The 56,512-nt window shown below is 55.3% G+C and carries 56 protein-coding genes, 6 tRNA genes and 1 other annotated feature; of the genes, 51 read left to right on the top strand and 11 right to left on the bottom strand.

Annotated elements, in window-relative coordinates:
* Window positions 1-255: 255 nt before the first annotated feature.
* From ACFCTO_RS02855 to trpA, 8 genes are all read left to right on the top strand, one after another.
* Window positions 256-1,551 carry an SLC5/6 family protein gene (locus ACFCTO_RS02855; protein WP_292261186.1) on the top strand — a complete coding sequence of 432 codons (1,296 nt, stop codon included), beginning with the start codon at window positions 256-258 and terminating at the stop codon, window positions 1,549-1,551.
* Between the two features lie 509 nt (window positions 1,552-2,060).
* A complete protein-coding gene (locus ACFCTO_RS02850; protein ID WP_481324795.1) occupies window positions 2,061-3,530 on the top strand; it encodes an anthranilate synthase component I family protein in 1,470 nt (489 codons plus the stop codon).
* Entirely contained in the window at window positions 3,527-4,093 is a 567-nt protein-coding gene (locus ACFCTO_RS02845; protein ID WP_481324796.1) for an anthranilate synthase component II, read from the top strand. The genes ACFCTO_RS02850 and ACFCTO_RS02845 overlap by 4 nt, the downstream gene beginning before the upstream one ends.
* 36 nt (window positions 4,094-4,129) lie before the next feature.
* Window positions 4,130-5,152: an anthranilate phosphoribosyltransferase gene (gene trpD / locus ACFCTO_RS02840; protein ID WP_481324797.1), complete on the top strand. Its 1,023-nt coding sequence runs from the start codon at window positions 4,130-4,132 to the stop codon at window positions 5,150-5,152.
* 11 nt (window positions 5,153-5,163) lie between these two features.
* Entirely contained in the window at window positions 5,164-5,952 is a 789-nt protein-coding gene (gene trpC / locus ACFCTO_RS02835; RefSeq protein ID WP_481324798.1) for an indole-3-glycerol phosphate synthase TrpC, read from the top strand.
* A complete protein-coding gene (locus ACFCTO_RS02830) occupies window positions 5,945-6,547 on the top strand; it encodes a phosphoribosylanthranilate isomerase (RefSeq protein ID WP_499876362.1) in 603 nt (200 codons plus the stop codon). The genes trpC and ACFCTO_RS02830 overlap by 8 nt, the downstream gene beginning before the upstream one ends.
* A gap of 4 nt (window positions 6,548-6,551) precedes the next feature.
* On the top strand, window positions 6,552-7,736 hold the full coding sequence (gene trpB, locus ACFCTO_RS02825; protein WP_481324799.1) for a tryptophan synthase subunit beta: 1,185 nt from the start codon (window positions 6,552-6,554) through the stop codon (window positions 7,734-7,736).
* Window positions 7,729-8,505 (top strand): tryptophan synthase subunit alpha, encoded by a 777-nt coding sequence (trpA, locus tag ACFCTO_RS02820; RefSeq protein WP_020309928.1) that lies wholly within the window; start codon window positions 7,729-7,731, stop codon window positions 8,503-8,505. Before trpB ends, trpA begins: the two co-directional genes overlap by 8 nt.
* A gap of 80 nt (window positions 8,506-8,585) precedes the next feature.
* Here the strand turns inward: trpA and ACFCTO_RS02815 are convergent, their stop codons facing one another.
* From ACFCTO_RS02815 to ACFCTO_RS02790, 6 genes are all read right to left on the bottom strand, one after another.
* A complete protein-coding gene (locus ACFCTO_RS02815; protein ID WP_292261730.1) occupies window positions 8,586-9,890 on the bottom strand; it encodes a dicarboxylate/amino acid:cation symporter in 1,305 nt (434 codons plus the stop codon).
* A gap of 374 nt (window positions 9,891-10,264) precedes the next feature.
* Window positions 10,265-10,591 (bottom strand): cupin domain-containing protein, encoded by a 327-nt coding sequence (locus ACFCTO_RS02810; RefSeq protein WP_020309930.1) that lies wholly within the window; start codon window positions 10,589-10,591, stop codon window positions 10,265-10,267.
* A gap of 637 nt (window positions 10,592-11,228) precedes the next feature.
* Window positions 11,229-12,536 (bottom strand): NPN-dependent 2-hydroxyacid racemase, LarAH10 family, encoded by a 1,308-nt coding sequence (gene larAH10, locus ACFCTO_RS02805; RefSeq protein ID WP_481324800.1) that lies wholly within the window; start codon window positions 12,534-12,536, stop codon window positions 11,229-11,231.
* Window positions 12,537-12,657: 121 nt separating this feature from the next.
* A complete protein-coding gene (gene amrS, locus ACFCTO_RS02800; protein WP_499876361.1) occupies window positions 12,658-13,509 on the bottom strand; it encodes an AmmeMemoRadiSam system radical SAM enzyme in 852 nt (283 codons plus the stop codon).
* An 8-nt stretch (window positions 13,510-13,517) separates the two neighbouring features.
* Window positions 13,518-14,879: an AmmeMemoRadiSam system protein A gene (amrA, locus tag ACFCTO_RS02795; protein WP_292261724.1), complete on the bottom strand. Its 1,362-nt coding sequence runs from the start codon at window positions 14,877-14,879 to the stop codon at window positions 13,518-13,520.
* A gap of 310 nt (window positions 14,880-15,189) precedes the next feature.
* Entirely contained in the window at window positions 15,190-17,010 is a 1,821-nt protein-coding gene (locus ACFCTO_RS02790) for a phosphoethanolamine transferase (protein ID WP_499876360.1), read from the bottom strand.
* A gap of 205 nt (window positions 17,011-17,215) precedes the next feature.
* Between ACFCTO_RS02790 and ACFCTO_RS02785 the strand changes: the two genes are divergently transcribed.
* The 10 genes from ACFCTO_RS02785 to ACFCTO_RS02740 all read left to right on the top strand — a co-directional run bounded on the left by ACFCTO_RS02785 (window position 17,216) and on the right by ACFCTO_RS02740 (window position 22,575).
* Window positions 17,216-17,292: transfer RNA gene (locus ACFCTO_RS02785), tRNA-Asp, on the top strand.
* Window positions 17,293-17,300: 8 nt separating this feature from the next.
* A tRNA-Phe gene (locus ACFCTO_RS02780) sits at window positions 17,301-17,376 on the top strand.
* 18 nt (window positions 17,377-17,394) lie between these two features.
* Window positions 17,395-17,480, top strand: a tRNA-Leu gene (locus ACFCTO_RS02775).
* Window positions 17,481-17,513: 33 nt separating this feature from the next.
* Window positions 17,514-17,590: transfer RNA gene (locus tag ACFCTO_RS02770), tRNA-Asp, on the top strand.
* A 25-nt stretch (window positions 17,591-17,615) separates the two neighbouring features.
* Window positions 17,616-17,701 (top strand) — tRNA-Leu (locus ACFCTO_RS02765).
* A 365-nt stretch (window positions 17,702-18,066) separates the two neighbouring features.
* Window positions 18,067-18,984 (top strand): metal-sensing transcriptional repressor, encoded by a 918-nt coding sequence (locus tag ACFCTO_RS02760; RefSeq protein WP_418518193.1) that lies wholly within the window; start codon window positions 18,067-18,069, stop codon window positions 18,982-18,984.
* 46 nt (window positions 18,985-19,030) lie between these two features.
* Window positions 19,031-19,777: a macro domain-containing protein gene (locus ACFCTO_RS02755; RefSeq protein WP_020309937.1), complete on the top strand. Its 747-nt coding sequence runs from the start codon at window positions 19,031-19,033 to the stop codon at window positions 19,775-19,777.
* Between the two features lie 3 nt (window positions 19,778-19,780).
* On the top strand, window positions 19,781-20,581 hold the full coding sequence (locus ACFCTO_RS02750) for a CpXC domain-containing protein (RefSeq protein WP_499876359.1): 801 nt from the start codon (window positions 19,781-19,783) through the stop codon (window positions 20,579-20,581).
* Between the two features lie 411 nt (window positions 20,582-20,992).
* The gene (locus tag ACFCTO_RS02745) at window positions 20,993-21,835 is read left to right on the top strand and encodes a D-alanyl-D-alanine carboxypeptidase family protein (protein WP_020309939.1); all 843 of its coding nucleotides are present in this window, start codon (window positions 20,993-20,995) and stop codon (window positions 21,833-21,835) included.
* 32 nt (window positions 21,836-21,867) lie between these two features.
* Window positions 21,868-22,575, top strand: a complete 708-nt coding sequence (locus ACFCTO_RS02740) for a response regulator transcription factor (protein ID WP_499876358.1) — start codon at window positions 21,868-21,870, stop codon at window positions 22,573-22,575.
* A gap of 366 nt (window positions 22,576-22,941) precedes the next feature.
* Here ACFCTO_RS02740 and rbr read toward each other — a convergent pair whose 3' ends face one another.
* From rbr to ACFCTO_RS02720, 4 genes are all read right to left on the bottom strand, one after another.
* Window positions 22,942-23,481 (bottom strand): rubrerythrin, encoded by a 540-nt coding sequence (gene rbr / locus ACFCTO_RS02735; protein ID WP_020309941.1) that lies wholly within the window; start codon window positions 23,479-23,481, stop codon window positions 22,942-22,944.
* A 128-nt stretch (window positions 23,482-23,609) separates the two neighbouring features.
* Window positions 23,610-24,086 carry a hypothetical protein gene (locus tag ACFCTO_RS02730; protein WP_481324804.1) on the bottom strand — a complete coding sequence of 159 codons (477 nt, stop codon included), beginning with the start codon at window positions 24,084-24,086 and terminating at the stop codon, window positions 23,610-23,612.
* Window positions 24,087-24,803, bottom strand: coding sequence for a DUF1700 domain-containing protein (locus ACFCTO_RS02725; RefSeq protein WP_418518182.1), 717 nt, complete (start codon window positions 24,801-24,803; stop codon window positions 24,087-24,089). It abuts the gene before it with no gap.
* Complete coding sequence (locus ACFCTO_RS02720) at window positions 24,790-25,098, bottom strand: hypothetical protein (RefSeq protein WP_499876357.1); 309 nt, start codon at window positions 25,096-25,098, stop codon at window positions 24,790-24,792. Before ACFCTO_RS02720 ends, ACFCTO_RS02725 begins: the two co-directional genes overlap by 14 nt.
* Window positions 25,099-25,244: 146 nt before the next feature.
* On the opposite strand from ACFCTO_RS02720, the gene ACFCTO_RS02715 reads away from it, so the two are divergent.
* From ACFCTO_RS02715 to ACFCTO_RS02630, 18 genes are all read left to right on the top strand, one after another.
* Window positions 25,245-25,460, top strand: coding sequence for a DUF951 domain-containing protein (locus tag ACFCTO_RS02715; RefSeq protein ID WP_072981397.1), 216 nt, complete (start codon window positions 25,245-25,247; stop codon window positions 25,458-25,460).
* Window positions 25,461-25,569: 109 nt separating this feature from the next.
* Window positions 25,570-26,787: an ATP phosphoribosyltransferase regulatory subunit gene (locus tag ACFCTO_RS02710; protein WP_499876356.1), complete on the top strand. Its 1,218-nt coding sequence runs from the start codon at window positions 25,570-25,572 to the stop codon at window positions 26,785-26,787.
* Window position 26,788: 1 nt separating this feature from the next.
* Window positions 26,789-27,424, top strand: a complete 636-nt coding sequence (gene hisG, locus ACFCTO_RS02705; RefSeq protein ID WP_020309947.1) for an ATP phosphoribosyltransferase — start codon at window positions 26,789-26,791, stop codon at window positions 27,422-27,424.
* A gap of 16 nt (window positions 27,425-27,440) precedes the next feature.
* Complete coding sequence (hisD, locus tag ACFCTO_RS02700) at window positions 27,441-28,730, top strand: histidinol dehydrogenase (RefSeq protein WP_499876355.1); 1,290 nt, start codon at window positions 27,441-27,443, stop codon at window positions 28,728-28,730.
* Entirely contained in the window at window positions 28,723-29,799 is a 1,077-nt protein-coding gene (gene hisC, locus ACFCTO_RS02695) for a histidinol-phosphate transaminase (protein WP_499876354.1), read from the top strand. The genes hisD and hisC overlap by 8 nt, the downstream gene beginning before the upstream one ends.
* Entirely contained in the window at window positions 29,792-30,376 is a 585-nt protein-coding gene (gene hisB / locus ACFCTO_RS02690; protein WP_292260745.1) for an imidazoleglycerol-phosphate dehydratase HisB, read from the top strand. Before hisC ends, hisB begins: the two co-directional genes overlap by 8 nt.
* Complete coding sequence (gene hisH, locus ACFCTO_RS02685; RefSeq protein ID WP_020309951.1) at window positions 30,376-30,993, top strand: imidazole glycerol phosphate synthase subunit HisH; 618 nt, start codon at window positions 30,376-30,378, stop codon at window positions 30,991-30,993. The genes hisB and hisH overlap by 1 nt, the downstream gene beginning before the upstream one ends.
* Window positions 30,994-30,997: 4 nt before the next feature.
* A complete protein-coding gene (hisA, locus tag ACFCTO_RS02680; RefSeq protein ID WP_020309952.1) occupies window positions 30,998-31,714 on the top strand; it encodes a 1-(5-phosphoribosyl)-5-[(5-phosphoribosylamino)methylideneamino]imidazole-4-carboxamide isomerase in 717 nt (238 codons plus the stop codon).
* Window position 31,715: 1 nt separating this feature from the next.
* Complete coding sequence (gene hisF / locus ACFCTO_RS02675; RefSeq protein ID WP_014015195.1) at window positions 31,716-32,480, top strand: imidazole glycerol phosphate synthase subunit HisF; 765 nt, start codon at window positions 31,716-31,718, stop codon at window positions 32,478-32,480.
* Window positions 32,481-33,194, top strand: a complete 714-nt coding sequence (hisIE, locus tag ACFCTO_RS02670; protein WP_292260753.1) for a bifunctional phosphoribosyl-AMP cyclohydrolase/phosphoribosyl-ATP diphosphatase HisIE — start codon at window positions 32,481-32,483, stop codon at window positions 33,192-33,194.
* Between the two features lie 19 nt (window positions 33,195-33,213).
* Window positions 33,214-34,332, top strand: coding sequence for an HAD family hydrolase (locus ACFCTO_RS02665; protein WP_499876353.1), 1,119 nt, complete (start codon window positions 33,214-33,216; stop codon window positions 34,330-34,332).
* Between the two features lie 8 nt (window positions 34,333-34,340).
* On the top strand, window positions 34,341-35,435 hold the full coding sequence (locus tag ACFCTO_RS02660; RefSeq protein ID WP_418292940.1) for a mandelate racemase/muconate lactonizing enzyme family protein: 1,095 nt from the start codon (window positions 34,341-34,343) through the stop codon (window positions 35,433-35,435).
* Window positions 35,436-35,558: 123 nt separating this feature from the next.
* Entirely contained in the window at window positions 35,559-36,263 is a 705-nt protein-coding gene (gene trmB / locus ACFCTO_RS02655; RefSeq protein WP_499876352.1) for a tRNA (guanosine(46)-N7)-methyltransferase TrmB, read from the top strand.
* A complete protein-coding gene (locus ACFCTO_RS02650) occupies window positions 36,217-37,509 on the top strand; it encodes an FtsW/RodA/SpoVE family cell cycle protein (RefSeq protein WP_499876351.1) in 1,293 nt (430 codons plus the stop codon). The genes trmB and ACFCTO_RS02650 overlap by 47 nt, the downstream gene beginning before the upstream one ends.
* A 21-nt stretch (window positions 37,510-37,530) precedes the next feature.
* Complete coding sequence (gene uraA / locus ACFCTO_RS02645; protein ID WP_292108061.1) at window positions 37,531-38,796, top strand: uracil permease; 1,266 nt, start codon at window positions 37,531-37,533, stop codon at window positions 38,794-38,796.
* Between the two features lie 26 nt (window positions 38,797-38,822).
* The gene (gene hydE, locus ACFCTO_RS02640) at window positions 38,823-39,902 is read left to right on the top strand and encodes a [FeFe] hydrogenase H-cluster radical SAM maturase HydE (RefSeq protein ID WP_292300683.1); all 1,080 of its coding nucleotides are present in this window, start codon (window positions 38,823-38,825) and stop codon (window positions 39,900-39,902) included.
* 307 nt (window positions 39,903-40,209) lie between these two features.
* A complete protein-coding gene (locus ACFCTO_RS02635; protein ID WP_292300685.1) occupies window positions 40,210-40,551 on the top strand; it encodes a nucleotidyltransferase domain-containing protein in 342 nt (113 codons plus the stop codon).
* A complete protein-coding gene (locus ACFCTO_RS02630) occupies window positions 40,544-40,951 on the top strand; it encodes a HEPN domain-containing protein (protein ID WP_292300686.1) in 408 nt (135 codons plus the stop codon). Before ACFCTO_RS02635 ends, ACFCTO_RS02630 begins: the two co-directional genes overlap by 8 nt.
* A gap of 126 nt (window positions 40,952-41,077) precedes the next feature.
* On the opposite strand, the gene ACFCTO_RS02625 is transcribed toward ACFCTO_RS02630, so the two are convergent.
* Window positions 41,078-41,166: transfer RNA gene (locus ACFCTO_RS02625), tRNA-Ser, on the bottom strand.
* Between the two features lie 138 nt (window positions 41,167-41,304).
* Between ACFCTO_RS02625 and ACFCTO_RS02620 the strand changes: the two genes are divergently transcribed.
* The 15 genes from ACFCTO_RS02620 (at window position 41,305) to ACFCTO_RS02550 (ending at window position 55,958) form a co-directional block, all read left to right on the top strand.
* Window positions 41,305-42,282 carry a C-terminal binding protein gene (locus ACFCTO_RS02620; protein WP_292300687.1) on the top strand — a complete coding sequence of 326 codons (978 nt, stop codon included), beginning with the start codon at window positions 41,305-41,307 and terminating at the stop codon, window positions 42,280-42,282.
* Between the two features lie 18 nt (window positions 42,283-42,300).
* Window positions 42,301-43,107, top strand: coding sequence for a polysaccharide deacetylase family protein (locus tag ACFCTO_RS02615; RefSeq protein WP_481324813.1), 807 nt, complete (start codon window positions 42,301-42,303; stop codon window positions 43,105-43,107).
* 23 nt (window positions 43,108-43,130) lie between these two features.
* Window positions 43,131-44,075 (top strand): phosphodiester glycosidase family protein, encoded by a 945-nt coding sequence (locus ACFCTO_RS02610; RefSeq protein ID WP_292262139.1) that lies wholly within the window; start codon window positions 43,131-43,133, stop codon window positions 44,073-44,075.
* 10 nt (window positions 44,076-44,085) lie between these two features.
* On the top strand, window positions 44,086-44,988 hold the full coding sequence (locus ACFCTO_RS02605; protein WP_020309965.1) for a hypothetical protein: 903 nt from the start codon (window positions 44,086-44,088) through the stop codon (window positions 44,986-44,988).
* A gap of 9 nt (window positions 44,989-44,997) precedes the next feature.
* Entirely contained in the window at window positions 44,998-45,333 is a 336-nt protein-coding gene (locus tag ACFCTO_RS02600) for a hypothetical protein (RefSeq protein ID WP_192813534.1), read from the top strand.
* Window positions 45,330-45,836, top strand: coding sequence for a hypothetical protein (locus ACFCTO_RS02595; RefSeq protein WP_292262142.1), 507 nt, complete (start codon window positions 45,330-45,332; stop codon window positions 45,834-45,836). The genes ACFCTO_RS02600 and ACFCTO_RS02595 overlap by 4 nt, the downstream gene beginning before the upstream one ends.
* Window positions 45,837-45,988: 152 nt before the next feature.
* Window positions 45,989-46,786, top strand: coding sequence for an amino acid ABC transporter substrate-binding protein (locus ACFCTO_RS02590; protein WP_292262144.1), 798 nt, complete (start codon window positions 45,989-45,991; stop codon window positions 46,784-46,786).
* Between the two features lie 12 nt (window positions 46,787-46,798).
* Window positions 46,799-47,602, top strand: coding sequence for an amino acid ABC transporter substrate-binding protein (locus ACFCTO_RS02585; protein ID WP_499876350.1), 804 nt, complete (start codon window positions 46,799-46,801; stop codon window positions 47,600-47,602).
* 420 nt (window positions 47,603-48,022) lie between these two features.
* Window positions 48,023-48,673, top strand: a complete 651-nt coding sequence (locus tag ACFCTO_RS02580) for an amino acid ABC transporter permease (RefSeq protein ID WP_289123120.1) — start codon at window positions 48,023-48,025, stop codon at window positions 48,671-48,673.
* Window positions 48,674-48,684: 11 nt separating this feature from the next.
* Complete coding sequence (locus ACFCTO_RS02575) at window positions 48,685-49,452, top strand: amino acid ABC transporter ATP-binding protein (protein WP_020309972.1); 768 nt, start codon at window positions 48,685-48,687, stop codon at window positions 49,450-49,452.
* A 355-nt stretch (window positions 49,453-49,807) separates the two neighbouring features.
* A complete protein-coding gene (locus ACFCTO_RS02570; protein ID WP_302485006.1) occupies window positions 49,808-51,250 on the top strand; it encodes a phosphoglucose isomerase-related protein in 1,443 nt (480 codons plus the stop codon).
* A gap of 152 nt (window positions 51,251-51,402) precedes the next feature.
* Window positions 51,403-52,398 carry a UDP-glucose 4-epimerase GalE gene (gene galE, locus ACFCTO_RS02565; protein WP_499876349.1) on the top strand — a complete coding sequence of 332 codons (996 nt, stop codon included), beginning with the start codon at window positions 51,403-51,405 and terminating at the stop codon, window positions 52,396-52,398.
* A 136-nt stretch (window positions 52,399-52,534) separates the two neighbouring features.
* Window positions 52,535-52,972 (top strand): hypothetical protein, encoded by a 438-nt coding sequence (locus tag ACFCTO_RS02560; RefSeq protein ID WP_302485008.1) that lies wholly within the window; start codon window positions 52,535-52,537, stop codon window positions 52,970-52,972.
* A gap of 18 nt (window positions 52,973-52,990) precedes the next feature.
* Window positions 52,991-54,094, top strand: coding sequence for a type II secretion system protein GspD (locus ACFCTO_RS02555; RefSeq protein ID WP_499876348.1), 1,104 nt, complete (start codon window positions 52,991-52,993; stop codon window positions 54,092-54,094).
* 95 nt (window positions 54,095-54,189) lie between these two features.
* Window positions 54,190-54,399, top strand: a binding site (T-box leader).
* 116 nt (window positions 54,400-54,515) lie between these two features.
* Window positions 54,516-55,958 (top strand): sodium:solute symporter family protein, encoded by a 1,443-nt coding sequence (locus ACFCTO_RS02550; RefSeq protein WP_499876347.1) that lies wholly within the window; start codon window positions 54,516-54,518, stop codon window positions 55,956-55,958.
* Window positions 55,959-56,512 lie beyond the last annotated feature (554 nt).

Below are 56,512 nucleotides of genomic sequence, written 5' to 3'. Positions count from 1 at the left end.
TAAATTGCGCAATGAATATTTTACAGCATATACCTTCCATGTTATACTTTAAGTAAGAAATAGAACGTTTTAGTAAAAGGTGAAACGCCGACATATACATTAAATTTTATGGTTTTTGGAAAACAGACCAGAACTGATATAGATAAAATGTATATGAACAGAAATTGAGAAAGGGGAGCCGATGACATCGATAAACATGTAATGTTAAGAGAGACACTTTATTTTCAAATGTATCCATCATAGGAGGTAATTCATATGAACTCAACAGCAGCATTGGCCCGGCAGGCGGGCATGACAGATGCACAATGGAAAGAAGCCGTCAAGTTCGACAGTACGGACTGGGGCTGGATTATTATGAGTATCGGCATGGCCATCGGCGCCGGTATCGTCTTTTTGCCCGTTCAGGTAGGCCTGGTCGGCGTATGGGTTTATTTATTCTCAGCTATCATCGCCTATCCGGCTATCTATCTCTTACAGCGCTTATTCATCAATACCCTGGCAGATTCGCCGCGGTGCGAAGATTATCCCAGCGTCATCAGCGGTTACCTCGGTAAGAACTGGGGCTTCCTCCTGGGGATCCTCTACTTTCTGAGCATCCTCATCTGCGTCTTCATGTATTCGACGGCCCTGACCAACGACAGCGCGTCCTTCCTGTTTTCCTTCGGCGTAACGGATACGCTTCTGTCGGACAGCCCCTTCTACGGACTGGCCATCATCTGCGTCATGGTCCTCATCGCTTCCCGGGGTGAACAGCTCCTGTTCCGCGTATCGACGCTCATGGTCCTGACGAAATTGTTAGTCGTCATCTGCTTGGGCGGCATCATGATCCAGCATTGGAACCTGGCCAACATCGGCGTCTTCCCGGACCTGGGCTACCTCGTCAAGAATACCATCGCCATGCTGCCGGTCACGCTGACATCGATCCTCTTCATCCCCAGCATCAGCCCGATGGTCATTTCCTACCGCTCTCACAACAAGTCCATCCACGTCGCCCGTTATAAAGCCATGCGGGCTATGAAAATCGCTTTCTCCGTCTTGTTCATCACGATTTTCTCGTACGCTATGTCCTTCAACCTGGCCCTCGGTCATGACCAGGCCGTCCTCGCTTACTCCCAGAACATTTCGGCCCTGGCCATCGTTGCCAGAGGGTTTGATGGCAGCGCCGTCAAGATCTTCAGCCTTATCCTCAACATCTTCGCTGTCATGACGGCTTTCTTCAGCGTCTTCCTCGGCTTCCGTGAAGCCTGCCAGGGGATTGCCATGAACATCCTGCGCCGTTTCATTCCGGAAGAAAAAATCAGCAAGACCGTCGTCCGTCACGGCATCCTTATCTTCGCCGTCGCCGTCGCCTGGGGCGCCATCGTCCTCAATGCACCGGTCCTCAAGCTTTTGACCCTGCTCGGCCCGATCTTCGGTATCATCGCCTGCCTCATCCCGGCATACCTGGTTTACAAAGTCGATGCCCTGCATAAATACAAAGGCATCTCCCTGGTCCTCATCGTCTTCGCCGGCATCCTGCTCATCATCTCGCCGGTCATCGCTATGATGTAGTTTTCTAGCAGTTAGCAGTTAGGGATTCGCAGTTAGTGGCTCATAGTTCGTAACGCCCTGGAAAACGCTAACCCCTAACCCCTAACCGCTAACCCCTAAAAAGGATTGCCGTCGTACGACAATCCTTTTTTTGCCAGTAAAACGATTGTCTTTAGAATATGGACAAAAATCTCCTTGACAGGTTAAAAAATGCGGTGTATCATACAACCATCAAATGAACATCGTCCATGAAACCTTTGAGGCGGAAGTAAAAACGATGACGTGCACGTACAGAGAGCCGGGGTGCTGAGAGCCGGCCGACGCAGCTCGTTAAATGGACCGCTGAGGGCGCAGTCAAAGGCCGTAAGGCTGAGTATTCTGCGACGTGTTGGCATACGTCAGTTGCCGGGAATATGTTGGTATTCCGTCGAGAGTAGGGTTCGATCCCTAAAACAAGGTGGCACCGCGGAACTTAATCCGTCCTTGACAAGTAACATTGTCATGGACGGATTTTTTTTTAGGAGGCTCATATGGAAACGCTCAGTCTGGAACAGGTAAAAGCATATCAAGGTGAATATAAGGTCGTGCCCATCTGCCGCAGCATGTATGCCGACGTCCGCACGCCCATCGAAGTATTGCGCATCGTCAAGAACATCAGCTCTCATTGCTATTTGCTGGAAAGCATGGAAGACTCCCAGCGCTGGGGCCGCTACACTTTCATCGGATATGACCCGCAGATGGGCCTGTACTGTAAGGACGGCACGGTCCACATCAAGTCCGGTGCCGAAGTCCAGATCCATACGGACCATCCGGAACAGCTCATTTCCCAGATCCTGGCAGATAATAAGGCGCCGCGCCTTTCGGACCTGCCTCCCTTTACGGGCGGCCTGGTCGGCTACTTTGCCTATGATTTCATCAAATACGCCGAACCGTCGTTGAAGCTCAATGCCGTCGATGACGATGGCTTCAACGATTTCGACCTCATGTTGTTCGACAAGGTCATCGTCTTCGATAACCTGAAACAGCAGATTTACCTCATCGTCAATGTCCGCCTCGACTCGGTCGAAGAAAATTACAACCGGGCCCTCCTGGAAATGAAGCTCATGGAAAGCCTCATCTGCGAAGGCAAGAAGGCACCGGACGTACCGCTGCAGCTCAAGAGCGATTTCAAACCCTTGTTCAATGAAGAAGAATATTGCCAGATGGTCGAAAAGGGCAAGAACTACATCCGTGAAGGCGATATTTTCCAGGTCGTCCTGGCCAACCGCCTGAGCGCCGAAGCCGAAGGGAGCCTCCTCGATACGTACCGCGTCCTGCGGACCATCAATCCGTCGCCGTACATGTTCTTCTTCTCTGGCGACGATATCGAACTGGCCGGTTCTTCGCCGGAAACGCTGACCCGCCTGGAAGACGGCGACCTCTTCACCTTCCCTCTGGCCGGCTCGCGGCCGCGGGGCAAGACGCCGGAAGAAGACCAGGCCTTGGAAGACGAACTCCTGCACAATACCAAGGAACTGGCCGAACACAACATGCTCGTCGACCTGGGCCGCAATGACCTGGGACGCATTAGCGAATTCGGCAGCGTCCACGTCGAACGCTATCTCGACGTCCTGCGCTTCTCCCACATCATGCACATCGGCTCGACTGTCCACAGTACGATACGCAAGGACAAGACGGCTGTCGATGCCATTGCCTCGGTCCTGCCGGCGGGCACCCTGTCGGGGGCGCCGAAGATCCGGGCCTGTGAAATCATCGACGAACTGGAAGGCCACAAACGCGGCGTCTACGGCGGCGCCATCGGCTACATCGACTTTACCGGCAATATGGACTGCTGCATCGGCATCCGACTGGCTTACAAGAAAGGCAATCACGTCTATGCCTGCTCCGGTGCGGGCATCGTCGCCGACAGCATCCCCGAACAGGAACATCAGGAATGTCTGAACAAGGCCAAAGCCGTCGTCATTGCATTACAGCAGGCTAATGGAGGAATCGACAAATGATAGTTCTCATTGATAATTACGACAGTTTTTCTTATAATCTCTACCAGCTCCTCGGTCAGTTCGACCCGGATATCACGGTCATCCGCAACGATGAAAAGACCGTCCAGGATATTGAAGCCATGCATCCGGCTCACCTCATCATTTCACCCGGTCCGGGCCGTCCCGCCGATGCCGGTGTCTGCGAAGAAGCCATCAGCTACTTCGCCGGCAGGGTCCCCATCCTGGGCGTCTGCTTAGGCCATCAGGCCATCTGCGAAGTCTACGGCGGCACCATTACCTATGCCAAACAGCTCATGCACGGCAAACAGTCCGTAGCGACGCTGCAGACGGACAGCCCGTTGTTTAAGGGACTGCCGGAACAGGTCGACGTCGGCCGTTATCATTCCCTGGCCCTCGACCCGGATACGCTGCCCGAAGAATTGGAAGTCCTGGCCCATACGGAAGACGGCGAAATCATGGCCGTCGGCCACAAGCAGTATCCCGTCTACGGCCTGCAGTTCCATCCCGAATCGATTTTGACGCCCCAGGGGCCGATGATGGTAGAAAATTTCCTTACATTATAAGTAATATAGATGACTCTTTGAATGGAGGTACTTACGATGATTAAAGAAGCGATTATCAAGATTGTCAATAAAGGCGATTTGACTTACGACGAAGCCCATCAGGTCATGATGGAAATCATGAAAGGCGAAACGACGCCGACTCAGAACGCCGCTTTCCTGGCTGCCCTTTCGACGAAGAGCACCAAAGCCGAAACGATCGATGAAATTTCCGGCTGTGCCGAAGCCATGCGCTCCCTGGCGACGCCCGTTCCCCATCCGGGCATGGAAGTCCTGGAAATCGTCGGCACCGGCGGTGACGGCGCCCATTCTTTCAATATTTCCACGACGTCGGCCATGGTCCTGGCCGCAGGCGGCGTCAAGGTCGCCAAACACGGCAACCGGGCCGCTTCGTCCCTGTGCGGTACGGCGGACTGCCTGGAAGCGCTGGGCATCAACATCCAGCAGGACCCGCAGCTGGCCTTGAAGATGCTCGAAGAAACGAATTTCTGCTTCCTCTTTGCCCAGAAATACCACGCTGCCATGAAATACGTCGGCCCTATCCGCAAGGAACTGGGCTTCCGGACGGTCTTCAACATCCTCGGCCCTCTGACCAACCCGGCCAAGCCGGAAATGTTCCTCCTCGGCGTCTATGACGGCTATCTTGTCGAACCGCTGGCCAAGGTCCTGGCCTCCCTCGGCGTCAAACGGGGCCTCGTCGCTTACGGTCAGGAAAAACTCGACGAAATCTCGCCGAACGGCCCGACGACGATCTGCGAACTCCGCGACGGTTATTACCGGACATCGGTCATCAAACCGGAAGACTTCGGCCTCACGCCGGGGACGAAAGAAGACCTCGTCGGCGGGACGCCGGAAGTCAACGCCCAGATTACCCGCGATGTTCTGTCCGGAAAAATCCAGGGGACGAAACGCAATGCCGTCCTCATGAACAGCGGCGCAGCCTTCTTTGTTGCCGGCAAAGCCGATTCCATCGACGACGGCATCCAGCTCGCTGCCAGCCTCATCGACAGCGGCAAGGCGACGGCAGCCCTGGAAAAATGCATTGCCGTCAGCAACGAGTGAGAAGGTGCCCTATGATATTAGATGATCTTACGGCAGCCGTTGCCAAGCGGCTGGTCGCGGATAAACAGCAGGTCCCGCCGGAAGTCATGAAGCAGCGGGCCCTGGCAGCTCCGAAAAAAGAAGAATTCCCCTTTGAAAGGAACCTGAAGAAACCGGGCTTATCTTTCATCTGTGAAGTTAAGAAGGCCTCGCCGTCGAAGGGACTCATCGCTCCCGATTTCCCTTACGTCGCCATTGCCAAAGAATATGAACAGGCCGGCGCCGCAGCCATTTCCGTCCTGACTGAACGGGATTACTTCCTGGGCAGCCCGCAGTATTTGCAGGAAATCGCCGCTGCCGTCGATACGCCGGTCCTGCGCAAGGATTTCATCATCGACGAATACCAGATTTATGAAGCCCGGGCCCTGGGCGCGTCGGCTGTGCTCCTCATCTGCGCCGTCCTCGACGACGACCGGCTGCGGACCTTCTTCCAGCTGGCCGATTCCCTGGGCCTGTCGGCCCTGGTCGAAGCCCACGATGAAGACGAAGTGCGCCGGGCCATCGCCATCGGCGCCCGCGTCATCGGCGTCAATAACCGCAACCTCAAGGACTTTACGGTATCCCTCGATACGAGCTGCCGCCTGCGGCCGCTGGTACCGAAGGACATCCTCTTCGTCGCCGAAAGCGGCATCAAGACGGCAGACCACACGAAGGTCCTGCGCGACCACGGCGTCGACGCCGTCCTCATCGGCGAAACCTTCATGCGCAGTCCCGATAAGAAAGCCATGCTCGACGAGCTGGCCGGAGGCTATCGTGGTTAAGGTCAAGTTCTGCGGCCTCAAGCGGCCCTGTGATATTGTCTGGGCCAATGAACTCCGGCCCGATTATGCCGGTTTCATCTTTGCCGGCAAGAAGCGCCGCGTCAGCGACGACCAGGCCGTAGCCCTGCGCAAGGCCCTGGACCCGTCTATCCCGGCCGTCGGCGTCTTCGTCGATGACAGTCTGGAACACATAGGGCAGCTGGTGACGGCCGGGACCATCCAGATCGTCCAGCTCCACGGCTGCGAAGACGACGCGATGATCGAAGCTGTCCAGCAGACCTTGAAGGTACGGGTCATCAAAGCCTTTTCCATCGCCAGCGAAGCCGATGTCCGGCAGGCCCGGTGCAGCCAGGCCGACTACATCCTGCTCGACCACGGTGCCGGCGGGACGGGGGACTGTTTCGACTGGGCCCTGCTGGCCCATATAGACAGACCGTACTTTCTGGCCGGCGGCCTCAATCCGGACAATGCCGTCCAGGCGGCAGCGCTCCAACCCTTTGCCCTGGATGTGAGCAGCGGCATTGAGACAGACGGCGTGAAAGACAAAGAAAAAATGAAACGATTCATGGCACAAGTACGTGCTTACAGGAGGTAACTACATGAGTACAGGAAGATTTGGCCCCTTCGGCGGTCAATACATACCGGAAACATTGATGAATGAAATCCAGCGCTTGGAAAAAGCGTACAGCCATTATAAGAATGATCCTGATTTCCAGGCTGAATTGAAAGACTTGCTCGACGATTATGCCAACCGTCCGTCCCTGCTCTACTATGCCGAACGGATGACCAAAGATTTGGGCGGCGCCAAGGTTTACTTGAAGCGCGAAGACCTGAACCATACGGGTGCCCACAAGATCAATAACGCCCTGGGCCAGTGCCTGCTGGCCAAGAAGATGGGCAAGACGCGGGTCATCGCCGAAACCGGCGCCGGCCAGCACGGCGTCGCTACGGCGACGGCAGCGGCTTTCTTAGGCCTGGAATGTGAAGTATTCATGGGCGAAGAAGATACGATCCGCCAGGCCCTGAACGTCTACCGTATGGAACTCCTGGGCGCCAAGGTCCACGCCGTCACGTCGGGCTCGCGGGTCCTCAAGGACGCCGTCAACGAAGCCATGCGCGAATGGGTCAGCCGCGTCGACGATACGCACTACGTCATCGGCTCGACCATGGGTCCACATCCCTTCCCGATGATGGTCCGCGACTTCCAGTCCGTCATCAGCAAGGAAGCGCGTCAGCAGATCCTCGAACGGGAAGGGAAACTGCCCTCGGCTGTCCTGGCCTGTGTCGGCGGCGGCAGCAATGCCATGGGGATGTTCTACCACTTCATCGGCGATAAAGACGTCAAGCTCATCGGCTGCGAAGCTGCTGGCAAGGGCATCGACACCAAGATGCATGCCGCTACTATGGCCAAAGGGGAAGTCGGCATTTTCCACGGCATGAAATCGCTCTTCTGCCAGAACGAAGACGGCCAGATCGACGAAGTCTATTCCATTTCTGCCGGCCTCGACTACCCGGGCATCGGGCCGGAACACGCTTATCTGCATCAGGCCGGCCGTGCCCAGTACATCCCGGTCAAGGATGACGAAGCCGTCGAAGCCTTTGAATACCTGGCCCGGACGGAAGGCATCATCTGCGCTATCGAAAGCGCCCACGCCGTCTACGAAGCCATGCAGATAGCACCGAAGATGAGCAAGGACGACATCATCATCGTCTGCTTGTCCGGCCGCGGTGATAAAGACGTCGCCGCCATTGCAAGATATAAAGGGAGGGACTTACATGAGTAAGATTGGCAACGCCTTTAAGAATGGCAAAGCTTTTATCGGATTCTTGACAGCCGGCGACCCGTCGCTGGACAAGACGTATGAATATATCATGACCATGGAAAAGGCCGGAGCAGACCTCATCGAAATCGGCATCCCCTTTTCCGATCCCATCGCCGAAGGCATCGTCATCCAGGAAGCGGACCTGCGGGCTTTGAAAGCAGGGACGCGCATTGACGACGTCTTTGCCCTGGTCGAACGGGTCCGCAAGGAAACGCAGATTCCCCTGGTCTTTTTGACCTATCTCAATCCCGTCTTCCATTACGGCGCTGAAAAATTCTTTGCCCGCTGCCAGGAAACCGGCATGGACGGCATCATCATCCCCGATATGCCCTTTGAAGAACGCGATGAATGTGCCGCTGCCGCTAAAGCCCATGGCATCGACATCATCTCCATGATCGCGCCGACGTCGAAAGACCGTATCCAGAAAATCGCTAAAGTCGGCGAAGGCTTTCTGTACATCGTTTCCTCCCTGGGCGTCACGGGGACGCGGACGGAAATCAAGACGGACCTCAAGGAAATCATCGATACGGCTAAAGAAGTCACAGACGTACCGTGTGCCGTCGGTTTCGGCATCAACACGACGGAACAGGCTGAAAAAATCGGCCGCGTCGCTGACGGCGTCATCGTCGGCAGTGCCATCGTCAAAATCATCGCCAAATACGGCGACGATGCGGCTCCGCACATCTACGACTACGTCAAAGCCATGAAAGAAGCTACCATTCGCGGCTAACAGTTATGCTAGCCCCTAACCACTAGCCACTAACAACTAAAAAAAACCGCCGTCTTTAAGACAGCGGTTTTTTTACGCTCTTAATGCTGAGCCGGTGCCGGCTGGGCATCGAGTTCAGAAGCTAAGTCGTGGTCGGTCATGGCACAGACGGCCGAGTCGGACCAGACGTTTTCGGCTGTTTCGATCATGTCGATGATGGTGTAGATCGGCAGGATGATACCCATGATGCCGATAGGCGCACCGATGCCGGACATGAGCGACAAAGTCAGGAAGTAGCAGCCCATGGGGACGCCGGCGTTGCCGATGGCAGCCAGGACGGCGACGAAGAGCCAGGCAATCATGGTGCCCATGGAGAGGTCGAAGCCGCCGTTCTGCATGAGGAACAGGGATGTGACCAGGATGAAGGCGGCACAGCCGTTCATGTTGATGGTCGTGCAGATCGGCAGGACGAAGCGCGATACCTGGGGATGGACGTTGAGGCGCTGTTCAGCCGAAGCCAGGGTGACCGGCAGGGTACCGGCCGAGCTCTTGGTGAACAGGGCGACGGCAATGGCCGGAGCCATCTTGCGGAAGACGTAAATCGGATTGAGGCCGCGGAGGACCAGGAAAATCGGCAGGACGATGAAGAACTGGATGAGGTTGCCGCCGAGGATGACCAGAGTATATTTACCCAGGGCACCGACGATGACACCGGCTTCAATCTGAGCCGACAGCTGTGCCGAGAAAGCCAGGATGCCGACAGGCAAAATCCAGAGCAGGGCACGGATGAGGGTGAACAGGACTTCCTGTAAGCCCAGGAGGCCTTTCAGGAGGACGGCGCGGTTTTCTGTCTTAGGCATGAAGGCCAAAGCCAGGCCGACAGCAGCAGCGATGAGCATGACCGAGAGGACGTTGCCCGACAAGAACGGCTGGAGCATGTTATTCGGGATGACCGACAGGAAGTGGTCGTAATAGGTGACTTTTTCCAATTTCTGCGGGACATTGGAAACGCCGGAATTGATGAGGTCTACCGGCAGGTTGCCCGGGGCAATCCAGAGGTAGAGTACCAGGCCGATGGCGGCGGCACAGATGGTCGTCAAGAGCGTGTACGTGACGGCATGGGCGAAGATGCGGCCCGTTTCTTTTTTGGCTCCCAGCGCCGATAAAGTAGTAATGACGGCTAAGGCGATAGTCGGTACGGCAATGAACTGGAATAAGCGCGTGAAAACTGTTGCAATGAAATCAAATAATTGGTTCAGTGCCGGAATGCCGAGCCAGCCTAAAATGGCGCCGATGATCAAGGCGCCCATCCACAAGGCGAACTGACGGCCGCGATGCTGGCCTTGGCTGCCGCGGATGGCTTCCCGGGCTTGTTCTTGGACCCGGTCTTGAGATTCGTTGGACATAATTGTCTCCCCCTTTGATAAATCTAAACGAATTCTATAGAATACCGTTTTAGTATATTATAGAAGAGGGGACTGTTTCTGTCAATGGAGAAGGGACAAGTCAGGTAAAAAAACACGTAAAAGGACCGATACACACGCGACATATGTCTACCGGTCCTCTACGTTATAGGATTCATATTCATCTCGTTTTTGGTTCTGGTTACTTTAACCTCGTACAAAAATGTTGAAACAATAATCGTTCGTTGCGCTTGGATTTACTAGACTAACCTATTTGAAAAACATCACACCCATTCGAAAAGTTCGAAGCACTTCAATCAAGATAAGTTAATTCGTAATGTTCATCGACGAACGCTTGCTGATCCTATGGACATTATTTAGTTGTTAATGATCAACGCAATGAAAACTAAATCGTTCTGACTTTTGTTTTCCAAGCTGTGACCCTTACCATCTGATGTGTAAGTAACGTCTCCTGGTTTAACGGTCCGGATTTCTCCGTTGTCGTCATATTCTCCCTCTCCGGAAAGGATGTAATATGCTTCTGCGTTGTCACTGTGAACGTGATAGCCTAAGGAACATCCAGGTTTCAATGTGATTTCGGCGAACATACCTACCTTGTCTTTCAGCTCGGTGGCGCTCAGAAGTTTTCTCTTCAAGATGTACCCCTTACCGCCGGCGGCATGTTCTACTTTCTCTATTTCCACTGGATTCACCCCTTTCTAATGCGCTTACAAAGGAAGGGAAACTTGCTTGCCATTCCTTTCGCATCTCTTGGCTATATTATAGCATAGGATTTTACGCTTGTCATGATATATACGAAAATATATTATGTTATTTACGCATCAAAGAATAGACACGTATAGCTTTTGGGAATAATGGGGAACGCGGTCCGCAGGTCGCAGGTCGCAGTCCGCAGGCCTCCCCTGATAGGGGAGGTGGCCTGAAAGGCCGGAGAGGTTGCATTTTCGAACCCGCTTGTGAAAATCCCGTAACCTGCACGGTGATTCAAAAAGCAACCTCGCAGTCAGCGGCGCCGACAGCTCTCCTATGAGGAGAGACTTGGGATAGGGCGTCAAAAAAAGGCGCTGTCGCATAAAGACAGCGCCTTTTTTGAATATTAAGTTTGTAGTTTTTAGTGAAGGCTTTTAAATTTAAAGCCCTCTTCTACAAACTCTGTACTACAAACTTTCAGGAGAAAGGGGCCTTTCATGATGGTAAAAGCCTTCGTGCGTCCCCCTACGGGTTATGGAATTAGGCGGGACGCCCAAAGGACGTCCCCTACGGGATTATGGAATCAGGCGGGACGCCCTCTGGGCGTCCCCTACGGGACAAATAACTTCGTTATTTGTCCTGTAAAATCGGCATGACTTTGGTGGCATGGGGCATGATGTTGATGGTGTAGTCCTTGTCTTTGCCCTGTTCTTTCAGTTTCTGCTGTGCCAGGTCCCATGCTTCCTGGACGGTTTCGACCGGAATCTGGCCGGTGCGGCGGATGTCGTTGAAGTTGCGCGGCAGTGTGACCAGGATGACCGTGTCCTTATGGGTCAGGCAGAAGAGGTTGAAGGCGACGAAGAAGGGGATAGTGAAGTGTGCCCGCAGGGCTTTTTCCATGTCTTCCATCGTGTCGTATTTGAAGCTGTCCATGTAGATGGCCGGTTCTTTGATGTCCCGGGCTTCCATGATGGCGATGATGATGCCGCCGTCTTTGACAGCCATTTCAGCCGGATCGTAGCATTTGCAGCCCTGGTAGAGGCTGACATCGCTGGGATAGCCGCCGGCGCAGGCGATGACGACGTCCGATTTTTCTTTCATCGGGACGCGCTGGATGTCGAGGACGGCTTCCGTGCCGGCCCGCCATGCTTCGTACCAGTCGCCGCCGACCATGCGGCAAATTTCACCGTTGCCGTTGATGACGGAATGGACGAGGAAGCACGGATTGATCTTGCTGCAGGCTTCGACCATGTCATCGTTGAGCGGGTTGCCGTCGATCTTGAGGGCCCGCGTCTTGGGATTGATGCCGTGGCCGAATTCGTCAGCTAAAGCGTGGCAATGGTTGCGCTGGATCGTTTCAAAACCGGAGACGCCCGGCAGGATGAGCTTGCGGCCGCCGCCGTAACCGGCAAAGAGATGGGTCGTAATGCCGTCGACGATGATGACTTTGTCGGCGTCGACGACGTGTTTATTGAGTTTCAATGGTGTGCCGAGCTTGGTCGTACCGAAGTCGACGAGAGTCGGATCCATGCAGTCGTGCTGATAGGTCTTGATGCGGCGGACAACTTCTTCGCCGCAGACGAGGACGTCTTCTTCCGGCGTCTGGGCGCGGTGCGAGCCCTGGGCAAAGACGATGTAGATGTCGTCATCGGGGATGCCGGCCAGGTTCAGTTCGTCGATGATATAGATAAGGAATTGATTGGAATGGTTCCACGTGCGGGTGACGTCGGCGACGACGAGGCAGACCTTATCGCCTTTCTGGACTTTTTCCTGCAACGGGGCGCTGCCGATAGGATGACGCATGCAGTCGATCGTCGCCTGTTTGATGTCGACGGCAGGGACGTGTTTCCCTTCCATGACCCCGACAATGTGTTCTTCCGGGAGCTTGACAGTCTGCGTAGTTTCACCAATATTAAAAGTAAATTCTTTTAATGCCATTCTTTACCACCACTTCTTTTTAAAAAAATAAAAATAAACTGTACTTTATTATATCATGTTCAAAACGGTGCGCAAGTTTAAACTTTACGATAATCGTTTAACGTGCAAGCGATGGCATCAGCTAGACATTGCCTAGATAGATGTAGTGGAGATAAGAGCTGGCTGCTGCCTGCAGCTGTTTCAGTGCTGCTATGGGTGTCATCGGCGCAGACCAGTGGTACTGCGGGAAATAGCGGGTCAGATGCAGGGGGATGTCCGGTGAAATGGATGCCAGCCAGCGGGCTTCGGCGTCCATCTGGGCCGGGTCATCGTTTTCGCCGGGAATGACCAGCGTCGTCACTTCAACATGGCTTACGGCAGCGGCCGCTTCGATCGTGTCCAGCACAGGCTGGAGAGATGCTCCGCAGAGGGACTGGTAGAAGTCCTGGGAAAATCCCTTGAGGTCGATGTTCCAGGCGTCGATATAGGGAAGCAGGGCCTGGAGCGGTTCTTTTTCGATATAGCCATTGCTGACCATGACGTTGACCAGGCCGGCTTCGTGGACGAGGCGGGCCGTCTGGATGATGAATTCATAGCTCAAGGTCGGTTCGTTGTAGGTGTAGGCCAGGCCGATGCTGCCGTCGGCCCTGTAGTGCCGGGCCAGGGCCAGAGCCTGTTCCGGCGTCAGTTCCCGGAAGGGCGCTTCCTGTTGGGAAATCTGCCAGTTCTGACAGAAGGGGCAGGTGAAATTGCAGCCCCACGAGCCTAGGGACAGGATGGCGGAACCGGGATGGAAGCGATAGAGGGGCTTCTTTTCAATGGGATCCAGGGCGATGGCCGTGCATTGGCCGTAGTTCAGGGCCTGAAGGCGCTTACCGTCGTAATAGCGGGTCTGGCAGCGGCCGCGATGGCTTGAGGCGATGCGGCAGTGATGGGGACAGAGACGGCAGCGTGCCTGGCCGGACGGGGCAATTTCATAATAAGCGGCTTCCATGGTCTCACCTACTTATAGCGCGTGACTGTGAAACGGTAGAGGTCAGGCTGGACCTGAGGCGGGATGCCGGCTTTTTCCTTGGCAATGGCGATTTGCTGCTGGACCGTGTCGACGCCTTCCAGGTCGGGCAGTAAGAGGCCCGTCTGGGCATGGCTCATGACGATGACGCCGTACTTCTTGGGATCCAGGTCGGCTGGCGAAGCTACGGCTTCGGGCTGGCCCAGGACGTCGACGGAAATATCGATGTCTTTCAGTTCGTCCAGGCTGACCGGGTAGAAGCGCGGGTCCCGCGTCGCAGCCGATACGGCGTTGTGGATGATTTCACTGGCAATATTCATCTGCATGGGCAGGAAGGTGCCGATGCAGCCGCGCAGGCGGCTTCCCTTGTGGAGGGACACGAAGGCGCCGGCCTTGTCCTGCAGGTCTTCAGGCAGGTCTTTGGGTACGTTCATGAAGGCATGGTGCGTCAGGTAGTACGAGATGCTTTCCCGGGCCAGGCGGACGCGGATGTCGGCGACAGCCGGTTTTTCAGCCCGTTTTTCCTGGCCTTCCGGCAAGTACAGGGCGACGCCATAGCCGACGCCGAAGGGCCCTTCATAGGAATAAATCGGCATGACCGGGCGGAAATGGCGCAGGGCGCCGAAGAGGAAATACACCGACGGCAGGCCGCACATGCCGGCTTCGTCGATGAGGCTGCGGCTCATAGTCTTTAAGATGGCCGGGTCCTGTTTTTGCAGGGCTTCCATGACGGTCTTGTCGAAGATGGCCCCTTTCGGCGTGTAGCCGTTCGGCGAACCGGGCAGGAGGCGGTGCGACAAGTCGCCCGATGCGATGATGGCGATGCGCCGGCCCAGTCGGGCAGCGGCCTGGACGACGAGATCGCCTAAGAGGCTCATGCTGTCGTAGTCGTCGAAGCGTGGCGCCATGAGGACGACCTGGCCCGTGAAGCCGGCCTGACGAAGGTAATATAAGGGGACGAAAGTGCCCTGGTCGACGTAGAGGGGATGGCCGAAGCGGTCGCTCCAGGCGGCATCGAGTCGGTATACGTCGGTCTTGGGCGTGGCTGTTTCAAAGATTTCTTCGGCCAGGTCCATATCGGTGCGGACATCCATGGCCAGCTCCGGATAGCCGAAAGCGTCGAGGTTGCCGTAGAGGCGGGGCGTTTCCACGAGCGTTGCCCCGTCGGGGAAGACGTAGTTATGAGGCGACATGATGACCAATGTTTCCGGTTTCTGGCTGACGATCAAGCGGGCAGCCGCCTGTACGGCCCGGACCGTGGCGTCTATCTTTCGCAGTTCATCGCCGCCGATTTCCGGCAGCATAATCGGCGGATGGGGAAATAACCCCGCTGCGACACAAGCATGTTCCATAAAAAAACCTCCCTCATAATGGTATATGTCTATTATACCATTATGAGGGAGGTTTGACTAAAGGGCTTGTCGCACGACGACAAGCCCTTTAAAGTGGTTAGCGGCTAGCAGTTAGTTGTTAGCAGATGGCTTTAAATTTAAAGCTATTGCTTCAAACATCATACATCAAACATTAAAGAGAAAGGAATCATGCATGATGGCAGAAACCTTCGTACGACAGCGGCCTGTGAAAGCGGTTCAGGGGATTCCCGCAAGCGGGACGCCCTTTGCGGCCTGCGAACTGCGGGCCGCCGTAACAGGCCGGCCCCTACTAGTATTCCGTGTCTTCCATGAGGCTGGTCTTGCCGAAGCGGGTCTTCAGGTCTTTCCGTTCCATGCTCCATTTGGACGAGGCGATGGACATGGTCGGGTCGTAGTTCGGCGATTCCATGTTGAGGACGCCGCAGATGAATTCGTATTCCAGGTCGTTGGTGAAATACTTGTCCTTATTGGCCTTGATGGCTTTGACGACGTCGGGATTGCGCTTCTGGTAGCCTTCGGACAAGTAGCAGAACATGGGGATGCGCAGGACTTTGAAGCTGGCACTGTCAGGCTGGCGGGCGACGTCGGGATCGCTGCCGTGATCGGAGAAGTAGATCATGGCGTCGAGGTTGAGGTTATCCCGGGCGTAGTCGTAAATCTGCGACAGGACCCAGTCCGTATAGAGGACGGTGTTGTCGAAGTCGGCTTCCTGGTTGATCTTGCCGTCGTTGAATTTCTGGAACTCTTTCGGGTAGCGGTTGCGGTATTCGATGTGGCTGCCCATGACGTGGAGGACGACGAAGTTCTTTGCCTTCGGATCGACGCGTTTGAGGAACTGCAGGAGCGCGCCGTCCAGGGTCGATTCTTTCAGGTCCCGGTCGACCCATTCGGAGACGTCGGCCGTGTTGGCAACCAGCGTAATCGGTGTATCGGCGACGCCGACGGAGCCCTGGTTGCTGAACCAGTAGGTCTTATAGCCGGCCTTCTTGGCCATGTCGATGATGGAAATGGATTCGTTGAAAGGCTTATCGTTGTAGAAATTCGATTCCGTCAGGGCGTGTTCCAGGACGGGGACCGTGTACCAGACGCAGCTGTAGGCGTTGGTGAACAGCGTGAAGTCCGGATTCGATTTCATCGCCGTCAGCCACGGTGTATTAGGCACGTGGTCCGGATTGTAGGCATTCATCAGCGTCCGCGTTTCCGATTCGCCGATGACGACGATGACCGTGTTGGGATAGTCGGCCGGATGGAGCTGGACGGCCTGGAGGGCATTGTATTTTTCGTCGTGGTTTTCGGCATATAAAGCCGAGCGCTGCATGTAGTCGTGCGTGTCGATGAAGGTCCGGATCGGGAAGGCTTCCGGGAAGATTTCTTCGCTCAAGGCGCCGACAGACGGGGCGATGATGAGCAGCAGCGAAGCCAGGGGGATGATCTTGCGGTAGACGTGGGTCCGGGGCAGGATGTTCTGGCGATAGTTCAAGAGGAACAGGGCTCCCAGGATCAGGGCCAGGGCGACGGCGATGGCGGCTACCTTGAACAGGCCCAGGGAGTGGAAGTATTCCAGCGTTTCTGCCGGTCCCGTCTGGAAGATGAGCAGGGCGCCGGACGTGGTGATCGACGAATTGTAGAGGAAATAGTAGACCCACTGCAGCAAAATGATGAAGAACGCTGCGAACTGGACGAGGGTCATGAAGACGGCCCCGATTTTGTGGGGGAGATACTGCCGGACAATCATGTTCAGGCAGAAAAAGATAGCAAAAAAGTATAGTCCTACATATATATCATATATATTGTTCAAGTAAATCGTATTCGTATTGATCAGGGAAATGTAACTCAAGTAAGGGCCCGTAATGATCCAGCCCAGGCCGATGAGGGCCGGCGGGATGATGGCGCCTGGTGACAAGTGCTTCCAGTACAGGGCCAGGGACAGGACGACAGCACCGACGCCGGGCAGCAGACCGAACGTCATGTCTTCGATATTGTCGGGACCCATGCCCAGGGAGACGAGAAACTGCCATTCAAAGCAGAAGCCGTAGACTACGGCGAAGATGATAAGCAGCGGCAGGAGCCGATGCCGCCAGTTGCTGATTGCCTTCGTTGCATGAACCATGTTGTTTGTTCTATCCTCTCTTAATCTCTTTGTAAAAACGGTGTAAACAAAGCGTACCGACTATATTATACATCAAATGTAGCCGATAACATAGAGGGATTTTTGGAATTATTGGAAAAAAAGATAAAAAAAGACTTGCCAAAAATGCCGTGTCATGGTAGAATAGTTTTCGTTGAGGCACTCCGTGCTGATACAATGGTGAAACGGCCCCGTGGTGTAGCGGTTTAACATGTCGCCCTGTCACGGCGAAGATCGTCAGTTCAAATCTGATCGGGGTCGCCACTTTTTTTGCTCAGGTAGCTCAGTCGGTAGAGCAGGGGACTGAAAATCCCCGTGTCGGCGGTTCAATTCCGTCCCTGAGCACCAACATCAATTACCTATCATGCGGTTGTGGCGGAATGGCAGACGCGCTACTTTGAGGGGGTAGTGAGCGAAAGCTCATGGGGGTTCAAGTCCCCCCAACCGCACCATAGCTTCTCACAAGAGGAGCGCTGAATAGAAACGGCCCCGTGGTGTAGCGGTTTAACATGTCGCCCTGTCACGGCGAAGATCGTCAGTTCAAATCTGATCGGGGTCGCCATATTCTTTTTTTTACAATTTTATATGCGGTTGTGGCGGAATGGCAGACGCGCTACTTTGAGGGGGTAGTGAACGAAAGTTCATGGGGGTTCAAGTCCCCCCAACCGCACCATGTAAAAAGGGCTTGTCGTATGACGACAAGCCCTTTTCAGCGATTAGTGGCTAGTTGTTAGTGGTTAGTGGATGGCTTTAAATTTAAAGCTTTTCTCTGCAAACTACACACTCCGAACTATAAAGAGATAGGGACCACGCATGATGGCAATAGCTTTCGTGCGACAGTCTTTTTTTTAGCAGTTAGTGTTTCGTAGGGGCCGTCCTGAAAGCCTTTTTGGCCCGTCAGGTGCCGACCAGCGGAAGGCGCAGGACGGATGCCAAAACGGACAGCAGTGGCTGGCGGCCCGCCGCGAACAGTCAGCCACACCGATGGCCAGTCTGATGGTGTGGTTTTTACGACAAAATCGAAAAAGGGGAATCCCTATGGATAAGGAACATATATTTTTTGAAAATTATGCCAGGAACTGGGACCGCGACCGCAAGGCCGACGCCAAAATCTTGTCGTCTTTCATGGAGCTGGCAGGGATACGGCACGGTTCGGTCATCCTCGATGCCGGCTGCGGGACAGGCGTGCTCCTGCCGTATTTGTCGGCGGCTGCCGGTGATGATGGGACCGTCGAGGGCTTCGATTATTCCCAGCAGATGATCGATGTGGCCAAAGAGAAATTTTCTCACCTGGCCAATGTCACTTTTACGACAGGCGATGTCCTGAAGTACCATTTCCCGGAAAAACATTATGATGTCGTCTGCTGCCTCAATTTTTATCCCCATATCGCCAGTCACAGCCGCGACGTCATCCGCCGCCTCTATGAGGCCATGGTGCCGGGTGGGACGCTGCTCATCATGCACGATATGCCCCGCAAGGCCGTCAACGCCATCCACGGCGGCCAGCCTGTGCTGCCGCCGGTCGATGTCCTGGAAGAGAAATTGATCAGCGCCGGGTTTTCCGTCGTCATCGCCATGGATACGGACCGGTTCTATCTCATCAAAGTCGTCAAGGAGGCTGACGAAGCCGATTTCGTCTACGACGACGAGGAACAGCCGGCCGGCGTGGCGTCCCATCCCCTCCATTACGGCCATCACCATACGGAAACGAAGCGCGTCCTTAACCGCCTGTCGCGCATTACGGGCCACGTCGAAGCCATCAAGCGCATGATCGAAGACGGCCGCGACTGCAGCGACGTCCTGGTCCAGCTGGCCGCCGTCCATTCGGCCGTCGCCGGTGTGAGCCGGGTCATCCTCAAGGACCATATCGACCACTGCATCGTCGATGCCATCCGTGAACACGACGCAGATGCCGTAGAAAATCTCAAGAAAGCTATTAATACCTTTGTCAAGTAATGGTATAATAGGACCAGAGTATCCATTTGGAAAGGGTGTGACCACGATGCAGTTTCGTGTAGTATTAGGTGATTTATCGGAGTGGAAGGCCGACGGGATCGTATATTCTGCCAGCTCGACCCTCTTGCCAACGAATAGCGTCAGCAGTAAGATTCATCAGAAAGGCGGCTTGTCTTTTTCCGCCTCGTGCCGTACGATCGGCATGTGCCACGTCGGCAGTGCCGTCATGACCAAGGGTTATAAATTGAAGGCGCCTTTCATCATCCACGCTGTCGGGCCGTACTGGGTAGGCGGCAAGCGCGGTGAAGAAGGGGAATTGTTGTCGGCCTATAAGAAGGCCATCCATCTGGCCGATGAAAAGCATTTGAAGCACGTTGCTTTTGCTTCGCTGAGTACGGAAGAAAAACGCTACCCCCTGCAGCGCGCTGCCGCTGCCGTCGTCCCTTTGCTCCTGACCGACGGAACCGGCTTCGACCGCATCGACATGGTCTGCACGAGCCCGGAAGAACAGGAAGCCTATACGAAAGCGGCTGTCTTCTTCTGGCTCCGCCATCTCGGAGACGCTGCCGGCAATGAACAGGCGGCCATGATGGAAGAAGCCGGCGCTGCCCTGGCCCTGCTGCAGAGCCGCGATGATGCACCGGACCCGATTGCCTTGTCGGAAGAGGTCAAGAAAATCGAAGCCATCGTCCATCCTTTCTTGAAGTTGAGGAAACGCAGCCTCGTCGACATCGAACAGGCTGCATCGCAGATCATGGCCTTGTATCCGGCCAGCAGTGCGGAAGGAGTGTAACCCATGGCAAAAAGAAACGGAACCCATGACCTGGACGTCACCGTCCAGTGCCCGGCCTGTCGCGAATACGGCGTCTTCCATACGTGGGATGTCATCGACACGGCTGATGCGAAATTGAGCGAACGCGTTCATTTCGACGAAAATCTATTTTTCTACACGTGCCCTCATTGCCACGCCAAGATCCACATGGAAAGCAAGTGCCTCTACATCGACCGGGACAAGAAGCTCCTGGTCTGGCACATCCCGGATCCGAAAGAACGGGTCACGTCGAAGGAAGTCCAGGATGCCCTGGGTTCGCCGTCCTTCACGACCTATACCTGCCGGGCTGCCCTGACCTGGGGCGAATGGCGGGAAAAGATCATCGAACTGGAAGGTTCTTATGATGACCGCCTCTATGAAATCATCAAATACGGCGCTTATCAGCTCCTGAGCCAGGAAGACAAGGAACGCCTGCCCCTGGAAGCCTATCACATCGACTATGCCGACGATAGCCACAATCCGGACAAGCTGGCCCTGGTCTTCATGCAGAAAGATGCCAAGGGCATGGCCTATGTCTATCCCATTACGGAACACTTGAAAGAAGTGACCAAGGATATCTTCCTGCCCATCATCGAACAGATCGCCGATGCCAACCGCAAGGCCCAGTTCGACCGTTTCGGCTATTCCTGGGCCCGCCAGTTCACGACGTATATCATCAAGGCCGCCGAAGAAGACAAGAACCGCGAAACCTATGGCAACCTCATCGGTTTCTGGGTCAAGACCATTGGCGACGAAATCTTTCGGGCCGAAGTGAAACCGGAATAATTTGTAGGGCGCCCACGTGGGGCGCCCGCCGGCCGCGGTTCGCCGGCCGCAGTTCGCAGTTCGCAGACAAAACATGCCATTAAGCTGGTAGGGATGTGGTTGACTGTTCGCGGCGGGCCGGCCCCTACGAACTGCTAGCTATTAAAGGGTTTGTCGCACGAAGGCTTCAGCTATCATGCGCGATTCCTTTTGCTTTATAGTTTGTAGTACGGAGTTTGTAGATGAGGGCTTTAAAACATGCACTAAAAACTACAAACTGCAAACTTAAAACTCAAAAAGAGGCTGTCGCATGACGACGGCCTCTTTTTATTGACAGATGTTTTAATTAAAAATATAATAAAAATAATGGGTTATTGTAGATTTGTATTCCCTGGCAATTCATAATTTTGTTAGATAGGAAGGAGACATTGGATGTTTTCTATTTTAAAGCGTATTATGCTGACGACGGTCATTGCTGTCGGTTTTATGATTGGCTCCATGACGGTGACGGCTCAGGCCGATATGCCGCCGACGATTGCTGAATCGGCCTGCATGATCGACGTCGATACAGGTAAGGTATTATATCAGGTCTATCCGACCAAGTGGGTCCACCCGGCGAGCACGACGAAAATCGTCACCCTCATTACGGCCCTGGACCAATATAAGGATAAGCTGGACCAGCCCTTGCAGATTTCCTGGGAAGCTGCCAATACGGAACCTTCCTGCCTGGGGATTGCACCGGGCGATCCCATTTCTATCCGTGAAGCCCTGCGGGGCATGATGGTCGTTTCCGGGAACGACGCTGCTGTCGCCGTCGCCCAGACTTTAGGGGGTTCTGTCGCCGGCTATGCGGAAAAGATGAACCAGGAAGCGGTCAAAATGGGAGCTACCCATACGAATTTCGTCAATCCCAACGGCTTGACGGCAGCCCATCACCACACGACGGCCATCGATATGGCCAAGATGGCTGCGTACGGGATGAAGAACTTCCCTGAATTTCGTTATATTGTAGGACTCAAATCCTATGATGTAAAATACATGGATGGTCGGGAACCGAAGCACGTCACGACGACAAACCATTTCCTGACCAGCGGCTATCCCGGCGCGAACGGCGTCAAGACAGGCTTTACCAATGCTGCTGGCGAATGTCTCGTTGCTTCGGCAACGCGCGACGGCCATACGCTGGTCTTGGTCCTGTACAACGACGATAACCGCTGGACCGATGCACCGACCATTTTAGATTACGGCTTCCGGAGATTGCAGACGGGGAAATAGCCTGACCGGGAGCGCAACGAGGGGGTATAGTTATGGCGCACGTTTTGATTATTGAAGATGACAGTATGATCGCTGCCATCGAACGGGACTTTCTTGAGGACAATGGCTTTGAAGTATCCGTAGCCATGACGGGAAAGGAAGGCCTGAAGATCTTTGATGGCGGAGCCATCGAAGCAGTCCTGCTGGACATCGGCCTGCCTGACACGGATGGCTTCCTGTTGTGCCGCAAACTGCGGGACATCAGCAACGTCCCCATCCTTTTCATCACCGCTCGGGGGAGCGACGACGATAAGATCAAGGGATTGGGACTCGGTGCTGACGATTATATCGTCAAGCCGTTCAATCCATCGGAAATGATGGCCCGCCTGAAGGCCCATCTGGAAATCCATCAGAGACTGTTAGGGGTACGTCTCCAGGATGCCGATGACAACAAACCGGATATCCAAGTCGGCGACTTGCGCATTTTCATCAAGCGCCACCAGGTTTTCCGGGGAAAAACAGAAATCAATCTGACTGGGAAAGAATTCAATCTGCTCTTGTTCCTGGCCCGTCATCCCAACCAGGTCTTCTCCAAGAAGTACCTCTTCGAGATGATATGGCATCTCGATGCCCTGGGCGAACTGGCGACGGTGACGGTCCACGTCAACCGCCTGCGGGACAAGCTCAACGAAGTCGAACCGGAATTCACGGCAATCGAAACCGTTTGGGGAAACGGTTATCGCTTCCGCGTAGAAGAATAAAAAAATAGGCTGTCGCAAATGCGACAGCCTATTTTTTACTGTAGGGGTCGCCGCATGGGCGACCCGCTGGATATTTGGTGACAATCTCTCTAGGCCGGAAAATTGCTCATGTTCTGGGGCAGGCTTGCCACGTGCAAGCCCCTACGAAGCTAGCCCCTAGCCACGAGTCACTAGCCATGAGCCACTAGCCACTAAAAAGGGACTGTCGCACGAAGGATTTTGCCATCATGCACGGCCCCTTTGCTTTATAGTTTGTAGTTTTCAGTGAAAACCTTTAAATTTAAAACCATCCGCTAGCCACTAGCCCCTAACTGCTAGCCACTAAAAAAAGGCTTGTCGCACGTGCGACAAGCCTTTTTTTCACTATTAGTAATTAACGTTGCGGAGTTCGAAGAAGGACTGGGGATGTGCACAGACTGGGCAGACTTTCGGAGCTTCGACAGCTTCTACGATGAAGCCACAGTTGCGGCAGATCCAGGTCTTCTTGTCGGATTTCTTGAAGACTTCCTGTTTTTCGACGTTAGCCAGGAGAGCGAGGTAGCGTTCTTCGTGGTGTTTTTCGATTTCAGCGACTTTTTCAAATAAGAAGGCGATTTTGTCGAAGCCTTCTTCACGGGCTTCTTTAGCGAAGGTCGGGTACATTTCCGTCCATTCGTAATGTTCGCCGGCAGCAGCGTCTTTCAATGCGTTGATGTCGTTGGGCAGTTCGCCGCCGTTGAGGAGTTTGAACCAGATTTTAGCGTGTTCTTTTTCGTTGTTAGCCGTTTCTTCAAAGAAAGCTTTGATCTGTTCGTAGCCTGCTTTTTTAGCTACGCTGGCATAATAGGTGTACTTGTTGCGGGCCTGGGATTCACCTGCAAAGGCAGCCTGTAAGTTTTTTTCTGTTTTCGAACCTTTTAATTCCATAATTCATTTCCTCCTTGACAAAAAGTTATATTTGAAATTATTTTTTAGCACCTCTTTGGGTTGATTTCATTGTAGCACTTTTCAACCCTAATGTCAACGGATAATTATTGTTTGTTAGTAGAAAACTTTTAACGGGCCCGGTTGTTGTCGTGGCCGTCTGCCGTATGGTCCTGGTCGCCAGCATGGCTGCTGTTCTGACTGATGCTGCGGCTGTTCTGGCTCTGGCTGCTCCGGGAAGACGACGACTGGCTGCTGCGGCTCTGGGATTGGGAGCGGCTGTGGCTGGTGCTGTCGTCGCGGGTATAGGAATCCCACTTCGATTTGACCGTGTCGCCGGCATCTTCGGCCGAGTCCTTGAGGCTGCCGTATTTCACCTTGAACTGGGCTTCAATCTGGTCCGCTTTTTCCGGGTACATAGCCTTCAGTTTAGCCAGGAGTTCGGCCTTGCTGGCATTGCCCTTGTCCAGGGCACCCTGGATTTCTTTATACTCTTTATAATAGGCCATCCAATGCTTCAGCGGGCCGTAATCGTTGCTCATGAAGGATGTGTAGCTGCCGAAGGCGCAGGCCAGTGTCAGGATGAGGAAGATGAGGACGCGCTTCATTTACTGCGCCCCCTTCCCGCGGGCTGCGGCGTGGCAGGCCTGGCTGGCCGAGCTGGCCGTCATGGCGGCGAAGAGGACCGTCAGGACGACGAGGACCCGCGTCACCAGGGAGAGCGTCGGCAAGGGCAGGAGGTCCGTATAGGCATAGGCCGGGATGAAGGAAATGCCGATGGCTGCCAGGATGACGATGGCCAGGGCCAGGTAGAGGAAGCCGCTGAGGATGCCGAAGAGGGTCCCCAGGACGTCCATGAAGGGGCTGGCGACGGCTTTGGCCGCTTTGCCCATCTGGCTGTCGCCGTCGTTCCAGTTGAAATCCTTGCCCGTCTTGGCGGCTTCGGCGGCGTAGCGCTGGCGCATGGCTTGTTCCCGTTCGTAACGGCGTTGCTGCTGGGCTAGCTGTTGCTGACGGTAGTATTCATCGCTCTGGTCCTGGTCATAGAAGACGCGGTCTTCCACGCCTGGACCGAAATCGCCATAGGCTCCGTATTCGTCGCCAGGCATACGCGGATTGTCTTCCGGGACGATGGGTTCGCCGATATAGTAGCGGTAAATGTTTTTGGGATGTCCCAGTTTGCAGCAGATTTCTTCTTCCGACTTTCCTTCTTTGGCACCGAGGCGGAACTGTTCTTCGCAGTCTTCGATGATGCCTTTCAAGTCATTTTTGTCACTCTTGCGGAAATAGTAGCGCAAGAGGTCCATAAATTCATTCTTTCTCATGCTTTACCCTGTCAGGCCCTTCCTTTCCTGTGAGTGCTTCATAGCGCTGGTGAAACGTCGCCCCGTACTGCCAGGCAGCGACGCTGATAGCCGCGATGGCGATGATGACGATGAAGATGGCAAATACCGGCATGTCCGGTAAAAAGGCGACCGACGCCAGCGGCTCTTTTTCCAAGGCGATGCAGATGGCCACCCAGGCCAGGAGCGCGATGGCGCAGACCGTACAGATTGTGCCGATAATGTAACAGATGAGATAGGACCGGCGCAGGTTCTGCCGGCTCATCGATGATTTCAAAACAATTCCTCCTCTTCAATTCATTACCTGTTATCTTAACACAGGCACTATAGCAGGTCAATCGCGGCGGCCCATTCCCTTGCGAAGGGGGCCTTGGGGCTATATAATCATATATTATAATATTGTCTATTGAAGGAGGAATTTTGATGGCTGATTTTATTCGTTATTATGTAGGTGACATCGTTCAGATGAAGAAGGCCCATCCTTGCGGCTGCAATGAATGGGAAGTCCTGCGCATCGGTGTCGATTTCGTCATCCGCTGCACTGGCTGCGGCCACCGGGTCATGATTCCCAGGCCTAAATTTGAAAAGGCTGTAAAAAAACGATTAAAATGTGCTGGCGATGAAAGTGAAAAAGCGTAAAAAGTTAGAAAAAGGTATTTTTATTTTTAGGACTTTGTGGTACAATATTCAACAGCTGATATTTTAATGCTTTACCAAGATAAAGAACTAAAGGAAGGGAGGTCATAGGATGAACAACAATACCTTGGATGGAGTGAAGATGCTCCACCATGATGAAATGCGCAATTATGACCGGATCCAGGGAAAAATAATTTCTGTTATTATGAACCACGGCTGTAAGATTATTGAAACGCCGAGTTTTGAAGATTACGATGTATACCAGCACTTCTTTCCACGGCTCCGCCAGCAGATGGTCAAGACCATCGACACCGATGGCCGTGTCCTGGTCCTGCGGCCGGATGTGACGCTGCCTCTCGTCGAAACGGCAGCCCGCGAATTCCCGCGCTCGAACCAGCTGCTCAAGTTCGGTTACGTCAGCACGGTCTTCCGCGAATATTACGGCCGCTCGACGTATGGCAAGGATTTCCTGCAGGGGGGCATCGAAATCCTGGGCGACTCCAGTCCCGAATGTGACGGCGAAGTCATCGTCACGGCAGCGGAGATCCTCAAAGCCGTCGGCGTCGAAAACATCCGCATCGACATCGGTACGGCTGCTTATACACAGGCTTTGTTCGACGGCCTTCCCATTTCGGAAGACCAGAAGGAAACCCTTAAGGGGTATATGGCAGAACGCAATCTCGTGGCCTGCAAGTCCTATATCGCCGCCCTGCCGGTATCGGCCGATGCCCGCAAGGCCCTGGAAGCCCTGCCGGTCCTCTTCGGGCCCTATGCCCAGACCCTGAGCAAGGCCCGGGATTACTCTATCAACAGCGGCATGCTCAACGCCCTGTCGCGGCTGGAACGGGTCTATGACTACATCCTTTATGCCGGCTATGCCGATAAGGTCCAGCTCGACTTCGGCTTTGCCAGCCGCCTGGGCTACTATACGGATACGGTCTTCAAGGTCTACGTCGACGGCGCCCTGTACGACATCATCGACGGCGGCCGCTATGACCAGCTGTCGTCGCGGTTCGGCGTCGACCGCCCGGCCTGCGGCTTCGGCATGAACATCAATTTATTGTATGAATACATGAACGATGCCGGCCTGTTGGAAGATACGGAACCATCGTTCCAGATGGCCGTATCCTATACAGCCTGCGACCAGACCCTGGTCCGGGACCTCATGAACTGGCGCAGCCGCGGCTTCCGCGTCGCCGCCTATCCCGATTCGTCCTTCATCGACAGCGGCGATTACAGTATCCACGCTATTTACCGCAACGGCTCGTACTATAAGGACGGCAAGGCCATGACGGCCGAAGAATTGGAAGCACTCATGGGGAGGTTGTAACATGGCGATTCATATTGCACTGGCCAAGGGCCGTATTCATAAAGTGGTCATGAAGTATTTAGCCGAAAGCGGCTATGATTTCCCGACGTATTCCGAAGAGAGCCGCAAGCTCATCTTTGAAGACGCCAAGGGCCAGCTCAAAGTGACCCTGGTCAAGTCACCTGACGTCGCTGTCTACGTCGAACGCGGCGCCGCTGACGTCGGTATCGTCGGCAAGGACGTCCTCATCGAAGAAGCGCCGGGCGCCGACGTCTACGAAGTCATGGACCTGGGCATCGGCCGCTGCCGCATGGCCGTCGCCGGCATTGCCGGCAAGAAGGTCGACATGACCAAGCGCATCACTATCGGCACGAAATATCCGCGCATTGCCCGCAGCTATTTCGAGGCCAATCATCACAGCGTCGACATCATCAAGCTCAACGGGTCCGTTGAACTGGCACCGATCGTCGGCTTGTCCGATGTCATCGTCGATATTGTCGAAACGGGCAATACTTTGAAGGCCAACGGCCTGGAAGTCCTGAAATATTTCATGGATTTCAGTGCCCGCATGATTTGCAATCCCGTTTCCTTTAAGATGAAATATAACGAAATCCAGCAGCTCATGGATGTCATCCGTGAACACAGCATGAAGGCATAATTAAGGGGGAGTTAGAGTGGAATGGATAGATGTACCCAGTGAAGGGTTGACCTTACGCGACATTCGCCGCATTACTAAACGGGACCAGGCAGAAAGTGAAGACATCCGCAAGGCTGTCGAAGCTATCCTGGCCGACATCGAACAGCGCGGTGACGCCGCTGTCCGGGAATATACGAAACGCTTCGATGGCGTCGACCTCGACAGTTTCCTCGTTTCGCCGGAAGAAATCGACGATGCCGTCGACATCGTCGGTCCCGATTTCATGGCCATTCTGGAAGAAGCGGCCGCCAACATCCGGGCCTATCATGAACGCCAGGTCGAACAGACCTGGATCGACACCTTCCGTCCCGGCGTCCGCCTGGGGGCCAAGTTCACGCCTATCCAGCGCGTCGGTGTCTACGTCCCCGGCGGTACGGCGGCCTATCCGTCGACGGTCCTCATGGACACCATCCCGGCCCACGTCGCCGGCGTCCCGTCCATCGCCGTCTTTACGCCGCCTGCCAAAGACGGGTCGGTCAATCCCTACATCCTGGCTGCGGCCCACGTCGCCGGCGCTACGGAAATCTATAAAGTCGGCGGTGCCCAGGGCATTGCCGCTGCCGCTTACGGCACGGAAAGCATCCCGCCGGTCTTCAAGATCGTCGGCCCGGGCAACGCTTACGTCGCCATGGCCAAGCGCCTGGTCTTCGGCACTGTCGGCATCGACATGATCGCCGGCCCCAGTGAAGTCGGCGTCCTGGCCGACCACGACGCCAATCCGGTCTGGGTCGCTGCTGACCTCCTGGCCCAGGCCGAACACGACCGCCGGGCCGCCGTCTTCCTGGTCACGCCCAGAGCCGCCTTTGCCGGCGAAGTCGAAGCTGAAGTCCGGCGTCAGCTGGAAGAACTGCCGCGCAAGGACATCGCTGCCGAATCCATTGAAAAACACGCCAAGTTCTTCATCGTCAAGGATAAGGACCAGGCCGTAGATATTATGAACCTCATCGCGCCGGAACACCTGGAAATCGCCTTCAGCGACGCCGAAACGTGGGCCAAGAAAATCGTCAATGCCGGTGCTATCTTCATGGGGCCCTATACGACGGAACCCCTGGGCGACTACTTCGCCGGCCCCAACCATACCCTGCCGACTATGGGGACGGCGGCTTTCTCGTCGCCCCTCGGCGTCTATGATTTCGTCAAGCGCAGCAGCCTCCTGGAATACGATAAGGACGCTTTCACAGCTGTCGCCGACAAGGTCATGCGCTTCGCCAATGTAGAAGGATTGCAGGCTCACGGCCTGGCTGTAAGGAGGAGAATCGATGAATAATAACTGGCTTCGCAATACCATCCGCTCTTTTGAACCCTATGTCGTCCCAGAAATCCGGGAGCATACAGTCATCAACGCCAATGAAAGTCCGTACAACCTCTTTGATTTCCCCAAGGTCAAAGCCGATTTCCTGGAACGCCTGGCCAAGACGCCGTCGTACCACTATCCGGACCCCTTTGCCGAAGAACTGCGAGCAGCCCTGGCGAAATACGTCGGATGCCAGCCCCAGGAAGTCCTCGTCGGCAATGGCGGCGATGAAATCATCAGCCTCATCATGAATACCTTCCTCAATCCCGGCGATACGCTCCTGACCCATACGCCGACCTTCGACATCTACGGCATCGACGCCGAAGTCCTCGGTGCCAAGGTCGTCACCGTGTCCGACCTTGACGGATACCGCCGCAATCGCGACGGCCTCCTGGCCAAAGTGGAAGAACTCCAGCCGAAAGTGACAGTCCTCTGCAACCCGAACAACCCGACAGGGGAACTGCTGCCCCTGGATTACGTCGAAAGCCTGGTCCAGGCTGCCGACAATATCGTCGTCATCGATGAAGCGTACTTGGAATTTGCCGGCGCGCCGAGTATCATTACCAAACTCTCTCAGTACGACAACCTCATCGTCATCCGCACCTTGTCCAAGGCCTTCGGCCTGGCCGGCTGCCGCGTCGGCTACGGCGTGGCCCAGAAGGAAGTCATCGACGCTTTGGGCCTGACGAAACTCGTCTACAACCTGAACATCCTCTCGCAGAACGCTGCCCTGGCCGCCATGGACTATGCCGATGAAATCCTGGCCCACAACATCTCGCCGACCCTGGCAGCGCGCCAGCATTTCATGGACGCCTTAAAGGACGTGCCGAATCTTACGGTCTATCCCAGTGCGACCAACTTCGTCCTGGTCCGCGTCCCCGACGGCCCGGCCATGGTCAAGGCCCTGCACGACGCCGACATCTGCGTCCGCTCCTATAAGGCGGCAGACCTCAAGAACTGCCTGCGCATCACCATCACCACGGACGACGTCGTCCGCCGCGTCGTCGCCGTCATGACCGAGGAGGCGAAGAAATATGCGTAGTGCCCAGATTGAACGGGAAACGGCAGAGACGCAGATCGCCGTCTCCCTCAACATCGACGGCTCCGGTACCTTCGGCGGCACGACGGGCATCGGTTTCTTCGACCACATGATGAACCTCCTGGCCTGCCACAGCGGCATGGACATTACTCTCCACGTCCACGGCGACCTCGACGTCGACACGCATCACACCATCGAAGACCTGGCCATCGTCTTTGGCGACGCCCTGACCCGGGCCCTGGGCGACAAGAAGGGCATCAACCGCTACGGCATGTTCTACTGCCCCATGGACGAAGCCCTGACGCGGGTCGTCATCGACCTCAGCGGCCGGCCCTACCTGGTCTACGACGTGAAACTCGCCGTCGAACGCATCGGGACCTTTGAAACGGAAATGCTCAAAGAATTCCTCTATGCCCTGGCCGTCCACGGCCGCATGAACCTGCACGTCACCAATCTCTATGGCGAAAATGCCCACCACATCGTCGAATCGGTGTTCAAAGGGCTGGGTCACGCCTTGAAGGAAGCCGTCCGCATCGAAGGCGACGAAACGAGTGTCTTGTCGACAAAAGGGGTGTTATGATGAAGATTGCGATTATCGATTATGAAGTTGGCAACCTGGCCAACGTATACAATGCCTGGAAACGCCTGGGCATCGAAGCGGCCATTACCCGCGACCCGGCTGTCATCCGCGACGCCGATTTGGTCGAACTGCCCGGCGTCGGTGCCATCCGCGATGCCATGGGGAACTTACAGAAATTCGACCTCATCCCGCTCCTGCAGGAACAGGTCCAGAGCGGCAAGTTCTTCATGGGCGTCTGCCTGGGCATGCAGGCCCTCTTTGAAAAGAGCTACGAAGGCGGCACCTACGACTGCCTGGGTTTCCTGCCCGGCGACATCGTGCCCTTCCACACGAAACTGAAAGTACCCCACATGGGCTGGAATGAGTTGGAATTCCGCCAGGAACACTGGCTCCAGAAAGGACTGCCGGCTCATCCTTACGTCTATTTCGTCCATTCCTACCATAAATCGCCAGTGGATACGCCCGACGTCATCGCTACGGCCGATTACGGCCAGCCCGTCCCGGCTATCTGCGGCAAAGACAATGTCCTGGGCTTCCAGTTCCATCCGGAAAAGAGCGGCCGCGTCGGCGAACAGCTCCTCCGGAACGTCGTCGATTACGTCATGAAGAAAGGGTGAGACTATGATCGTATTTCCCGCTATCGATATCCAGAACGGCCATGCTGTCCGCCTGCGCCAGGGCGTCAAGGACGACAGTACGACCTATTTTGAGAACCCCGTCGACGCTGCCGTCAAATGGTGCGACGAAGGGGCCATGTTCCTCCACGTCGTCGACCTGGACGGCGCCTTTTCGGGCAAACTGACCAATGCCTCGATCATCGGCGACATCTGTGAAGCCGTCGATATCCCTGTCGAAGTCGGCGGCGGCATCCGCAGCGAAGAAGCTATCGAAACGTATCTGGAAGCCGGTGTCAACCGCGTCATCATCGGGTCCAAAGCCGTCGAAGACCCGGAATTCATTACGGCTATGGCCAAGAAATACGGCTCGTCCCTGGCCGTATCCATCGACGCCAAGGGCGATGTCGTCGCTACCCGCGGCTGGGTCGACGGCAGTGACAAGAAGGTCCTGCCCTTTGCCCAGTCCATGCTCGACATCGGCATCAATACCCTGGTCTATACGGACATCAGCCGCGACGGCATGCTGACAGGGCCGAACTTTGAAATGCTCAGCCAGCTCCAGCAGCTGCCCTTCATCCGCCTCATCGCGTCCGGTGGCATGAGCAGCATCGCTGATCTGAAGAAATTACAGGCCATGGGCGTCTACGGTGCCATCACCGGCAAGGCGCTCTACGAGGGGAAAATCACGATGGCCGAAATCCGCGCATTAGGGGGAATGTAAGATGTTGGCAAAACGTATTGTACCGTGCCTGGACGTCCGCGATGGCCGCGTCGTCAAAGGCAAGCAGTTTAAACATATCCAGGACGTCGACGATCCCGTCAAATTGGGGAAATTCTATTCCGACCAGCTCGCCGATGAACTCGTCTTCTACGACATCACGGCGACCCATGAAAAGCGCCATATCTTCATCGACGTCGTCCGCGCCGTAGCCGAAGCCATTACCATTCCCTTTACCATCGGCGGCGGCATCAGCAGCATCGACGACTTCCACCAGGTCCTGCGGGCCGGTGCCGATAAGGTATCGGTCAATTCGGCTGCCGTCCGCCGTCCCGAACTGATACGCGAAGCGGCCCAGCGCTTCGGCAGCCAGTGCGTCGTCCTGTCCATCGACGCCAAGCGCGATAACCACGGCAGCTGGCAGGTCTACGTCGAAGGGGGCCGCAAGAATACGGGCATCGACGCCATCGCCTGGGCCAAACAGGGCGTTGCCCTCGGCGCCGGCGAAATCTGTATGAATTCCATGGACGCGGACGGCGAAAAGGCCGGCTTCGACCTGGAACTGAACCGCCGCCTGGCGACGGAACTGCCTGTGCCCATCATCGCTTCCGGCGGTGCCGGCACGATGCAGGATTTCAAGGATGTCTTCGACGTCGGCGTCGATGCCGCCCTGGCCGCTTCGGTCTTCCACTTCGGCCAGATCGACATCCCCGATTTGAAGACCTATTTACAGGGACAGGGAATTCCCATGAGAGGGGCAGAAGAATAAATGGAAAGTGTATCGATGAAAGACATTAAATTTGATGAAAAGGGCCTCGTGCCGGCCGTCGTCCAGGAAGGATGCAGCGGCAAGGTCCTCATGGTGGCCTATATGAACGCCGAAGCCCTGAAGCGCACCGTCGAAAGCGGCGACGCCTGGTATTACAGCCGCAGCCGCCAGGAATTGTGGCATAAAGGCGAAACGTCGGGTCATTTCCAGCACGTCCGCTCCATCGCCGTCGACTGCGATGCCGACACGATCCTCCTGACCGTCGACCAGGTCGGCGCCGCCTGCCATACAGGCCACAAATCGTGTTTCTTCCGGTCCATGACGGAATGGGAAAAGACCTATACGGGCAACTTGTCCATGCTGTCGGACCTGCGCGAAGAAATCAAGGAAAAACGCATCCATCCGACGGAAAAATCCTACACGGCTTACCTCCTGCAGACGGGCATCGACAAGATCTGCAAGAAAATCGGCGAAGAATCGTCGGAAGTCATCATCGCCGCCAAGAACGCCGACCCCGTCGTCAAGGATACGTCGGAAGCCGCCGACAACCTGCGCCTGGAAGTCTGCAAGGAATCGGCCGACCTCTTGTATCACCTGTCCGTCCTCTGGGAAGACACGGGCGTCACCGTCAACGATGTCATGAAGGTTCTGGAAGAACGGTCCCATGTCAAGGGCAATAAGAAGACCGTCGGCCATTTGGACAAGACATTTTAAGTAAGAGGAGGAAGGCGCGATGAAGAAAGTGATTTTTGACGTCGATGGCGTCTTGCTCAGTGAAAAACGCTATTTCGACGTATCGGCCCTGGTAGTCTGGGAATGGTATTACAGCCCGCGCTACATGCACCTCAAACCGGAACGGATCACGGCCGACCTTGACGATGATACCATCGCCGCCCTGCGGGCCCGCTTCTGGAGGAACGACGATATCTTATTGTGGCTCAAGAAACACGGCGTCAACAGCAACTGGGACATGGTCCACGCCCACATCGTCGTCACCTTGTGGCTCATGCTGGAAAAGTATGTCGCCGACCACGGCGGTCTGGAAGGGAGCCTGAAGAAAATCGACGATATCCAGTATTTGAGGTCCCTCCTGCGGGGCTATCCCGTACCGACGGCCGACGACGTCTATCGCCGCCTGAGCAATGTCATCCCCGAACGAGCCGGCAAGGACGAAGTCTTTACCTATCTGACCGATGCCGTCCAGTCGTCCCTGGGACCGGGCTCCAAGCAGTGGACTCCCCTCGATTCGCCCTTGTGGCAGCTGGAATTCGAGGCCTTCCAGGACTGGTATTTCGGCGACGAGCTCTATGAACAGACGTATGGCAAGAAACCTTATGCACCGGGGAAACCGGGCTTTTTGACGCGGGAAGAACCACTGGGGACTGTCGACGGCATCCGCAACATGTTCCGGGAATTGAAGAAACGGGGCTATCAGATTGCCATCGCCACGGGCCGGTCGAAAATGGAAATGGAGATTCCCTTCCGGACCTATGGTTGGCTCGACGAATTCGACGAATACTACGTTGCGACCTACAGCGACGTCGAAGAAGCCGAAGCCATGCTGCACATGTCCCTGGACAAGCCCAACCCCTTCGCCTATTACCTCGGGGCTTTCGGCAAGAATAAGAAGCATTACCTCGACTACGTCAGCCATCCCGACGACTTCAAGAAGGGCATCTACTACGTCGTCGGCGACTCCCTGGCCGACGTCTGGTGCGCCCGGGCCATGGGAGCCACCATGATCGGGACCCTGACCGGCATCGACGGGCCGGCGGCCAAGCCCATGTTCCAGAAGGAGCACGTCCGCTACATCGTCGATTCAGTCGAAGAGATTTTAGATATTTTACCGTAGGAAGCATCATGAAGATTACAGCTATTGAAATCGGGAAGATCGCCATTCCCTTGAAGACGCCGTTCATCACGGCCCTGCGCCGCGTCGACGTCGCCGAAGACCTGGTCGTCAAGGTTCATACCGACGACGGCCACACGGGCTACGGCAACGCACCGGCGACGGTCGTCATCACCGGTGACAGTCACCAATCGGTCGCCGCTGCCATTAAATATACCATCGGGCCGAAACTCATCGGCCGGGATATCGACGACCGCGAAGATATCCTCGACACGATCCATCAATCTATGGTCCACAACACGTCGGCCAAGGCCGCCCTGGACATGGCCGTCCACGACCTCTTCGGCCAGCGTTACGGGCTGCCCTTGTACCGCTTCTTCGGCGGCCGCAAGACGCGCATCGCCTCGGACCTCACCATCAGCGTCAACGCGCCGGACACGATGGCTTCCGACGCTGTCCAGGCCGTTTCTCGCGGCTACAGCCACTTGAAACTGAAAGTCGGCATCGACCCGGCCATGGACTTCCAGCGCGTCGCCGCTATCCGCAAGGCCGTCGGGCCGGACGTTACCATCCGCCTCGACGCCAACCAGGGCTGGAAGCCGAAAGAAGCCATCCGCCTCATCGGCCGCATGGAAGACGCCGGCCTCGCTATCGAACTGGTCGAACAGCCCGTGGCAGCCGCTGACTTCGACGGCCTGAAACAGGTCACGGATCACGTCGCGACGGACATCATGGCCGACGAATCGGCTTTCAGCCCGCGCGACGTCTTCCGCCTCCTGGCCATGCGGGCCTGTGACCTCATCAACATCAAACTCATGAAGGCCGGCGGCCTGGCCCCGGCTGCCCAGATTGCCGCCATGGCCGACGCCGCCGGCGTCGCCTGCATGATGGGCTGTATGCTGGAAAGTAAAGTCGGCATCACCGCCGCTGCGGCCCTGTCTGCCGGCAAGGCCGTCATCACCAAGAACGACCTCGACGCCGCCGACCTCATGGCCGCCGACCCCGTCCGGGGCGGCATCACCTATGACAAAGACTACCTCGTCGTCCCCGACGCACCGGGCCTGGGCATTACGGCCATTGATGGCTGGCTGCCATTAAAAGATTGACACCGGCGCCGACATTTTTTATAATTAAATAAGTCTGAAAAAGTTAGTCATGGAACCCTTCGGCTTGTACAGCAGGTCTGAAGGGTTCTTGTACGATGAATCGTTTTTTACATAGGAGGTACAATGCGTTTACGAAGAAAACCGTGGATTGACGAGGCTATCAAGGATTATAGTGATTTTCTCCATCTGGAAAGCTGCGAAAGCTATAAGGGAAAATGGCGTTCCCTCTTTAAGAATCCCGATGCGCCGCTGTGGGTCGAATTGGGGACGGGGAAGGGGAATTTCATTTCCCAGATGGCCCAGATTCACAAGGATGTCAATTTCATCGGCATCGAGATCCAGGTCGGCGTCCTCTATTATGCCGGCAAGAAGTGCGCCGCTGCCGAAGTGGACAATGTCCAGCTCCTGCGCTTTGACGTAGCCCGCATGGAAGATATTTTTGCCCCAGGGGAAGTGGACCGCTTCTTCATCAACTTCTGCGATCCCTGGCCCAAGAAGCGCCATGCCAAACGGCGCCTGACGTACCGCGGTTTCCTCGACCGCTACGCACGGCTCCTGCGGGAAAACGGCCAGATTTACTTCAAGTCCGATAATGCCGGTCTCTTCGATTTCACCCTCGACGAGTTCCGCGAATGTGGCTGGCCCTTGTCGGAAGTGACTTATGATCTGCATAACAGCCCGATTTTGAATGAAGCCATGACGGAATATGAAGCGAAGTTCAGCGCCAAGGGACAGCCCATTTTCCATTGTGTCGCTACGCGTCCCAAGGAAGTGATTGCTCATGTTAAAACCCAGACTGACCGTCCGGACCCGGCGCCGGAGGACTAACGTCCTCTGGCTGGTGGGTATCTTTTCGTGCCTCGTCGTCATCGGCATGGAAAATATCCTCAGCTCGACCTTTGTCCTCGATGGCGGCAGTACGGTCTACGGATATCTGCTGAAGCAGGTGGGCTTCCTGGTGATGGGCCTGCTGGCGTCTGCCGGCGTCTGGCACCTGGGCTATCCGTGGCTGCGCCGCTGGTGCGGTACGCTGGTCCTGATCAGCGCCCTGCTGCTCTTTGCCGTCAAGGCCATCGGCATCACCGTCAACGGTGCTCAGCGCTGGCTGGGCTATGGGGCCGTGTCTTTCCAGCCGTCGGAATTTGCTAAGCTGGCAGCCATCATTTGCACGGCTGCGGCGCTGACTTTCTTTTGGGAATGTCACGGTGACCAGCAGACTGTCGTCGAACGATTCACTAAAAAATGGCGCATCGAGCACTTGGCGCCGTCGTTATTGGCAAAGAAGAAGCTCTTCAAGAGCTATGGTCTGCTCTGCCTCTCGCCGGCTCTCTTCCTCTCTGCTATTATCTTGATCCAGCCTGATGCCGGCACGGCTATCGTGCTCTTTGTGCCGTCGGCGTTCATGCTCTTTTGCAGCGGCATCCCGCTCTATGACCGGCACTGGTCGTATAAGAAAATCGGCCTGTGGACCCTTGCGGCAATCGTTATCGGCGTCCTGGCTTTTTATTTCTTTGGTCATGATTACCAGAAAGACCGCATCCGGGCCTGGATATACCCTGAGGACTACAAGAAGACCATCGGCTATCAGATAACCCAGAGCCTCATCGCCATCGGTTCCGGCGGCGTCTGGGGCCAGGGCATGGGGACGGGCATCAGCAAGTTCAGTTACCTGCCCGAAGCCCATACGGACTTCGCTTATGCTATCCTCTGCCAGGAATGGGGCTTTTTGGGCGGTGTCCTGGTCTTATTCCTGTTTTTCGCCCTGATTTATTTTGGCGTCCAGGCGGCAGGCTCCTGTCAGGACCGGTTCGGCATGTTCCTGGCCATGGGAATTACCTTTTCTCTCGGCGGTCAGGGCCTGGTCAACATGGCCATGGTTACGGACCTGTTTCCCGTCGTCGGTGTCCCGCTGCCCTTCATCAGTTACGGCGGGTCATCCCTTATTTTGAACCTGATTTCTGCGTCGCTCCTGCTGCGCGTCAGCTATGATAATTACATGGCCGCGGCCAGGGCGCAGGACTTGAGTGCCCAGCAGGCCCGACAGGCTTTGCGTCCGCCCTTTATGGGGCATTGAATTTAGGAGGATTTTGATTTTATGGAACAACGAAGAATTATACATGTGGAAGAACGGCTGCCTATCTTGCCGACGATTCCCCTGAGTTTACAGCATCTCTTTGCCATGTTTGGCTCGACGGTCCTGGTCCCGTTCCTGCTCCACGTCGACCCGGCGACGGCCCTGTTCATGAACGGCGTCGGTACGCTCATTTATCTGACCATTTGTAAATGGCGCCTGCCGGCCTACCTCGGTTCGAGTTTCGCCTTCATTTCGCCGGTCCTGGCTGTCTGCGCGACACCGGGCATGTCCTATGGCGACGCCCAGGGGGGCTTCATCGTCTTCGGCCTGTCCTTCATGATCCTGGCGGCCATTGTCGACAAGGTCGGCACCAAGTGGATCGACGTCCTCTTCCCGCCGGCTGCCATGGGTTCCATCGTAGCCATCATCGGCCTGGAACTGGCGCCGCTGGCCATGAATATGTCCGGTTATATGGGCGAAGTCCAGGGCATGTCCAATGAAACGGCCATGATCATTTCGACGTTCACCCTGGTCGTCACCATTCTGGCCACCGTCCTCGGCCGGGGCTTCATCGGCATCATCCCCATCCTCATCGGCGTCATTGCCGGCTATATCCTGTCGTTCTTCATGGGCGTCGTCGATTGGACCCATGTCCAGGAAATGCCCTGGTTCGCCTTTCCGACCTTCTATAAGCCGGAATTCAATCTCAGCGCTATCATGATGATCATGCCGGCCCTGTTCGTCGTCCTGGCCGAACACCTGGGCCATCTCTTCGTCACCAGCGATATCGTCGGCCGCGACCTCATCAAGGACCCGGGCCTGCACCGGTCGCTCTTTGCCGACGGCTTGTCCAACGTCCTGTCCGGCCTGGTCGGTTCGACGCCGAATACGACGTATGGTGAAAACATGGGCGTCATGGCCATTACCGGCGTATACAGTACGTGGGTCATCGGCGGCGCTGCTGTCTTTGCCATCCTCTTTTCCTTCGTCGGCAAGATCGCAGCCCTCATCCACGCCATCCCGACGCCGGTCATGGGCGGTGTCTGCATTCTCCTGTTCGGCTTCATCGCCGCTTCAGGCCTGCGTATGCTCGTCGAAAAGAAAGTCGATTATACGCGCTCGAAGAACCTCATCCTCACGGCTGTCACCATGATTTCCGGCCTCAGCGGGGCGACTATCGTCCTCGGTCCGGTCCAGCTCAAGGGCATGGGCCTGGCTACGGTCGTCGCCATGGTCATGAGCCTCATCTTCCTTTTCTTTGAAAAGATTCATTGGGCCAACGAATAGCAGGCCATCTGAAAGGAGTTCCGTCTATGACTATTCCACAACCGAAAACCCGCGACGATTTGATCGCGCTGCTCTCGATTACCGATCCTGATGAACTCCAGGCGCTTTATGATGCGGCTTATGCCGTCAAGGCCGCCGGTGTGGGACGCGTCGTCTATTACCGGGGCCTCGTCGAATTTTCCAATTACTGTATCAAAGACTGCAAATACTGCGGCATCCGCAAGAGCAATGACGAAGTAGAACGCTTCGATACGCCGCGCGAAGACATCCTGGCCATGGCCCGCTGGGCCTGGGAGAACCGCTACGGTTCCCTGACCCTCCAGTCCGGCGAACGGCAGGATGAAGAGTTCATCGACTACGTCGAAGGCCTAGTCCGCGACATCAAGGCCTTGAGCCACGGCGAACTGGGCCTGACCCTCTGCGTCGGTGAACAGACGGAAGAAACGTACCGCCGCTGGTTTGACGCCGGCGCCCACCGCTATCTCCTGCGCATCGAAACGAGCAACCACGACCTCTACGCGACGCTCCATCCCCAGGACGGCCATCACCGCTGGCAGGTCCGTAAGGACTGCCTGGACAGCCTGCGCCGCATCGGCTACCAGGTCGGGACAGGGGACATGATCGGCCTGCCCGGCCAGACCCTGGGCGATTTGGCCGATGACATCCTCTTTTACCGGGACATGGACATCGACATGATCGGCATGGGTCCCTACGTCGTCCATCACAATACACCGGTCGGCAAAGACGTCATGGCTGCCGGTATGGACAGTGCCGAAGAAAAGAAACGGCGCCTGGAACTGGGCCTCAAGATGATCGCCGTCACGCGCCTCTTCCTGCCCGACGTTAACATCGCCGCTACGACGGCCCTCCAGGCCCTCCATCCCCTGGGACGGGAACTGGGCCTCAAAGCCGGGGCCAACGTCCTCATGCCCATCGTCACGGTCCCCAAATATCGCCCACAGTACCTCTTATACGACAACAAACCCTGTGTCGACGAAGTACCGGACCAGTGCAAGAACTGCCTCAGCGCCCGCGTAGCCTCCGTAGGCGACACCATCGGCCTGGGACAATGGGGCGATTCGCCGCACTTTTTCCATAAGAAATAGTAGGGGCGCCCAGAGTGCGCCCTGCCGGTTGCAGTTCGCAGGCCGCAGGCCGCCTCAGAATCAGATTGACAACATCGCTCCAGGATACGCTTGACTCGTAAAAAAAGGCCCCGATTGGGGCCTTTGCTCTTTGAGGTTTGTAGTACGGAGTTTGTAGAAGAGGGCTTTAAATTTAAAAACCTTCACTGAAAACTACAAACTTAAAACTCCCCAAGGGGCTGTCGCACGTGCGACAGCCCCTTTTTTATTCGATAAAAAATAGGTGAATGTGATATAATTAAAAAAAAGGTTTGTTGGGGGTGAAAAAATGCGTACCAAAGATGAACTCAAAGAAATCATCCGAATCATGGCAGATACTTATTATCAAATCTTTGGAGATGCCATAGAGCAAATACTGCTTTATGGGTCATATGCCCGTGGAGATAATACCGTTGATTCAGATATTGACCTGGTAGCGATTGTCCGGGGAGATCGACAAATATTGCAAAATAAATTGAAACAGGTATGGGACGTTTCATCTGATTTAGAATTACAATATGATGTTATCATTTCGCCAACTGTAATCCCTTATGATGAATATATCAAATATAAAGAAGATGTGCCTTATTATCGAAACATCCAGAAGGAAGGAGTGAACATTGTTGCATGAACGTCGTCTAGAATTGATGAATTATCGTCTGGCTATGGCGGATGAAAAGTTGAATTCAGCTAAGATTCTTTTAGAGTATAAAAGTTATAAAGATTCTATTAGCCGGTCTTACTATGCCATGTTCACAGCTGTTCGCGCAATTCTTGCCCTTGATGGAGTTGATTTTAAGAAACATGCTGGTGTCATATCCTATTTTCAAAGAGAATATATAAAGCCAGGCATATTCGATAAAATGTATTCAAAATATTTGAGCCAGGCATTTCAGATTCGTAATAATACCGATTATGCTGATTTTTTTATAATCTCACAAGATGAGGCACAAGAGCAATACGATAGAGCAGTAGATTTTTGTTGTCAGATTAAAAAGTATTTAAAAGGAAGGACAGTACCACTCATTTAACAATTAAGCAAAAATTAAGCAGAAATTGAGCAAAAAAGCCCCGATGGGGCCCTTGCTAACCCCTAGCCACTAGCTGCTAACCACTCAAAAAGCCCTGTCACCTACGCGACAGGGCTTTTTGGAAATTGGCGGAAAGGGTGGGATTCGAACCCACGGTGCGTTGCCGCATCACTAGTTTTCAAGACTAGCTCCTTAAACCACTCGGACACCTTTCCATAACGAAACTATTATAGCAGAGTTTTCACAACTCCGTCAAGGACGGCACAGGGACTTGCTAATTGACTTTTATATGGTATATAATTAGGTGTATCTTTATGTCTAAATCTTTTGTTTATAGAAAAGGGGCAGTGATAATGTATCACATAAGTGTTTTGACAGGACGTCAGGATGAAGATGATTTTGGAGAGAGACTGCGCGATGTAGCGCGCGTTGAATATTGTCCTCCCGGAGATGAAGAAGAATTGGCCGACAGGCTCGAAGATGCAGATGTCATCATCTGTAAGTCCGAACCGATTACGGCATCCCTTCTGGAAGAATTGGACGATCTGAAATTGATTGTCGTCTTATCGACGCGGTCGGATAATGTCGACTTGGCGGCTGCCCGGGAAAAGGGCGTCATGGTCATCAACAATACGTCGTACTGTGTCGACGATATTGCCGACCATACGTGTGCCATGATCCTGGCTCTCATCCGCCAGCTGCCGGAGTACCAGAGCGATATCCGCACCAACAGCCGTTGGGAATACGGGTCCGTTCCCTGGCCTATCCACCGTGTCAGCAGCAATCTCATCGGCCTCGTCGGGTTTGGCCATGTCGGTCGTGCCGTCGCCGCCCGTCTCCAGGCTTTTGGATGCAAGATCCAGGCTTATGATCCGTTTGTCAGCGAAAAGGTCATGATGGAACGCAGCGTCCGTCCCGTCGACTTCGACAAACTTCTCCAGACCAGCGACGTCGTATCACTTCACATGCCGCTCAACGAAACGACACGCTACATATTCCAGGATGAACAGTTCGAGGAAATGAAGGAAGGCTCCATGTTCGTCAACTGCTGCCGCGGCGGCCTGGCGGACGAAGCGGCTCTTTATCATGCTGTCGACGACGGCCATGTCCGCAGTGCCGCCCTCGACGTATTGTCCATGGAACATCCGAGCCCGATGCTGCTCAAGATGATCGCCCGTCCGGAATTCCTGCTCACGCCCAGTGTCTGCTTCCATTCCGTCGAAGCCGACAAGGCCGTCCGCGATGATGCCGAACGGTACATCCGCCTGTTCCTGGCCGGCCATTACGATGAGCTGCCCGTTGTGACCTTGCGGGACAACGAAGAATCTTAACGAGAGGGGCTGTACAATTTGCGTATATGGAAACTGGCCTGCCTGGCCATCCTGTGCTGCTTCCTGCTGGTCGGCTGCACGCCGACGCAGAGCGGCGATACGGCCAAGGCCGACAAGGCACCGCAGGCGCAGGTGGAAATGGCCGTGCCCAAGCAGGGTATCCCGGTCCTGATGTATCACATGATCGGCGATGTCCCCGATAACGATGCGGTCCTCTTGGAATCGCACTTCCGGGAACAGATGAAATTCCTGAAGGATAATGACTTCCATCCCATTACCCTGGACCAGCTCTATGACTATATGGTGCATAACAAGCCCGTACCGGTCCGGCCGGTCGTCCTCACTTTTGACGACGGCTATCCCGATACGTACAGCATCGTCATGCCTGTTTTGAAGGAATACGGCTTTGCCGGGACGGTCTTCGTGCCGACGTATGACACGGACCAGGGAACGCGCCTGAACTGGCAGCAGGTCAAGGAAATGCAGGCTGCCGGCCTGACCATTGCCTCCCACAGTTATCACCATGAACGGGCGACGGAAATGACAAGGCGCACCTTTGCGGATGAAATCAAGAAGAGCCAGGCTGAACTCAAGGAACAGCTGGGCATTACCAACGAATATTTCTGCTATCCCTATGGCGGCTATACGAAAAGCGCCGGCGACGCGTTGAAGGCAGCCGGTATCAAACTGGCCTTTACCATGGATCCGGGCTGGGCAAAATACGGGGACAACCCCTATGCGGTCAAGCGCATCTGGATCGGCAATGCCGTCGATATAGAAAACTTCAAGCAGCGCGTCACGACACCGCAGTATGAAGAACGCTAACTTTATTATTTTCGAGGTTACTTATGAGGAAACACGTAAAAGAAATCGGTAAGTTTTTTGTCTTTGTCGCCATTTTCTTTGCCTTGACATCGCCGTTTGTCGTCCTCTTCGGACCCTTCGACAACCTGAAGCGCACCGTCGTCGGGGCTATCCTGAAGAGCCGTCATCCCCAGTACATCACCTGGCTTTTTTCGCAGGAAGAAATCGACGAAATCCTGGGCGGCATCAGCTCGACGCCGAAGCAGGAACTGTTCAAGTTCAAAGCCCGGACGGACTCGACACTTACCCTGAAGAATATTGATTCCAGCCGTTTCAAGGGATTCCTCCTGGAAATCCCGGACCCGCACCGCGTACAGGTCGCGACGGCTGAAAATATGGATGAAAAAGGCGACACGACCAGCGGCATTGCCGAACGCGTCGGTGCCGTAGCGGCCATCAATGCCGGCGGCTTCTATGATGCCAACGGGACCGGTACGGGCCGACAGCCTTACGGTTTCATCCTCCACGATGGCAAATATCTCCTCGGCCAGGATGCGTCCGATGAGGAAGAAAATGAATTCGTCGGCTTCACCAAGGACGGCAACCTCATCGTCGGCAACTACTCCAAGGCCGAACTGAAAGAAAAGGACGTCGTCGAAGGCATTTCCTTCGGGCCGGCCCTCATCGTCAACGGTGAAAAGATGATCACCCACGGCGACGGCGGCTGGGGCGTCGGTCCCCGCACGGCCATCGGCCAGCGCAAAGACGGCACGGTCCTCTTCCTGGTCATCGACGGCCGCCAGCCTGGCTATTCCGTCGGGGCGACACTGCGCGACATCCAGAACATCATGTATGAAGAAGGCGCCGTCATCGCGGCCAACCTGGATGGCGGGTCGAGCTCGACGCTGTATTATAATGGCAAAGTCATCAACAAACCGGCGGACCTCTTAGGTGAACGCATGATTCCGACGGCGTTCGTCGTCAAGTAGGAGGCAGGCTATGAAATTACGAAAGTTCATTGCAGTCTTTCTGGCCGGCATCGCTGTCCAGGCTGCTATTTATCTCTATCTGGATCAGGTCTTGTTCGCGCCGACGTCGGATTTCCAGATCGGCGGCACAAACCAGCAGGAAGCCATGGGCGAAGGGACAGAACCGAACGGCCGCAGCTTCTATTCCTATGACAAGCGCTTCATGGCGACCATCGTCGACGACAGGGTCACCATTTACGAAGCCGGCAAGAAGAACGATCCCCAGCGCATCAATCTCCACGGCCGCAAGGTCTCCTTCTTTGAATGGCTGCCCGACCGCAACCTGGCTATCTTCGCCACCTATGGCCGCGACAGGAAGACCGGCAAGTACGGCGTCTACATCGCCCAGTACAACCCGATTTATCCGGACCGCGAACTCGATACGCCTATCGAAGATGCCCCGGTCGACAGTAAGATTACCGATGTCGCCTATTCGACGGCGACTAATGTCGTTTACATGAAGCTCCAGGTCGGCGACAATAAATACCGCATCTACCGGACAGACGCCAACTACGACACGCGCCGCATCCACGTCCAGGCAGAAAACATCGGCCGCATCGCCGTATTCTACGATTCGGATACGTTCTTCTACGACAACCTGCGGACCGGCGTCGTCTACATGTTCGACGGGGCGACCAGCAGCTGGCGTGAAATCTCGCCGAGCGGCAATTTCCGTCTCATCGGTATCGACGGACAGGAAATCTACATCGCCGAAATGAACCACGACGACAAGGTCGTAGCCGCCTACCGCGGCCGCCTGCGGGTCGGCTTCAAGAAGATAGCGACGTACAAGACGCCGGAAGACTTCAATAAGATTACCCTTAACAGTATGCACGAAGCATCGGAAAAATCCGATAAAATGGAAAAGAAGTAGGTGATTGTCATGGCAAAACATAAGATTCCCAAGAATCGCTCTATCGAAGACATGTTCCAGGGCGTCGAAGAAGAATCGACCTTTGAAACGACGGGCTGGGAAGACGACGAAGTGAGCGTCCGCCGGCCGCAGGCCAAAAAGACGGCTAAGAAGCAGACCGCCTCGGACTTCCGCCGCCAGTTCTTCACGGACGACCTCCAGGAAAAAGTCGGCTCTATCCTCCTCGATATCAAGATGGCTTACTTCAAGGACGGCGTCGGCGACATCTCCCTGGAAGTCGTCAAGGACGGCCGCAACGTCGTCATCAAGACGGCACCGAAGACGAGCAAAAAACTGAGAAAATGAAACAGGCAGACCTGGAAAAGCATTTCCGCTGCGGTCCCGTCGAGGCGGCCTATGAGAACTCGAAATGGTTTTCCGGCTTCATGAAGGTCCTCTTCCTCTTGGTGGCCATCTACTTCTTCTGGCTCATGACGGGGGAAGCGCACCTGGTCGAACACCTCGACAACTGGGCCGTCCTGGCCTTTTGCCTGTGGCGCATCCATCGCCAGGACGACGTCATGTGCTACGTCACCCGGAAGGGCCTCATCGTCCGCCGCCAGTTCCGGTCGCTCCATGAATTCTACGACGACCAGTTCCATGAGGAGCGGAGCCTCATCTTCCTCCCGTATAAGGACATCTTCGTCATCAGCGACAACTGGCAGGAAATCCAGCTGGGCGAAGCCGAAGAAGGCGGCCTGGCCGTCCTGCCCGTGCACCTGCAGTTCCTGTCTAAGCGCAACAAACAGCGCATCATCGACCGCATCAAGCAGGCCCATGAAACGGACGATGACGAAAGCGCCCATTGACAGGACCTGTCCTATGTGCGATATGCATGAATCGGCATGGAGACATGCCGATTTTTTATACCCAAAAGCCTTTATCTTTTTAACGAAATAAAGTAAAATAGGGCATGTACACAACGGTACGCCTAGATGATCTCAAGGGGAGAGCGATAATCATGGAATGGAAAAAATACGCAGCTGCCGGTATGGCGGCAATTCTGACAGCAACTTTCGTTGCCGGCTGCGGCGGGGACAAACAGGCCGACAAGGGGACGGCCGCCAAGAGGGACAAGATCGTCATCGGCCTCGATGACAACTTCCCGCCTTTTGGGTTCCATGATGAAAGCGGCGAGCTCGTCGGCTTTGACATCGACATGGCCAAGGAAGCCTCCAAGCGCCTGGGTATGGAAGTCGAATTCAAGCCCATCGACTGGGACAGCAAGGAAACGGAACTGAAGAGCAAAAAAATCGATGCCATCTGGAACGGCCTGTCCATCACGCCGGAACGGGAACAGAACATCCTTTTCTCCCGGCCCTATGAAAACGGCCCGCAGATCCTGTTGGTCAAGAACGACTCGCCCATCCAGGGCAAGGCCGACCTGGCCGGCAAAATCGTCGGCACCCAGCAGGGCAGCACCGGCCTGGAAGCCATCGAAGCCGAACCGGAACTGCGCGATTCCTTTAAGGAACTGAAACAGTATTCGGACAACGTCACGTCCTTCATGGACCTGGAAGTCGGCCGCATCGATGCCGTCGTCGTCGCCCAGACGACAGCGGCGTACTTCATCAAGAAGAACAACGCGCCGTTCCGCATCATCGACGTCGGCTATCCCGACATCCCCAGCGGTGTCGGCATGCGCAAGGACGATACGGAACTGAAGGCCCAGCTCGACAAGGTCCTGGAAGACATGCACAACGACGGCACGTCGAAGAAGATTTCTGAAAAATGGTTTGGCATCGACGTCACGATGTAAGGAGGAATTCACATGAATTGGAAAAAAGCACTGGCTGCGGGCACACTGGCCGTAGCAGCCGTTACCATGGTTGCCGGCTGCGGCGGCAATGCAAATAAACAGGCAGAACAGAAACTGCCCGATAAGATCGTCATCGGCCTGGATGATAACTTCCCGCCCATGGGCTTCCGCGATGACAGCGGTCAGTTCGTCGGCTTCGACATCGACTTGGCACAGGAAGCGTCCAAGCGCCTGGGCATCCCTGTCGAATTCAAGCCCATCGACTGGGACAGCAAGGAAGCAGCCCTCAAGAGCAAACAGGTCGACATGCTCTGGAACGGCCTGACCATCACCGATGAACGGTCCCAGCAGATCGCCTTCTCCAAGCCCTATATGAACAATGCCCAGCTCCTCGTCGTCCGCGCCGATTCGCCCATCAATGACCGGGCCGGCCTGGCAGGGAAAGTCATCGGCACCCAGGAAGGGAGCAGCTCCATCGACGCCCTGGAAAAGAACGCCGAATTCAAGGATTCCCTGGCAGAAGTCAAGAAATACGGTGACTTCGTCAACGCCTTCATGGACCTGGAAATCGGCCGTACTGACGGCATACTCGTCGACAGCGTCGTCGGCCGCTACTACATGGCCAAGAAACCGGGCAAGTTCAAAGTCATCGACGACAAGATGGGCGACGAAAAATTCGGCGTCGGCATGCGCAAGGAAGATACGCTCTTGCAGGATAAACTCAACGACGTCTTGAAACAAATGAGTGAAGATGGTACAATGACTAAGTTGTCCCAGAAGTGGTTTAACGAAGATATTACCATTAAAGTACAGTAAGCGAAGCGGGATGTAACGACGATTCGTAGGGGCCGCCCAAAAGGGCGGCCCGCCTTGCGTATATACGTATCCTATGCTGTATATGTGTCAATCCGCCCATCGTAGGGGCTCGCACGTAGCGAGCCCGTCACAGGATTTGGGGGATGTCCCACTTCTGTATATGTGTCAATCCGCCACCGTAGGGGCTCGCACGTGGCGAGCCCGTCACAGGATTTGGGGGATGTCCCACTTCTGTATATGTGTCAATCCGCCACCGTAGGGGCTCGCACATGGCGAGCCCGTCACAGGATTTGGGGGATGTCCCACTTCTGTATATGTGTCAATCCGCCCACCGTAGGGGCTCGCACGTGGCGAGCCCGTCACAGGACTTGGGGGATGTCCCACTTCTGTATATGTGTCAATTCCAAAAAAGGAGCCAACATGGATTATTTATTTCACATTGTGCCTGCCGTTGCCGTAGGCCTGCAGATTACCCTGAAAATTTTCATCATCACCATTGTCCTGAGCCTGCCCTTGGGCATCCTCATGGCTATCGGCCGTATTTCCAAGATCGCTATCCTGCGTAAGGCCATGTACGCCTATATCTACGTCATGCGCGGCACGCCGCTCATGCTGCAGATCCTCTTCATCTACTACGGCCTGCCCTTCATCATCGACGGCCTGAAACTGCCGGCCTTCCCGGCGGCTATCATCGCCTTCGTCCTCAACTATGCCGCCTACTTTGCCGAAATCTTCCGCGGCGGCATCCAGTCCATCGACCGCGGCCAGTATGAAGGGGCGAAAGTCCTGGGCATGACCTACGTCCAGACCATGCGCCGCATCATCCTGCCCCAGGTCATCAAGCGCGTCCTGCCGCCGGTCTCGAACGAAACGATCAACCTCCTCAAGGATACGTCCCTGGTCTACATCCTGGCCATGAACGACATCCTGCGCATTACGCGCTCCATCGTACAGCGCGACTTCGACACGACGGCCTTCCTGGTCGCTGCCGTCTTCTACCTGTTCTTTACCTTTATCCTGACCAAGGTCTTTGGTTATCTGGAAAAACGCTATGCCGTTTACGATGAATAAGGAGGATTATCATGAGTTTTATTGAAATGGACCATATCCGCAAGAGCTTCGGCAGTCTCGAAGTCTTGAAAGACGTCACCCTCCACGTTGAAACGGGGGAAGTCATTTCCATCATCGGCCCGTCGGGCAGCGGCAAGAGTACCTTCCTGCGCTGTCTCTGTCAGCTGGAAACGATTAACAGCGGCTCCATCGTCGTTGACGGCCAGACCATGGTCAGCACGCCCGAAGGGAGCAGCCGTGCCGTCTACGCCCCGGCAGCCGACGTCCGGACCATCTGCCGCCGCATGGGCATGTGCTTCCAGCACTTCAACCTCTTCCCGCACATGACCGTCCTGGACAACATCCTGGAAGCGCCGCGCATCGTCAAGAAGATGAAGACCGAAGAAATCATGCCCAAAGCCGAAGAACTCCTGAAAAAAGTCGGCCTCTGGGATAAACGCGATGCCTATCCGTCGCGCCTCTCCGGCGGCCAGCAGCAGCGTGTGGCCATCGCCCGCGCCCTGGCCATGGACCCGGACATCATGCTCTTCGACGAACCGACGAGCGCCCTGGACCCGGAACTGACCGGCGAAGTCCTGCGGACCATCAAACAGCTCGCCGATGAACACATGACCATGATCATCGTCACCCACGAAATGGCCTTCGCCAAAGAAGTCGCCGACCGGGTCATCTTCATGGCCGACGGCATCATCCAGGAACAAGGCAAACCGGAAGACGTCTTCGAACACCCGCAGAACGAACGGACCCAGAACTTCCTCAAATCCATGCTCCATTTTTGATGGTAAAATCATAATTCGCAGTTCGCAATTCGCAGGCCGCAAGAGGCTCCCCTAATAGGGGAGCTGGCCGCCAAAGGCGGTCTGAGAGGTTGCCCATGGACCGCTTGTGGGAATCCCGTGGATCGTATTGTAGGGGCGCCTACGTGGGGCGCCCGCCATCCCGTTATCAACCATTTACGTGAGCGGGCTCGCCACGTGCGAGCCCCTACAGCAAAAGGACTTGTCGTCATGCGACAAGTCCTTTTTCCACATCGGGCCGTTCGCCGTCCAGGAGGTAGCCCGTGCGCCCCGTTTTGTGCTATAATGATTTCATACGCGAATATGACATTATTCTATCGAAAGGTAGGGAACTTACATGACTCAATTAAAATTACGTTCTGGTTTTACTTTTGACGTAACCAACCTTTATGGTCCCAAGGCCGTCACTGAAGAAGAAGTCAAGGCTTTTGAACCCGTTTACACCAAGGCTCACGAAGCCGTTATGAATATGCGCAAGACCGGCATCATGCCGGGCCATCTCTCGAAAGACGGAGAACCGGAAGAAGTCCTCTTCCCGCAGCTGCCGTACATCGAAGACGGCAACATCAACAGCCCGGAACGCATCTTTGCCCTGGAAGAACTGGCACGGACGACGCGCAACCGCGTAGACACCGTCGTATTCCTCGGCATCGGCGGTTCCTATCTCGGCGGCAAGGTCCTCTTCGACGTCCAGTGCGGCGAATTCTGGAACCTCAAGAGCACGGAAGAACGCAAGGGCTTCCCGAAAGCCTTCTTTGCCGGCAATAACGTCGACTCCCATAAGATGACGGGCCTCATCAATTTCCTCAAGGCCGACAGCCACACCAAACCGAACTACACGGTCATGGCCCTCGTCATTTCCAAATCGGGCTCGACCATTGAACCCATGTCCAACTACATGGTCCTCAAACAAGCCATGAACGATGCCGGCATCGCCCTGGAAACGGTAGCCGTTACGGACCCCCACGACGGCGGCGAAAAAGAAACCTTGCTCCACGGCTTGGCCAAGAAATCGGGCTGGCCCATCTTCTACGTTCCCGATGGCGTCGGCGGCCGTTTCAGCGTCTTCTCCGAAGTCGGCCTTATCGTCGGTGCCCTCACGGGCTTTGACATCCGCCAGTTCCTCGACGGCGCCCGCGACATGGACCACGCCTGCCAGAACCCGGATATCTGGCAGAACCCGGCCCTGCTCAACAGTGTCCTCAAATTCCTGGCCGGCAAGAACCATGGCCGCGACCTGGAAGTCCTCATGCCCTATGCGGATAACCTGAAATCCCTGTCCGAATGGTACATCCAGCTCCTGGCTGAATCCCTGGGCAAACGCCTGGACAAACAGGGCAACGTCGTCAACTACGGCCGCACGCCTATCGTCGCCGTCGGCACGACGGACATGCATGCCCAGACCCAGGAACACCAGGAAGGCCCGCAGGACAAAGTTGTCCAGTTCGTTTCCGTCGAAAACTGGCCCGACGACGTCACGGTCCCCCATCTCTATGACGAATACCCGAAACTTGCTGCCTTCAGCGGCCTGCCTTTGAGCCAGATCCTGGAAGCGGCCCGCAGCTCCAACGCCGAAGCCCTCGCCGGTGACGGCCGTCCCAGCGCCAACTACATCCTGCCCGCCCTGACCCCGTATCACCTGGGCGAATTGATGTTCATGCTCTGCCTGTCCATCGCTTACGAAGGCGAATACGCCAACGTCGACGCCTTTAACCAGCCCGGCGTCGAAGTCTACAAGAAATTCCTCGGCGGCCGTCTGAAAAAATTACAGGAAAAATAATTTATAATCCGCAAAAACATTATCGTAGGGGCTCCCACGTGGGGAGCCGCCCAGTATACCGTAGGGGCTCCCGCGTGGGGAGCCCGCCCAGTATACCGTAGGGGCTCCCGCGTGGGGAGCCCGCCCAATAAATAACGAAAGGCAGACTCTCAATGAATATTCTCGTTACCGGCGGCGCCGGCTATATCGGCAGCCATACGGTCAAAGCCTTATTGGCTCAGGGCCACAACGTCGTCGTCATTGATAATCTTTCGCGCGGCCATCGGGCAGCCGTCCCGGAAGAAATCCCTTTTTACGTCGTCGACATCCATGACATCGACCGGGTACGGCACATCATGGAAGACATGAACATCGACGCCGTCATGCACTTCGCCGCCCATAGCCAGGTCGGCGAATCCATGGAAAACCCGACGATTTATTACGACAACAACGTCGTTGGCTCGTACTGCCTCCTGGAAGCTGTACGCCGGGCCGGCGTCAAATACTTCGTCTTCTCGTCGACGGCCGCCGTCTACGGCGAACCGGAACAGACGCCGATTACCGAAGACATGCCCTACCATCCGACCAACGTCTACGGCCAGACCAAGCTCATGATCGAAACCATGCTGGCCCAGTTCAGCCGGGCCTATGGCCTGCGCTACGTGGCCCTGCGCTACTTCAATGCCGCCGGGGCCGATGGAAGCGGCACCATTGGTGAAGACCACACACCGGAAACACACCTCATCCCCCTGATTCTGCAGACGGCCCTGAGCCAGCGGGACAGCATCAAGATTTTCGGCACCGACTATCCGACGCCCGACGGCACCTGCATCCGTGACTACATCCACGTCACAGACCTCGCATATGCCCACGTAAGGGTCCTCAAGTACCTCGCCGAAGGGGGAGAATCGCAGTACTTCAACTTGGGCTCTCAGAACGGCTTCAGCGTCCGTGAAATGATCGAAGTCGCCAAGAAAGTCACGGGCAAAGACTTCAAAGTCGAAGAAGCACCGCGCCGTGCCGGCGACCCGGCCATCCTCATCGCCGGATCCGAAAAGATCCGCCGCGTCACAGGCTGGCAGCCGACACACAGTAAGGTAGAACAAATCATTGCCGATGCCTGGAACTGGCATCAGCATCATCCGCAGGGCTATGGAGATAAGAAATAAGGTCTTGTCCGCTCTGCCAAAGGTAAGGAACGGTATCGTTCAACATCGCAAGACATGGCTTCCCTATATAGGGATACTTGTCTGCCTTGGCGCCATCTGGACGTGGTGGGACGAGCCGTCGCAAGGACAAGAACACATGAAACGGGATGCCGCTCAGCATGAAGCTGGGTCGCATCCCGTTTTTTCTGCTTCTGACGAAGCGGAACGGGGAAACGGTAAAGGAAACCTCGTCTATGATGTCCGACCGGCCTTGCGCTATAAGCCCTTACCGGATTTGTTTGCCGGCAGTCTGCCGAAGAAGACTGCTGCGCCCGAAGCGGCACCGCTGACCGTTCCGGCGGCTGCGCCTGAAGAAGTCAAGGAACAACCGGAAAAAGAGAAAAAAGAAGGGACGCTGCCCGTCGTCTGTGGTGCCGTCCATGAAGGAGATATTCACCTGGTCATTTTGAAGTGGCAGGGACAGACGGCGACTTGTGCTGCCGGGGAATGGTGGAACGGTTGGTACATCGCCTATGTCAACCGTCAGGCCGCAGGCCTGCAGCGGGACGGACGAGTTTTTGAAATCCCTTTGTAAGGAAAGGCAGGGAACATCATGAAGGAGTGGAAGAAATGGCTGACTGCCGGTATCTGTTGTCTTTACCCCTGGACGGCCGGGGCTGTCGATGTCCAGGTCCGGGATGTGCCGACGCGGACGGTACTGGAAGGGCTGGCCCGGTCAGGGAATATCAATCTTGTCGTCGATGACAGCGTGCAGGGCTCGTTGACGATGAACCTCCACGACGTCACCTTGGAAGAAGCCTTGCAGGCCATTGCTGACAGCCAGGGCTTGTATTACGAACAATCCGGCCCTATCCGTACGATGAGCGGGGCGAAATCGGGAAAAGGGGTCAAGACTTTTCATACATGGTCGCTGCGCCATGCCGACCCGGCCGTTTTGAAGGAGGCCGTCCAGGCAGCGGTACCGGAAGCCGATGTGCGCTGCCATGGCGATACGAATACCCTCGTTGTCGGCGGAACGCACCAAGTCCAGGCGGCTGTCCAGTCCCTGGTGAAGCGTCTCGATGTGCCGGCACGGCAAGTCGATGTTTCCGTAGAGGTTACCTCCGTCGATGACAGCTTGCTGAAGCAGACCGGTGTCGAGTGGAACTGGTCGACTGTAGAAGGCGGGGCGGACCACGGCGTCTTTTCCCTGGCCGGGACGATCCACGCCCTCGAAGAAAAGGGACGGGCCCATATTTTGGCTTCGCCGCACATGGTCGCCACTAATGGCCGGGAAGCGCACATCCTCATTGGCGATAAAGTCCCCGTCCAGACAGAACATCTGTCCGGTAAGGAAACGACGGTGAGTACGACGTACGAAGAGGCGGGCATTAAATTGACTTACACACCGCAAATCCATCCCGATGATTCGGTGACAGCCCAGCTGGTGGCAGAAGTGAGCACGCCTGTGTTTGTGCCGGAAATGAAGGCCTACCGCATTGCGACGCGCCAGGCCCGGACGGTCGTGCGTCTGCGCGATGGCGAGCCTTTGGTCATCGGTGGTCTGATTCGCCGGGAAGAGGTCGAGCATTTCCGCAAGGTGCCGATTCTGGCGTCATTGCCAGTGTTGGGGAAATTATTTCGCTATCACTATAAGTCGCATAAAAACACAGAGATTGTGTTGATTCTCAGGTCGCACGTTTTACCTAATTCGTAGTACGTTTTACGTGATTTTCTTTCGATTTTTTCGTCAGATTTTGCTTGACTTTATTTTATTTTCCTGTATAATCATGGTCAACAACAGATTTCCTGATAACAGTTGTGATGGAAAAAAGTAGTGTCTTTGAGCTTTTCAGAGAGTCTCCGGCCGGTGTGAGGGGACAGGGGAGAGGGCATGAAGTTCATTCCTGAACTGTACGGCTGAACGTGAGTAGGCTGTACCGGGGCGGCTGCCGTTATACGGCCATGAGTTGATCGATTCGAGATAATTAGGGTGGTACCGCGGAATCTTCCGTCCCTGGCGTACCACTCTTTTTTTATCCATATATCGATAAATTGGGTGGTACCGCGACTGAGTCGTCCCTTTTGTGAGGGGCGGCTTTTTTTTCGGGAAATTATTTTAGAGAGGAGTTTTTACTATGGGAACCACAGGGATTCAAGTCTTCATCATTTTAGTGTACATCGGCGTTCTCTTCGGTATCAGCTGGTACGTCAAGCATAAGGCTGCCGCATCGGCAGAAGCGTATGTGTTGGCTGGCCGCAAATTGACGACGCCCCTCATCATGGTGTCCATCGTCGGCCTGGCTGTCGGCGGGGCTTCGACCATCGGCGTTGCCGAACAGGCGTATAAAGTCGGGCTGTCGGCCGGCTGGTATACGGCTGCCTGGGGCATCGGTGCCATCGTCATGGGCCTGACGGTCGCCAAGAAGTATCGCCAGCTCAATATTACGACCGTACCGGAACTGCTGGAACGGTATTATGACCGCCGCAGCATGATCGCCGGTATCGGCTGTCAGGTTTTGGTACAGCTGGTCATCATGAGCTTGCAGTACGTCGCAGGCGGCGCTATCCTGGCTGCCTTGATGCCGAATATCTTCACGCCGGTCACGGGGATGCTCACCAGTGCCGTCGTCTTCATCGGCATTACCCTTATCGGTGGTATGTGGTCGGCCAGCCAATCTAACGTCCTCAATGTTACCTTGCAGTACATCGGCATTACCGTTGCCGCTTTCCTCATCCTGGGCATGGCCGGCGGCATCGACGTCGTCGCTATCCAGGCTCCGTCCATTACGTCCATGGACCTCATCAGCGGTGTCGGTCCCATGACCATCATCACTTGGATTGTCGTCCTCATTACGGTCAATATATCGCTCCAGGCTATCATCCAGATTTCTCTCGGCGCCAAGGATGTCCAGACGGCCCGCAAAGGCTTCATCATCGGTGGTCTGGTCATGCTGCCTGTCGGCTTCATCGCCGCTCTCCTCGGTGTTATCGCTGCCGAAATGTATCCGGCTATTTCGCCGACGACGGCACTGCCGAAGCTCATCATGGCCCTCAATCCCTGGATTGCCGGCGTGACTTTAGCTTCGCTGTGGGCTGCTGATGTCAGCACGGCTTGCAATCTCCTGCTGTCGGCTGCGACGCTGTATTCCCATGATATTCATAAACAGTTCATCGACCCCAATATGTCCGATAAGAAATACATGACCGTAACCCGTATTTCCGTTCTGCTCCTGGGCCTGTTGACCTTGGGCTTCGCCCTGACCATCAGCGGCATCATTTCGACCCTCATGGCCGGCTTGTCGCTCATGACGGCTTTCGCAGTCATCGTCCTCATGACCATGTATGCGCCGAAATACTGCTCTCGTCAGGCTGCGTTCTACACCATCCTGGCTTCCATCATCGTCCTCGTCGCCTGGATGTTCGTACCGGCTGTCCGCGTACTGCCGCACGTCATCTATGCCGAATGGATTGTCTGCGCCGTCACCTTCTGCGGCATCAGCTTCGTATCCAAGAAAGCCATCGCAACGGACGGACTCGTGGAAGAAAGGAAAACCGTCGGCGCACCGGCACAGCATTAAGAGTATCGGCCGGCCGTCTGCTTATTGCGCAAATCTGACCGGCTCTGCACGCTGGGACTGCGTTGTCGTCAGTCGACGTAGCTATGGCTACGCCTCCTTCCTCCGCCTTGCCCCAGCGCGCATATCCAGCCATCTTAGCGAAAACGCAACCGGTCGGCCGATACGGCGATTAAACTAAAAACTACAAACTTAAAAAGAGGCTGTCTTAATGCAACAGCCTCTTTTTTTGCTCCCCTGAGGGGTTGTTTTTAAATCACCGCGTGGAAATTCAACCTCTCCGGCCCGTTGGGCCACCTCCCCTATGAGGGGAGACTTGCGACCTGCGGTCTGGGGGGCTTTCCCAAGGCTCGCCTCATAGGAGAGCTGTCGGCGAAGCTGACTGAGAGGTTGCTTTTGAAACGCGGCCTGCGGTAATTCAACCTCTCCGGCCCGTTGGGCCACCTTGGTGCTAGCATATAAATAGGACAAGTCAAACTGAGGTTTTCCATAAAGTGATACAATAAAAGTATATATAGGGGGCCTTAGTATGACGAAGTTCAACAAACAATTCAAAG

It is taken from the genome of Megasphaera indica (genome assembly GCF_046614755.1).
Lineage (GTDB): Bacteria > Bacillota > Negativicutes > Veillonellales > Megasphaeraceae > Megasphaera > Megasphaera intestinihominis.
This window is presented reverse-complemented; position numbering and strand designations above follow the sequence as displayed.

What these genes read in the sequence shown, in the direction of transcription:
- ACFCTO_RS02855 (WP_292261186.1), top strand. Translation starts at nt 256, where the DNA reads ATGAACTCAACAGCAGCATTGGCCCGGCAGGCGGGCATGACAGATGCA.
- ACFCTO_RS02850 (WP_481324795.1), top strand. Translation starts at nt 2,061, where the DNA reads ATGGAAACGCTCAGTCTGGAACAGGTAAAAGCATATCAAGGTGAATAT.
- ACFCTO_RS02845 (WP_481324796.1), top strand. Translation starts at nt 3,527, where the DNA reads ATGATAGTTCTCATTGATAATTACGACAGTTTTTCTTATAATCTCTAC.
- trpD (WP_481324797.1), top strand. Translation starts at nt 4,130, where the DNA reads ATGATTAAAGAAGCGATTATCAAGATTGTCAATAAAGGCGATTTGACT.
- trpC (WP_481324798.1), top strand. Translation starts at nt 5,164, where the DNA reads ATGATATTAGATGATCTTACGGCAGCCGTTGCCAAGCGGCTGGTCGCG.
- trpB (WP_481324799.1), top strand. Translation starts at nt 6,552, where the DNA reads ATGAGTACAGGAAGATTTGGCCCCTTCGGCGGTCAATACATACCGGAA.
- trpA (WP_020309928.1), top strand. Translation starts at nt 7,729, where the DNA reads ATGAGTAAGATTGGCAACGCCTTTAAGAATGGCAAAGCTTTTATCGGA.
- ACFCTO_RS02815 (WP_292261730.1), bottom strand. Translation starts at nt 9,890, where the DNA reads ATGTCCAACGAATCTCAAGACCGGGTCCAAGAACAAGCCCGGGAAGCC.
- larAH10 (WP_481324800.1), bottom strand. Translation starts at nt 12,536, where the DNA reads ATGGCATTAAAAGAATTTACTTTTAATATTGGTGAAACTACGCAGACT.
- amrS (WP_499876361.1), bottom strand. Translation starts at nt 13,509, where the DNA reads ATGGAAGCCGCTTATTATGAAATTGCCCCGTCCGGCCAGGCACGCTGC.
- amrA (WP_292261724.1), bottom strand. Translation starts at nt 14,879, where the DNA reads ATGGAACATGCTTGTGTCGCAGCGGGGTTATTTCCCCATCCGCCGATT.
- ACFCTO_RS02790 (WP_499876360.1), bottom strand. Translation starts at nt 17,010, where the DNA reads ATGGTTCATGCAACGAAGGCAATCAGCAACTGGCGGCATCGGCTCCTG.
- ACFCTO_RS02760 (WP_418518193.1), top strand. Translation starts at nt 18,067, where the DNA reads ATGGATAAGGAACATATATTTTTTGAAAATTATGCCAGGAACTGGGAC.
- ACFCTO_RS02755 (WP_020309937.1), top strand. Translation starts at nt 19,031, where the DNA reads ATGCAGTTTCGTGTAGTATTAGGTGATTTATCGGAGTGGAAGGCCGAC.
- ACFCTO_RS02750 (WP_499876359.1), top strand. Translation starts at nt 19,781, where the DNA reads ATGGCAAAAAGAAACGGAACCCATGACCTGGACGTCACCGTCCAGTGC.
- ACFCTO_RS02745 (WP_020309939.1), top strand. Translation starts at nt 20,993, where the DNA reads ATGTTTTCTATTTTAAAGCGTATTATGCTGACGACGGTCATTGCTGTC.
- ACFCTO_RS02740 (WP_499876358.1), top strand. Translation starts at nt 21,868, where the DNA reads ATGGCGCACGTTTTGATTATTGAAGATGACAGTATGATCGCTGCCATC.
- rbr (WP_020309941.1), bottom strand. Translation starts at nt 23,481, where the DNA reads ATGGAATTAAAAGGTTCGAAAACAGAAAAAAACTTACAGGCTGCCTTT.
- ACFCTO_RS02730 (WP_481324804.1), bottom strand. Translation starts at nt 24,086, where the DNA reads ATGAAGCGCGTCCTCATCTTCCTCATCCTGACACTGGCCTGCGCCTTC.
- ACFCTO_RS02725 (WP_418518182.1), bottom strand. Translation starts at nt 24,803, where the DNA reads ATGAGAAAGAATGAATTTATGGACCTCTTGCGCTACTATTTCCGCAAG.
- ACFCTO_RS02715 (WP_072981397.1), top strand. Translation starts at nt 25,245, where the DNA reads ATGGCTGATTTTATTCGTTATTATGTAGGTGACATCGTTCAGATGAAG.
- ACFCTO_RS02710 (WP_499876356.1), top strand. Translation starts at nt 25,570, where the DNA reads ATGAACAACAATACCTTGGATGGAGTGAAGATGCTCCACCATGATGAA.
- hisG (WP_020309947.1), top strand. Translation starts at nt 26,789, where the DNA reads ATGGCGATTCATATTGCACTGGCCAAGGGCCGTATTCATAAAGTGGTC.
- hisC (WP_499876354.1), top strand. Translation starts at nt 28,723, where the DNA reads ATGAATAATAACTGGCTTCGCAATACCATCCGCTCTTTTGAACCCTAT.
- hisB (WP_292260745.1), top strand. Translation starts at nt 29,792, where the DNA reads ATGCGTAGTGCCCAGATTGAACGGGAAACGGCAGAGACGCAGATCGCC.
- hisH (WP_020309951.1), top strand. Translation starts at nt 30,376, where the DNA reads ATGAAGATTGCGATTATCGATTATGAAGTTGGCAACCTGGCCAACGTA.
- hisA (WP_020309952.1), top strand. Translation starts at nt 30,998, where the DNA reads ATGATCGTATTTCCCGCTATCGATATCCAGAACGGCCATGCTGTCCGC.
- hisF (WP_014015195.1), top strand. Translation starts at nt 31,716, where the DNA reads ATGTTGGCAAAACGTATTGTACCGTGCCTGGACGTCCGCGATGGCCGC.
- hisIE (WP_292260753.1), top strand. Translation starts at nt 32,481, where the DNA reads ATGGAAAGTGTATCGATGAAAGACATTAAATTTGATGAAAAGGGCCTC.
- ACFCTO_RS02665 (WP_499876353.1), top strand. Translation starts at nt 33,214, where the DNA reads ATGAAGAAAGTGATTTTTGACGTCGATGGCGTCTTGCTCAGTGAAAAA.
- ACFCTO_RS02660 (WP_418292940.1), top strand. Translation starts at nt 34,341, where the DNA reads ATGAAGATTACAGCTATTGAAATCGGGAAGATCGCCATTCCCTTGAAG.
- trmB (WP_499876352.1), top strand. Translation starts at nt 35,559, where the DNA reads ATGCGTTTACGAAGAAAACCGTGGATTGACGAGGCTATCAAGGATTAT.
- ACFCTO_RS02650 (WP_499876351.1), top strand. Translation starts at nt 36,217, where the DNA reads ATGTTAAAACCCAGACTGACCGTCCGGACCCGGCGCCGGAGGACTAAC.
- uraA (WP_292108061.1), top strand. Translation starts at nt 37,531, where the DNA reads ATGGAACAACGAAGAATTATACATGTGGAAGAACGGCTGCCTATCTTG.
- hydE (WP_292300683.1), top strand. Translation starts at nt 38,823, where the DNA reads ATGACTATTCCACAACCGAAAACCCGCGACGATTTGATCGCGCTGCTC.
- ACFCTO_RS02635 (WP_292300685.1), top strand. Translation starts at nt 40,210, where the DNA reads ATGCGTACCAAAGATGAACTCAAAGAAATCATCCGAATCATGGCAGAT.
- ACFCTO_RS02620 (WP_292300687.1), top strand. Translation starts at nt 41,305, where the DNA reads ATGTATCACATAAGTGTTTTGACAGGACGTCAGGATGAAGATGATTTT.
- ACFCTO_RS02610 (WP_292262139.1), top strand. Translation starts at nt 43,131, where the DNA reads ATGAGGAAACACGTAAAAGAAATCGGTAAGTTTTTTGTCTTTGTCGCC.
- ACFCTO_RS02605 (WP_020309965.1), top strand. Translation starts at nt 44,086, where the DNA reads ATGAAATTACGAAAGTTCATTGCAGTCTTTCTGGCCGGCATCGCTGTC.
- ACFCTO_RS02600 (WP_192813534.1), top strand. Translation starts at nt 44,998, where the DNA reads ATGGCAAAACATAAGATTCCCAAGAATCGCTCTATCGAAGACATGTTC.
- ACFCTO_RS02595 (WP_292262142.1), top strand. Translation starts at nt 45,330, where the DNA reads ATGAAACAGGCAGACCTGGAAAAGCATTTCCGCTGCGGTCCCGTCGAG.
- ACFCTO_RS02590 (WP_292262144.1), top strand. Translation starts at nt 45,989, where the DNA reads ATGGAATGGAAAAAATACGCAGCTGCCGGTATGGCGGCAATTCTGACA.
- ACFCTO_RS02585 (WP_499876350.1), top strand. Translation starts at nt 46,799, where the DNA reads ATGAATTGGAAAAAAGCACTGGCTGCGGGCACACTGGCCGTAGCAGCC.
- ACFCTO_RS02580 (WP_289123120.1), top strand. Translation starts at nt 48,023, where the DNA reads ATGGATTATTTATTTCACATTGTGCCTGCCGTTGCCGTAGGCCTGCAG.
- ACFCTO_RS02575 (WP_020309972.1), top strand. Translation starts at nt 48,685, where the DNA reads ATGAGTTTTATTGAAATGGACCATATCCGCAAGAGCTTCGGCAGTCTC.
- ACFCTO_RS02570 (WP_302485006.1), top strand. Translation starts at nt 49,808, where the DNA reads ATGACTCAATTAAAATTACGTTCTGGTTTTACTTTTGACGTAACCAAC.
- galE (WP_499876349.1), top strand. Translation starts at nt 51,403, where the DNA reads ATGAATATTCTCGTTACCGGCGGCGCCGGCTATATCGGCAGCCATACG.
- ACFCTO_RS02560 (WP_302485008.1), top strand. Translation starts at nt 52,535, where the DNA reads ATGAAACGGGATGCCGCTCAGCATGAAGCTGGGTCGCATCCCGTTTTT.
- ACFCTO_RS02555 (WP_499876348.1), top strand. Translation starts at nt 52,991, where the DNA reads ATGAAGGAGTGGAAGAAATGGCTGACTGCCGGTATCTGTTGTCTTTAC.
- ACFCTO_RS02550 (WP_499876347.1), top strand. Translation starts at nt 54,516, where the DNA reads ATGGGAACCACAGGGATTCAAGTCTTCATCATTTTAGTGTACATCGGC.